Raw genomic sequence first — 43,577 nt, forward strand, 5'->3', positions numbered from 1 at the left:
TAAATTGATGCGCCAGAGTGGCTTTTTATCAAAGTTACCGTCTACTTTGTGCAAAATACCAAAAATATCACTGTGTCTTAGGAGGAAAGGGGAATCCTGTTCTGCAAAATCTTTTTGGTAATCTGGGGTGACTACAATTGTCGGGCCGAGAGAACTAATGACTTTTTCTCTCTGTTCTCGAAAAGTTACAGGTGATAAAGGGATAACGGAAATTCCAGCTATTACGCATGCGAGATAGCAGGCGTAATCTATAGGGCTATTACTACAAATAATTAATGCTCTTTTAGGCACATCTATTGTGGTGCGACTTCCGTAACAGAATTCTTTTAAAAAAAAAGATAGATAAAGCAGATCTCTTTTAGAAATGGTCAATGATCTGCTTTCTAAAAGAATTTTGTTTAGCGGAATACTATCTAGAAAAGTACTAGCCCAAAAGTGTTCTTCTTCATCAACCCGTAGTGGCATTACGTTGCCTTACTGATTATCGATCGAAGTGTTACTTTTAATCTGCCTCCAAGAAGACAGGACATGATCTGCTATTCCATACTCAACAGCTTCTCTAGCTTGAAACCAGCGGTCACGTTCACTGTCTTCATGGATCTTTTCTACCGGTTGGCCAATGTTGTTGGCTTGTTCTTTTTCAAAAAGTTCCCGAGTTAAGCGATGCTGTTGGACCTGGATTAGAATATCTTCCGCTGATCCACCAATGCCTGATGATGGTTGGTGCATCATTATTCGTGCGGAGGGAAACACCCAACGTTGACCTTTAGTGCCCGCGCTCAACAAGAATTGGCCCATGCTAGCCGCTAAGCCCATTGCGACAGTGCGAACGGGTGCTTCTATCGTCTTCATAAGATCGTATACCATCATTCCAGCAAGAAGGTCACCACCAGGACTATCAATAAGCATGGTTATTGGAGCCTTGGGATCATCTTCAGACATCGCAAGCATTTGACCACAAATAGCTTGACATTGTTCCCCCTTCACCTCTCCAAACAGGGAAACAGTTCGACTATCAAAAAGCCTTTGCTGAATAAGAGCATCGACAGGCATTGGGACTTGAGGTGTAACTTCCTCTTTCGAGTTTGGTTCAGCTGGTTCTTCATCGTTAACAGACACTTGATTGTATATCGTCATAAAAAACACACTAGTGGAGTTGGTGCCTATTGTCACTCTTTATTCTCAAGCTATAGCTAACCACTAGGGGTATAGTAAAACGCAGTTAGCGACTAAAAGTTTTCATTTATGGAGGTTGCGTTGAAGGTATCACTTTCAATCTTTGGGAACGGTGACCACTCTAGGGAAAGCTTCCCACGTGAATTGGAAAATTTTTTGAAGTTTGTCGACTCGGAACTCATCCATACAATCTGGTTTCCCGAACGACATGCCCCTCACCTTTCTTGTCATCATTGTAACCCATTATTAAACATTGCCTTTTGTTCAGCTCTCGACAAAAAAATTCATTTAGGGACAGGAAGCTTAATCCCCGCGTTACATTCGCCTAGCTCGCTTTTTGATCAAGTGCAGCAGATTAGTATTCTTTCATCAAACCGATTGCGAGTCTCGGTTGGGGCAGGTTGGGATCAGCAGGAGTTTGAACGATATGAGGCTAATTTCGAGTCACGGTATGAGTGCTTGCATTCTTTTACGGAGATTTTACGTCAAGATAGCTACTTTCGCTCTGCAGAAAATCTTTTAACGACGATATCGAGTTCGGTTTCCCGTTGGGAGGAGGCCGGCGCACAGGGCTTAGGGGTCTATTGTGGTGTCTTTGGAAAAGATTTTTCAACATTGAGAGATCTTATTACTAGATATCGGATGCAATTAGTAAATTCGCCTAACCGACACGATTCTGGCTGGGTGGCATGCATGACTCATTTTTGGGCCGAAAGCTCAAGCTCTAAAGAAGGAAACTATCCCGACAAGATTAAGGGGTATCTTAAACGCCATGGTTCGTCTTCATCACTGTCACAGACCAATCAGGAGCTTATGGTTTCAAAGAGCATTAAACGCATGACAGAAAAAACGGGACTTATAGGCCCCCCTGATGAGATATTAAATAGATTAAATAAGTATAAAAAGGCCGGAGTTGATGAGCTGATCCTTTTATTCGAATACACAGACTCACTAGATCAAGAGACAAATCAGCTTCTTCAACTGCAGGATATCCTAAGGAGTATCTAGAGTGCAATATAACCGGCGTCAGCTCGACCTGATCTCAGCGCAAGCGATTCATCAAAACGCGGCGCTAAATTTGAATGGCCTTTATAGCTTTCCTGAACCACCAGACGAAAATCTCTTACGTAAGTCAATTCAGTTTGTATCAGATCATTTTAGCAGCCTCAACACAGTAGCAACTTTTAGGGAAGGAAAAATCGTCCCAACCCCCACAAAAGAAAAGCTGAAAATAGAAGCCATTGATGGATATTCGATGCGCGAGCAGTACGATATAATCTATCGGCAAGCACGCGTTCCATTTAACCTTTTTGCTGAACCACCGTTTCGAGCCTTTCTGTTCAAGTCTGACGGATGCATCGACCAAATGCTCTTACAATTTCATCACGTAGCATCAGATTGGTGGAGCTTTCGAATTATCCATCAAACATTAACTGAATTTTATAACTCGAAAGGGAAATTCTCTTCTCCTATAGATAACTTGAAGGAATATAATGATATACACTGCGATGAACATGTCGATGCGGTTGTAGAGAAATTCTGGAAAACGCAATTGCAAGCTGGAATTTTTAGAGAAAGTATTGTCGGTAAAAAAGGTTCATCTTCAAAACATCTCGAATTTGCAATATGCCAGGACGTCGCCCCCTTAGAAAGGGAGGCAAAACGAAGTTCTATAACCTTCTTTGAATATCTTTTCTTGCTATACGCCGAACAGTTGGCTAACTCCTTAAAATCAGACATAATCATTAATGTTCCTGTTGGGAATAGAAACTCGGGAAAATTTGTCTCAACAGTTGGTTACATAATGAACGTCGTTCCGGTAAGGTGCGTTTTCCATGAAGGGTGTCTTGATAGGGCAGTCACTTTAAGCAACCTTCGAACCGCAATTCGATACGCGGAAACTCCTAGAAGTGTTCTAGCGAACTGGTCTAAACAAATATTAGGCGATACCGATGCACTCTTTAGCTTCGTATTCATGTTTCTTCGAGACAATATTGGCTCGATGCACATGCCAGCAAACGCATCATTTATGCGGATTTATCCGGGCGTAGATGAAGACGCTCACGTTTTGACATTGAGGGAAAGGGATAAGGCCCTTAGCGCTGTAATCGAAAGCAAAGACTGCGATCCTCAAGTAGAGAGGGCGACAGATAACTTCATTAAAAAAATAATGGAACGAGCTAATGATTCAAGTTTCACCTAATTTCTCTGTTGAAGACTATGGATGCGGGAAGCTTTCAAAGACGCTTAACGCTAAAGAAATAGCTTTGTCTTTTGATCTCTCTTTAACAGAGAATTCTATTCTAGTTCTCGATGGCGAACCGACGGCTGTACTAGTGTGGTTTACGCTCCGATTAATTGAGTCTAAGGTCCCCTTCGTTTTTATACAAAACCCTGAAGCTGCTGATGTGCAGCAATCGTACTCTGACGCTACAGGACTACTTGACATTAAGTTAAGTGTACTAAAAGTCCTTCCTGATTCGATAGAACACCAAGTAACTGTTGGAACCCAGCCTCTTCCGCAGGAAAATGAAACGCTGTGCTTCTTCATGACTTCAGGCACAACCGGCCAGCCTAAAATGATCGAATTCACATCGAATGGTGTCATGAACGCTCTTACGGGTTTAGTGAAGGCTACTGGAAAAGACTGCTGGAGTGGGCGCGTCCTTCAAAGTAATGCTTGCGAATTTGATGCGTTTCTAGAAGAACTTCTCTTAACTGCAATTTACGGTGGTGTGCTTGTAATTCCCCACATAAAGATAATCGATGCAATTTATTCGTTAGACGATGTATTTGAGCAATACAGTATTGACACTATTGATATTCCAACTGGCGTCTTTAATGCTTTTACTATACTCAGTGGTAAAAGGGTAAATAATCGGAAAATAACAGTGGTCATTGGGGGGCAGGCCTATTTTCCACCTGCATTAAGAGTTTTTAAGCAAATTTTTCCAAACAGCTTGGTTGTGAATTCATACGGCCCTACAGAAGCTACAATTACGTGTGCCGCATACGTACTTGAAAAAGGAAGCACCCGACAAATAGTCGGATTTCCTTACCCAAATGTAGATTGGCGTATTTGCCATCAAGGAAATCGGGATTCTATAGGTGAACTACTTCTTTCCGGGATTCAAGTTAAAAACCTTTGCCAGGCAAACGATCCAAGTAACTCATTTTCCCACACTTGGTTCAAAACAGGGGATCTTGTTAGGGAGACAGAAGAAGGACTTGAGTATATATCCCGTTGTAATGATGTCGAAAAAATAGCAGGACTAAGGGTAAATCTCTCCATAGTTAGTACTGAACTGGAAACCTTGTTAAATCAAAGGGTTTGGCTGAGTAAAGAATCTAGTACATCAGGAATCGACATGGTGAAAGTATCTCTCATCGATGTACCCAAACAGAAACGGTCGAAAGTGGCTAAAGAAGTTAAGATGTACCTTCAAAAAAGAGGGATCCCGTCTATGATTTCTTTTCAGAAAAACATTCCGTTAAGCAAGCGAGGGAAGGAAGTATCTAGATTCCATGAGTAGCACTTCAAATTTAGTATCACAACTTTGTTTGCAGATATCCGAAATATCTGGAGAAAAGGTCCGCCCAGACGATGATATTACATCTTTTAACCTAACTTCTCTTGAGGTTCTCCAAATTGTGCTTTCGACTAAAAGCGAGAAGCTAGCGGAACGGCTCCCGTGCTTTTTCGTACCTCAAACAACAATCCGCTCGATATGTACTGGAATATATGAAAATTAATTCCGACATTCTTCTAGAGATCCTTAAGGATCGTCACGATAGTTACTTAATCGGATATCGTTGGCGGTTTAAGTCTGTTAATGCGGCTTTTGCACAACGGCGTAAATTGCTTAAAAAAATCAATGCAGAATCCGAGTCAATTATTGTACATTCGATCTCTACAGACAATGAAATTTCTTTAGAGAAGCTTGCCCTTTCGATTGTCAGTAAAACTCCGCCAATCCCATCTCAAGTTTCAATCTATTTTTTCGCTTCACCCACCGAAGTTGAATTGTTCATAGCGGCCCACCATTCTCTTCTTGATGGAACTGCATTTTGGAATATTGTACGGGAATTGATGCTTGGAAAGTCGTGCGATACCCCTTCCTTATTGGAAGAGCTCCGTCTTTCAAAGAGTGAACTTTCAACCCTTGAAAGAGCCAGGGCTTTAATACAACCAACGCGAGATAGGTTGCAGTGGACGTCAATAACCATCCGCAACCCTCACTCAAAATATATTTCTGCAGAGATCCTAATGGATATAGCTACGTCCTTGTCCGAAACACTAAACTTGAAAAGTATTGTTTCCCCTAAGCGTCTTTCAGACGATGGAGCTCGCTACACTGAATCTCGTGTAGAATACGAGCCACTCATAGACGACGATGCAAGGCAAAGTGGGCAAGGCTCTTTAACCTTGGACGTATTCCCGATACTATACCCATTGCCCGCAATGGAGCCTTTAGGAGCTTATCCCTTATTGCGAAGGACAGATTGTGACTGTCTAATAGAAGAATTAGGGAGGGACGTTAAGATATCGGCCACTGCAAAAGAACAGAGCATGGAGAAAGAAGCTATAAAAGTTATATATGATATCCTTACTCCTATGTTAGGATGCCGCTAGGGGATAACGTGGAAAACGCAAACGAAGTGGTGATTGCAAATCACCACGTCATACATCAAGAGTGCAATCTAGGGCTCGATAGGCTTACTATTGAAATACGTCCAGAGAAGTTAGAAATATACGTCTCCGCAACTAGTGACGCTTTCAATGCTTATGTAAATAGATTGGATGAGGTGCTCAGTCACATCCACCGTGCTTTTCCAGAAGTTCCCATAAATGAATCCATTTTTGATTTTGGTGTGACTTCACTTCAGCTATTAAGGCGAATCGGTGAATTGGTAGCAATCGGAATCCCTATTGACGCGGTTGACATTTTTCAATTCTTCACTCCGCTTCAAGTTAGTATCAATGTTGCCAAAAGGTCTTTAAATACTAAGGAAAGATGATACGGATGTGGATATATGATTACTCTCTCAACCTCGAAAATTATAGTCAGAATGAGACAATTCAAGCTCTGAGAGAGGGGGTAAAGCTCGACTCCTTTTCTAAACATTTAGCAGGTCCGAAGCCTCCGCTACCTGCGGTACCAAAATGTTTCAACAAATTCACAGGTATCTCGACAGATATCAATTTTCGCTCTATATTGCAGACTGCAGCCCATCTTAAACTACCTAAAGAAGGCATAACGGGCGTGTTTATTACAGTGGGGAACCCGCAAAATGCCACAACCCACAAGACAACTTCCCGGTACGGAATGTACGATATGCTGCCCGGAATTATTTCGTATGGACTAAATCTAAAAGGCTTAGGGATATACACAGCCTCAACATGCGATTCTTTTGGTTCTGCAATCACTCTAGCAAAGGCCCTAAATGAAGGGGGCTATATCGATAATGCGATAATTCTTGCATCAAACATGGAAGTTGGCGCAGAGGCTTTTAAAGCAACCTCTATCTTGAGTGAATCCCAAAGATGTGCGCCTTTTACAACTCTTCGAAACGGATCATGGCCGGGATTGGGATATGGAGGGATAACCCTATCAAAGCAAAGAACTGAAAAAAGCAAAATTCAAATTGTAGGCGCTTATACAGCTAATGCTGGAAATGATCGTGCCAGCTTCCTAGCTCCGTCGGTCCAAGCTCAACAAACTGCAATTAATAGCGCTTGGCTTAAAGCAGGTTTCCCTTTAAAGGAAGCATCATTTATTGAAACACACGGGACAGGAACACGTATTGGAGACGCTCTCGAAATTGATGCGTTGAGGCGTTGTTACCATTCTTCACACAGTAGTAAAGAAAAAATAGTCCTAGGGGCATCAAAAGAGCTAACCGGCCACCTCGATGCCGCTTCGGGACTAGTATCGCTTGTTAGGAGCATTGATCTTCTTAAGAACCAACAAACTCCCTCTTGCTCTGAAGAGGCAATCTGTCACGAAGACAAGGAATTACTGTCCCCCGAATTTCAATTGGGAGACGGAACGAAACACGTAAAGCAAAACGGCTTGGCTGGTGTTACAATGATAGGTATCGCAGGTTCTACAACACATATCGTATTAAAGAGGGAAAATGAACAGTCAGTCCTCCTTTGAAAAGATTTTTGAAACAGTAGTTGGACAAACCCCTGACTTAGATAAAACCTTCCTTGAACAAGGGGGAGATAGCTTTAGTGCCATTTTGCTATCTGAGCAATTGGAGAAAGAAGCATCTTTAGATGTATCGCCAGAGATGATACTTTCTGATGCGCCATTAAAAGAATTTTTATAGCTTTAATGAGGGTAGGATGCAGAATAACAAAAGCTCAGAAAAGCACATTTTTGGAGCATGCCTTCCTGCAGGGGCCACTAAAAATCACTATAAAGCTTTATTTCCATCTGATTTCCCTCTTTCTCCAATTGAGATTCCCCCCTCTAGGGATTTTAAAAAACACACAGCCGATAAATTACTAAACGTGGCCAAATCCTTAGAGGAAAAAAGTGCTTATACGCAAGATAGTATTGTCCTTTTTGGGCATAGCTTGGGCTGCGGTCTCGCCTTAGCTTTGGCCAATTTTATCGCTGAAGAGACTGTCAAAAATCCACGCGTAATTATATCAGGATCTCCAGGTCCGGGTAACCCTCTTATTACATCAAACGTAGCAAGCGAATCAATTATCGATTCCTTAATTGAAGTTTTCCCTACCCATATAGAGATACCTAAGTCCTTTGAAAGATATGTTTCACAAAAGGTTGTAGAAGACTTTAGTGCTGCCAAAAACATTTACCCATACGCGTTACCAGCAGTTAAATACGTTTCCGCCCTAATATTTGGAACAGATGACAACCTTTGCACATCCCAGGATAAGGAGTGGTGGGCATCCCACGCTTCAGGCGCCCAATTATACACATATAAAGGCGATCACTTCGGCTATATGAAGTCCCAGACACTCGCACAATTATATAGAAACGTTATTATAAAACAGGAATACTCAAATTAACCTCCATTAAGGCGAGCCGTGGATAGGGTATGGAGCAATTATCTCTGGGGATTTACGGAAGTGGAAAACTAGGTACAGCCATTGCCAAACGAGCGGTGTCTGTTGGGCTAGATGTTGTTTTTGCGCTCAAACATTTTAATCAAACAAATGTATACCATTGTCCCAAAACGGGATTCGAGTTTGCTCCCCCTTCTGTGATAGCCAACAAGGATCTTATACTATTGGCGATTCCTATCAACAATCTAGATACTTTAGACAGTACTTTTTTTAAAGGTAAGACTGTCATAGATGCGATGAACCACTGGCCCCCAGAAATCGAAGAGTCTGAAGAGTGGCCATTACAAGAAGTTGACACGAGCAGTCTAGTTCAAGAATTTCTTTCAGAAGCGAAAGTTGTTAAAACACTCAATCACATTAGTTACCATGATTTATACAGGAATGACAAAAATGGTCAGCGCAAACAGACACTTATGATGGCGGGCGATGATCTAAAAGCAAAGCAACTTGTAAGACGATTTATAGAAGCTATTGACTTTGAACTTATTGACATCGGCCCTCTCCAAGAAGGGATACATCTCCAACCAGGTGGTAAATTTTTTGGGGTAGATTTCAAAAGGGAAAATTAACATGTTTTATCAAACATAGACATCAGATATTTTTACAATCAAACACCCATTTTTTGGTTTTAACAATTAAACAATTGAAGGCGATTCAAATTGCACCGTTCTAGCCATTTCCCCAGTTTTTCCAGCCGTGACGAAGTCCTGTCACTCCAGCAACATAAGATAAAAAAAATTTTACATAACAGCTATCGCAACTCAAGCTTCTACCAAGCGAATTTTAACAAATCTGGAGTCACTGCTTCAGATTTTCATTGCTTAGACGACTTGGATAAATTCCCATTCACAGACGCAACCGCCTTTCATTCAGGCTATCCGTCTAATTTTATTTCAATACCAGCCGAAAATGTTTCAAGAATTCACGTATCATCTGGGTCTACAGGTAGACCTAAGGTAATTCCTTATTCAAAAAATGATCTGAATACATGGTCGAAACTTGTCGCACGGTCTTTGGAATTCTGCGGAGTTACGCCACAAGATACCATACAAGTTACTTTTGCATATGGATTATTTACTGGGGGACTTGGTTGTCACCAAGGCGCAGAAACTCTTGGGGCCTCCATTATTCCCGCTTCGACAGGTCAAACCCAACGTCAAATTCAGCTAATTGATATGATACGCCCCACGGTCTTAATGGGCACTCCTAGCTACCTTCTAAAACTTCTTGATAAATATCGAGAACACAAGCGAGACCCTCGCCTAACAAGCCTAAGGCTGGCAATATTTGGGGCTGAAACATGCAGTGAATCCACCCGCAAAGAAATTGAGGAGGGATTTAATGTACAAGCAGTTGATATGTATGGGATGGCTGAGTTGATGGGACCTGGAGTAGCTCAAGAAAGCGTCAGCGGTAAGGGATGCTTAACTGTCTGGGATGATCATTTTTTCGCAGAGATTGTCGATCCTGTCTCCCTGCGCCCCGTACCTTTGGGAGAATTAGGAGAACTTGTAGTTACGACTCTCTCTAAAGAATCTTGCCCCTTAATAAGGTACCGTACACATGATTTAACTCGCTTTCTTCCTGAGAGTGAGAACTTCTTCCAGCAAATAGAAAGGATCAAAGGAAGGACTGACGATATGTTTACCATACGGGGAATCAACTGTTTCCCTAATCAATTTGAAGAAATCATAGGCCAAGATCCGAGACTAAATCAACGTTTTCAATGCGAAATAACAACACAAAACAGACTAGATAGTCTGACGCTAAAAGTCGAAAAGTCAGCCAATCAGCTTGACGATCATTCGGAAGAAGTGGAAAGAATGTTACAGAAAAAGATCAGAGAAAAAATAGGTATCACCGTCAACGTCAAAGTAGTTTCACAGTTAAGTGAAACTAATGGAAAAATAGTTAAAGTGGTTGATCTACGTAGCTAACAATTAACGTCTCTGGATGGAATTTGTCTTTCTCGCTCAGCTCCGAAAGTTACTACGCTCAGACTTTTCTCTGAAACAGATTCCTCAACCATACAGCTCTAATTAAAGAAGTTAATTCAGTTAAAACTGGTCAATTTTACCCACTCTCCTAAAGAGAACAATAAAACCTAACGGTTGCGTCCATTAGCGTGGTGTACGAGTTAGCCCCCGCGACCAACCCCGCAGACAAGCAGGTCGACCATCATGGGTACACCTCGCGTGAAGTGGAACAAGATTGCATTGGAGACGTCGAAACCTCATTTATCGGGGTAACTGAAGGAACAATTGTTACCTCAACGGGAACTTATTATGCGAGGGCTTATAGTAATCCGGCTCGCGTTGAATGTAAGATTCCTGGCAACCTTTAAAAGGTAGGACTCGGTTAATGCATATATCTAATATTTATCTCGCCTACGTCAAACGCTTCCTTCTAGACTCGCATGGTAGTGCAATCCAAGGTAGTGCAATCCAGGTTCTTGCAGGTGCCAGTTTTGATGAGCAAGAGATTCTCGAGTGGATTGAAGAAGGTAAAAAAGTAGACCATGACATCTGGTACGAGGAAATTCCGATAGAGAATCTTCCCCATTCTTTCAGCCCACCGGGTGAGGCATTAGTTTATTTTGATGGGTGTTCTTTTAACGAAGGGTGGGAACGTGATTTCCAGTGGACGGATCCAGTAGGTCGTAGAGCCCTTATCCCCGAAAAGTTTAATGGAGTTGTACGCCCCCGCCCTGAGACAGAAGGAGTGCTACGGGAAGACGGATATGTAGGTGATGATTACTATCTGTGGAGAGTTCCTTGCCCATGGAAAAGCCGCTACCTTTTAGCTCCGTTCCAGGAAAAGAGTAATGAATACATTGACTACGGACGTCCGTTTACGGTTTGAGCGTAATTAAAACGTAAAATCATGATGCAAGAAAAGTGACCTTAGCTAGAGCAGTTAGTTAAGGTCACTTTTGTTTGTGCTAATGATTTTCATCGGTTGGACGAAAAGAACCAAACGATGACAGCGACGTAGTTCCTCAATGGTTTAACATGGAAAAAGGTCTAGACTAAAAAAATATATGTGGTAAGACATAAGAAAAGGTTAGCCGTGTCTCGTTAGCGGAATGTAAAGCTCTGCGTCTACTATTCTGTCTGCTTTCATCCTTCTCAATTCGATAAAATGCTGAGGAACGTTGTTGCTGACTTCCCCAAGCCACTCGATTTTATCTCCTGATCCATAGTCCAGGTCCCCGGCAAATGGGTCGCCAGCAAGTTTATCCGCCCAACCTTTTACAGCAGTATCTTCCTCCGAAGAGACGCCCCCAGTACTCGGTATCGGGGGCAATTCCATACCAAGATACGCAAGCCCCCGCGTAGACATTACTGAAAATACGCAGTAGACGAATCGAGGCGTTCTCCAAGCCGCTCTAAGCTCGACAGCCCCGGGGGAAATCAGGTTTTCTTCAGCAAAATATCTCTTCAAAAGAGAATTCATAGCCCCCGAAAGCTGATGAACTCCACTCAGCCTTCATATTCCACACTCCACACTTCAATGCGCAAAAATTTTGTCCTGCACCAATTCACTGTACTTTACAGCCGAAAAATATCCTCAAGGGTTTATTTCTAGAATCGTGCTCTGATTCTTATTCCCTCCGAGACGGGCGACACATGTAATAGTTGATTACACCCTATTGTTACGCCGGTCCGGGGCAGGATGTTTCCTGTAAAATAGGGCCGTTCCTAGCATTGTTTTACACGTGTATAGCGGGGTATAGATCTTATATTTACAGAAAGTGGTGAGTGTGGTGTTATCGTCTGACGGTTTCCATATTGAAAGTCATATTGACTCTGTGCCCGCGTTGGCGCGGGTGAAAGATCTACACGGTGGACTCTCGTCGGGGCAGCAGGCGTTGGGCAGGATTGTGCAATCCTTGCTTGCTGACGCTGATGGTCTCGACGGGGCACAGTTGTCTGACTTGGCGCGGGTGATTGAGTCCTATCGTGATGCGGTCATCGCCCAGGAGAACGCGGCCTTTAACTCTCCGCGGGGCGAAGACTAATGGGCAATGACTCTGGTTCGCATGGGCAGCGGGTGGGCTATATCCGTGTTTCCACGGTGGAGCAGAATAATCAGCGCCAGAAAGAACTACTCAATGCTTCCGGCAGGATTGACCGGTTCTTTGAGGATAAGATTTCCGGCCGCACCAAGACTGCCCGCCCAGGGCTTGTCGAGTGCATGGCGTATGTGCGCGACGGTGACGAACTCGTCGTGTCGTCGATTGACCGCCTCGCCCGATCGCTGACGGATCTGCGCAGCATTGTTGATGAACTCACCAGCAAAGGTGTGACTGTTACTTTCCTGCATGAGAATCTCGCGTTTGCGAAAGACACCACAGATCCGCGTGCGGATTTAATGCTCGGTATTTTAGGTTCGTTTGCGGAGTTTGAGCGGGCCATTATCCGCGAGCGCCAAGCAGAGGGGATTGCGCTGGCGAAAAAGGCCGGCAAGTACAAAGGCCGCAAACCCGCTCTTAGCCCGCAGCAGGTAGCAGAGATTAAGCAGCGCACGCTGGCGGGGGAGTCGAAAGCAGCCTTAGCGCGGGAATTCGGGGTGACCCGCCCTACGGTGTATCGGGCGTTGAAAAACGCCTAAAGCGGCGCAGTCGTAACGGTAAATCAGCGCGCCCGTCAGTCCTGCCATATGGCAGGACATATGTTTAACCATACGCTTTAGCATATGTCCGATGTTGTGTAGTTCTACCTGCTCTTTCGTGCGTCTAGCTAGGGCGTTGAGTAAAGCAATTGACGGACTTGAGTGCGGCTACGAGTGACTCTATGTGCGTTTCCCCTCATGGGCAGCTTCTACAAGGGAGGGGTGGAATCACGCTTCTAGGTCTCGTCAGGTGTGGCTGCTAGCGTTGGTACTGGTTCACAATCACACCCCGCTACTTGTGGTGGGGTGTGGGCGTGGCTTCCTCGTCGGTGCGCGGTTGGTCCGCGCGTGTACGTGGGCTGTTTCCGTGCGTCTTGTTAGGCGAGGGAACGACCCTACGACGTAAGGGAGGTAGACGATGGGTAGACACTCATTGGATACGCCCGGTCGCAAGAAAAAAGACCCCGCCACCAGGAGAACGGAAATTCTTAATCTGGTGAGCGGAGTTCTCAACGTTGCGACCGCAACAGTGAAGCTCGTTAACGCCTTGCTTCACTTGGGCCTTTAGGTCCGATAACCTCAGCCGACTGGTACTCGGTTGGGGTTATTTTATTGTCCCAGCCTGACTGTGTGCGCGACAATCAGCCGGTTCGTCTTTTAGTGTAGGCAGCGCGCGCAGCAGCTGCAAGCACTAGGAGTAATACGCGGCGCTATACCCATTGCTAAACCTATTGCTATAGGTATTGCTATGGGTCTATTTCCTGCTGGCAGTAGCCACTTATGGCCGATGTTTACGCCGGTAGAGCAAGGGGAGGGGCATTGGGAGGGGTACGCCAGTAATCGGCTACAGGGTTAGCCGCGTGTGACGGTGGGCTTCTGCGGTAGTCCCCAGCCGGTGGTGTGGGCGGCGTTGAAGGTGACGGCCTGGTCGAGGATTTGACGTGCAATCTTGGCCGCTTCGCGTCCGAAAAGTTTGTTCAGCATCTGTCCGGTGGCGGTCGCGTCGGCGATAGCCGCGTGGGACTGCGGGTTATGCAACCCAACATGGTCAAGCAGGGAAGCGAGTTTGTAGGAGCGCAGGGACACCATCTGCTTAGCCAAGGCGATGGTATCTACGAACGGGAAGAACACGTCCTCCCCGTCTGGGATGATGCGCTCGGCTTCAGCAAGAATCATCTTGGAATCAAAGGGGGCGTTGTGTGCCATGAGCACCATGCCATCTACACGTGTGGCGAACTCGGTGTAGACCTCCGGGAAGGTGGGCGCGTGGGCGACATCAGCATTGGTGATGCCGTGAATGTGGGAGTTTTTAATCTGCTTGCCGTCAGGATTAATCAACGTGTGCCACTGGTCGACAAGCCGGAAAGATTCATCAAAGCGGGCGACGGCAAGTTCAATAATGCGATCGTAGCGCTTGTTAAACCCCGTGGTCTCTGTGTCAATGACGGCAAAGACTGGCCTGCCCGCCTGCGGGCGAGTGGCGTTGTCTAGAGCGTTTTCTAAGTGGGTGAGAGTCTCGCGGAGTCGGTCGAAAAAGCTCATGCCCACCACACTACGGAGTGTCCCGGACACGCCCTGGTGGGCGTAGAGGTAAGTGGGCGGATGTGTCAGGTCGTCGAAATCGGGGAGAGGTTTATTTTTGATTGTTTTTCTTCCCCGTGGTGTCGGTGAGAATGCGTGTGTGCCTTAAGTAGTGGGGGAGTTGTGTGGCAACCAAATCTATTGATTTGGGCGGCAGCCCAACGAGCCGCAAGGCGAGGCGGGAGCATAAACCGTAACCCATATTGAACGGTTTTGTTGGTTGATCGGCTGGGGATATAGAGATACAGGGATATAGTTATAAGCCACCTGGGAAAATAGGTAAACATGCAGGTAAAACCCTGTGGATAACCTGGGGTTGTGTGGTAAATATGCGCAGAGTGTGTGGTAAATATGCGCAGAGTGTGTGGTAAATATGCGCAGAGTGTGTGGTAAATATGCGCAGGGGAAATGGGGTTGTGTGGTAAATATGCGCAGCTTTACCAGGGGAAATGGGGTTGTGTGGTAAATATGCGCAGAGTGTGTGGTAAATATGCGCAGTTTACTTTGGGTAAAAAGAAAGCGCCCCGTAGGGCGCGAGTCTTCCGTGTTCTGCTTAGTTGAGTTCGGGGCGTGGTGGTTTCTGCTGAACTGATGGGGCGGTTCTGGTGACGGTTACTCCGTCCGTGTTGGCTTCGATGCCGGCGTTAGGCCACGCTGTCTTTAGCTCCTGGACAGCCTTTTTAATTTCTTTGCGGAAGTTCTGTCGCGCGTTGTTGGAGTCTAAAGCTTTGGTGGCGAAGTTTGCGGCCATCATCTCCCAGGTGAAGGTGTAGGCGTCGCGGTTGTTTTTCGCCAGCCAGTATTGCTTTACGGTAAGCCAGATGTAGAGGTCCATGGCTCGTGGTTTGTTGAGCTCGCGTAGGACGTTGAGATCGATGGGGATAGGGGATTCTGCAATGTGCTTGAAGAACTGGGGGGTTAGGACGAGTTCTGATTCTATGAAGCTGCCCTGGTTGGGGTCGCGTGAGTCGAACCAGAGATTCCAGTCTTCCAGTATTTGGGTGTTGTGTCCGCGTGCGTGGACGCCGTCGTCGCTTTGGACTGTGATGAAAGAGCCTGCGATGCGTAGGAGTTGTTCGCGAATGTTTTTTAAGTTTCCGGTTGCTCCGCCGGTGCCGCGTCCGGTGATGCCGATTGCTTGGAGGAAGTGGCTCATGGAGTGGCCTAGTGGGATGCGTAGGGCTTCGTCGTGGGTGATTTTTCCTTCTTTGAGTCTCCCGGCGTTTTCTACTGCTCGGGTGATGATGTAGGCCATGATGAGGCGCGGGTACTTGCCGTAGGGGACTCCTCGTTGGGAGAGGATGGTGATTGTCCCCTGTGGTGTTTCGACGGTGCGGTTGTTTCCCTCGGTTTTGCGGTAGGGGAAGAGTGCTTGGACGAAGAGTTTGGAGGTGTAGCCGACGTCTTGGGCGTGGAGGAGTTCTTGTGCGGCGTCGTGTTCTTGCCTGCGGGCTAGTTCTTTGACTGCTTCGAGCTTGGCGCGGCGCTCGTCTGGGTTGTGTGGGGGCTGCATGGTGCCGTGGTCTCCTTTCGGATTATCGACACCGCCCGTGTTGTGCTTTGTTCACTGTCCGTATGGAAGTGGTAAAGTATTAACCGACACGGTCGGTGTCTTTTTCGTTTTGGACCCCCGCTAGAGTTGGCGCTCGATGATGCGGGGGTTTCCTCGTTTTTGAGGAATGTGCGCGCCCTGGACTTGAACCGAGGGTGTGTGCCGCTCGCGCTGCGCACCCCACGAGTGTGAGGCGCGGCTTTTTATTTTCTTCGCCTATTAAATCACATCAGTGTGACTTACTGGGAGATTTAGTACTGGTGGCGGCTGTTGCCAAGAAGCCTTATCGGCTGTTTGCTTTGATGAAGCTTGCTCGGAACCTAAGGCATTAGTGGAGTCACTGTTGTTCTTCGGGCTCTTCTTTTAGCCCGTTGAGCATTATTTGGTTAAACAAGTTGTTGATTGTCTTCTCTTCGAAGTCTGCAGCCACTTGATTCCAATGGAATTCTTCTAGTTTGGGAAGCACGGCTGTAATAGCCATTTTTAAGTAGAAACCTCGACTACGTCCTGTCCTATCGCAGAGAGCGTCGAGTCGTTCAATGATTTCATCTGGCATCCGTACAGACACCACACGTCCGGAAGGGTGGGGTCCTTGTTTCATATGAAGTATCCTCTCCTTGGCAGCATTGGTAAACATTGTTTACCATACGCAAGACTGGAGGAGTCTTCTCAAATTCTTTAACAGCATCATGAGCGGCGCGCGCCACAGAGAGGAAGGACGCCTCCGTGGACGCACTGCCATTTATCGGTTACCAACCATGTCCCCAGCTGAACTCATCTCCATTCCGGTCTGGATGCTCATTACCCAGATATGACGCGCATGACTGGTGGAGCACTGGCAATGGAAGGTTGCCGAGCGCTGATGGAGGACAACCCGCAAGGCTACGAGTGGGCCGTGGCTGATTTTGCCCGCCGAGGAATGGCCGAATCGGCCGCAGCTCTAGGCGATGATGCTGCCACCAACGATGAATTCGTTGATGAAGACGGCTATGACCTGCGTCTGGGCGCAGTCGATGGGGAAATGTCGCGCTACGGTGTCGAACGCGTGGGCAAAGAGATTACCGCACAGGCAGGAGAAGATGATGGGCGTGATGTCACTGCACTGTCTCCGGCAGAGGTTATCGAGGACTTAGAAGCTCAAGACGCTGAACCACAGGCAATAGATACCTACGCGCTGGCCGTTGGCGATAGTGACATCTCGCCAAGTGATGATTTGGTTGACCAGCTGCAAACCGAAAGCAGCGCGGGTGCTGACCACGACGCAGACATGCAGTTCGAGCAGGAAGCAGCCGATGAGCAGGTAGCCGAAATGTAGGCGTTTGTCGCTACTTCCCATTAGGGCCACGGGTTATCCGTGGCCCTACTTTTTATAGCTCTGGGCCAGTATCGTGTTGCTGCTCTTCTAGGTCTGGGGCGTAGTCGGTATTGTCATAGTCTTCGTTATCGTCGGATGCGTCCTCGTAGCTATCGTCGGATTCGCCGCGTTCGAGTCCTGCCAAGAAGTCCAGGCTTGCCTGTGCTCCGGGGTGGAGTTCATAGTCGTCGTCCTCGACATCATCGAGGGCAGTAGACGCGTCTGCTGCATCGTGCTGGTTTTCGTCATGCCACTGCTGAGCCTTATCGGCAAGGGCAAGATACTGCTGTTCTTGCTCGCGGTAGTAGTCAAGGTAATTGTTTGACTGGCCGGTTTCACCTGGGGTGTTTTCAACCATGTCGACCAGCTGGCGGTAGACCGCAGCTTGCTCGCTGTAGACCTCTGGGTCATCGAACTCGGCCTGCTCCTGGTTTTCCGTCGCGTTGGTATCAACCGTGTCTGCCGCATCCTCATAGGTGTCAAGGTCAGCGGTGTCGTTGCGTTCTGGCTGGGTAAACGCCGTGGTGTTTTCTTCCGACTGCTCTGGCTGTGGGACAGTAGGAGCATCGTTGAAGGTCTCGGCGGCAGGGGCCGGTGCTTCATTGACCAGGCCAGCAGGTGCCTGTTGGGGCGTGTAGGCCTCGGAGATGACCTCGGTAAAGACCTGCTCAATGCTGGTCTCGTCGAAGTCGAGGCCCAACCGCTGTGCTTCATGGCGCTGCTCGGCGGCAATTGCATTAAGTTCATCGGCGATATAGCCGGCGTGGTCTTCGGCATTGTCGGGAAGATTAACGTCGCCAAGGCGGGTGGCAGCGCTAAAGCGGGCGTGCCAGCCCAGCTTTTCGCCGCGTTTTTCATCCAACCGCTGGCTGAGCATTGCTACTTCTTCGGCGTCGGCAGCGCGTGCTTCTCCGCGCCGGTGCTCCCCCAGTTCGGTATCAGCGGCAAGTGCTTGGATTTCCTGCCACTTGGCAACTGGTGGCAGTCCGTGGCGTGCTTCTTCAATGCGCTGGTCGCACGCGTCTAGGCGGGCTTGCGCGTCGCGCAGATTGGTTTCTGCCTGGCGCATCATCTCCCGGTAATCGTCAGCGTTTTTATCACCGTGGTCGTAGTGACGCTCGTTTTCTGGGCGCTCAAGGTCGATGATGAACAGTTCGCCGTGTTCAAGGTCGAACTGATAGGTTTTGCAGTCGTTTTCACTTTGACGCTTGTCGGCCTTGGCGTCTTCGAAGGCCTGGATACGCTGGGTTTGGATAAAGACCGCGTTAAACTGCGCTTTCACCTTGTTGAGGTGAGCGCCCTCGGCGCGGCGCAGGCGCTGGCGCAGGATGATTTCTTCCATCGAGATGGATTCAATCTTGGCCAGGGCATGACTGCGCATCTGCTCAACAACGTCTTGGTCGAGTGCGCGCAGGTCACTGTTAAGACCGGCTTTCTTCGCGTGCTGGACTGCGTGCGGGTTATGGCGGCGCAGCCACTCGTCAAGTTCCATGTCGGTGCGTGAGGTAATAGGCGGGAGCTGATTACGCTGCCCGGTATCCAGTCGCTCAAACTCGTTGTCGAGTCGGTAGCGGATAAGCCGGGCAATATCTTCGGCATTGTCGGTATCAACCGTGGCGTGCTGCATGGCTGCTCGCGGGTCGATTCCGGCATCAATCATCTTCGTCCACGCATGGCGAATAGGCTTAGTGCCCTCGTCGGATTCTTCTAGCTGCTTTATCTGACGTGCTGGCAGGGTGTCGATCCAGTCGGGTAGGTAGGCGTCGATGAAGTCAGTAATGGCGTCATCGCGGCCAAGGTTCCACAGGCGGGTGATGCGCTCGGGGCTGGTTTGTTCGTCGATGACTTCGCGGACAATATCGTGGGCGGCGCGTGGGTTGGTGTCTTTGGATACGACGTAGTTAAAGACGTCTTGTGCTCCTGGGGCGTTTGCGTTGCCGATGTAGTGGTAGTGACCATCTTCAGCATCTGGGTCAAGGATGTGCTCGTTGACGGTGTAGATGTGGTTGGCAAGTTTGCCACGGGTTAGTGCCACGTACATGCCTGCTCGGTCAACGGATTGGTCGATTACCGCGCGGGTGACATCGACGGTTGTGCCCTGGGCGCGATAGACGGTGGCCGCGTAACCGAGTTGAACGTTCTCGCGCACATAGTCTGCCGGGAGGTGTTTGATATGACCTTTATCGTCGGTGGCGATGATGCTTCCATCGTCGCGAATGTCGGCCAGGGTGAGTAGTTCACCGTTAGTCACCCGCGTGGTTGCCCCGGTGTTCTGGTCGCTAAAAACGCGGTTTTGGCGCGTGAGGATAGTATCTCCCAGACCAGCGCTCTCGCCGCGCGCGATAGCAATAGTCTCCTCATCGTTGACCTCACCGCAGGCGATGCGGTGGGAGCGAATCATAGTGTTCAGCGCCACCACGTCTTTGTTGGTGGCTGCAATAAGCAGGCTGTTATGGCCGTTGGCAACATCGGAAAGGTAGTCGCTTACGGCACTTTCCAGCATGCTAGAGCGCCCACCGCCGTGAACCCAGCCGCGCTGATTGTAGAAGTCGAACGTGGAGGTATCACCCTCGCGCAGGCGCAAGCTGGCGGCAGATTGCTCACTGTCACCGCCGAAGCGAATGACCTCAGAGAGCTGGTTATCGGCGCGCTCGTTTTCTTTAACCATCGCACCAAAAAGCCCGCCGTTTTCAACCGCGCCAAGCTGTTTATGGTCGCCGACAAAGCGCACCACTGCGCCGGCGTCTTCGGCAATTTCAATCAGTGAGCCGATGTTGGGGGTCGAGACCATGCCGGCCTCGTCGACCAAAATCATATCGCCGGGATTAATCTCAACCGGCAAATCTTTCACGCTATAACCATCCTTGTTGGGGTGGTTTCCGCGCCAAGTAAAGGTCAGTTTATCGACTGTCAGTGCCTGGGTTCCGAGGTCTTGGGAGAGCACGTCGGCCGCTTGTGCCGAGGGTGCTAGGCCGATGACTTTGTTGCCTTTTTGTGCCCACACGTCAGCAACCAAGCGCAGCGATGCGGTCTTACCGGTACCGGCAGGACCGACACCAGTAGCAGCGAGTGTGCCGCAGTTAAGCAGGTAGCGTGCCATTGCTTCCTGGCCGGAGTTGAGCCTAAAACCGGCGTGCTTTTCGTGAGCATCAACAGTTGAATCAATAGCCACTGAGTCGGCAAATTCCGCTACTGGTTCATCCAGAGCGGCGAGTGCTTTAGCTTCGGTATCCAGAATTTCTTGGGTGGTAAAAATCTGCGAATCGGCGAAATTATCGCGCGACAAACCACGCTGGTCTTTCAGCCGTTCAGGCAAGTCTAGCATCTCGAAATCGTTAAGCGCAATGGCTTGTTCCTCCACAATTAGCTCGGTCATGGAGTCGTGGATGATGTTGCGTTCAGTCACTGATTCGAAGCGATATGCCTGAAGTTTTTGCGCCACAGCAGTTGAAATATGGGACTTGCGGAAGTAGGAGCGACGCCGCTGCAACGTCTCTAGTGCGTCGCGCATAACGGCATCAGAATGGGCGTCTACGTCAAATAGTGGGCGGGTGTTTTCGGTGTTCTCGCCGTGGGCATTAGCTACTGCGGCAAGGTGATTCTCGCCGTCAGACAGGGACAAAACTTCCTTGCGCCATGCCTCGCGCAGCTCGTAGAGAGTCTCTGGTTCGCGCTTGGCATCGCGGGTTTCCAGGATGGCTTTTTGCCACAACTGGTTCATTTCCTGCACGCTCGGGCTGGCCTGACGCTGGGCAATATGCTCTTCGACCAAGCGCTCATAGACGGGCAGAGCGTGAGCACGACGCTTGGAAAAAGCATCCAAAAGTTCCTCGGAAATACCGGCGACTTCCCACGTCGGTTCCTTACCAGAATCGCGCTCACGTGGGACGAATTGCACGCCCATTTCGTTGGTCAACAAGGTCGTAAGTATCGAGTCAAAGCGGTGGGAAATCGTCTGATTGAACTTCATCAGCGTGTAGCCGTCGATGGATAGCCAGCGCCCATCTTCGGCCTGAACCTTGTTGGACACAAGCACATGCGAGTGCAAATCTGGGTCACCTGCACGGGTGTCATAGTGCTTAAATTCGGACGCAATAAGCCCTTTAGTTTTGACTTGTTCTGCGCCTGCTTTGCCCGAGCGAGTAAACAAAGCGTTGTCTTCCGTCCACTCTAAAGCTTCCGCAACAGCGCGGTGATGAAGCTCCTCAATGCGTCGGGAAGTGTCTTCATCGGCGAGTGCCCAGAGCACAGAAATCGACTTAGCAGGCGAAAAAGTAAGGTCAAAACCGGCCACAGATTGACGCACTTCGTCTTTCAAACCGTTGACCCAATTAACGACCTCACGGCCTGATTCTGGCTCGCGTCCGAACTCCTCAATGAAGAAATCAGTGCCAATTTCTTGAGCCATGTCAGAGCGCTGCTCACGGGTTAACAGCGTCTTTTCACGCTGGCGATGCTTACGCTCTGCGTCACGAAGTGCGACCAAAACTGGGATGTCATTGGTGTAATTGGCAAACGGCCTACCCAACTGAATGTCTTTGACTTTCGCACCGTCACGCATGAGATTATCCGCGTCTGGATGCAAGCCTTCGCCGTAGAGTGCGGCCATGTTTTCTTCCGAAATTTCCGCGCCAACGTGAATATCTTCGTTGTTAAAACCGGCTAGTCCGCGTCCAATCCAGCGCCCTGGCGGGGTGCCTTTCGCGGCGTAATACTTGCTCAAACTTGGCTCATCGGTTGGCCCGTCGTTGGTAGCCACAGAGCGCAAGAGGTACTCGTACCCCGTTCCGCTGTGGACTACTCGCAGGCTCATCATGTAGCCCATGCTACCAGCCAAAACCCGATTAACACTAAGAGTGCATAAAGTGTGTATCTTTTCAGACGCTTGCGCCTGGTGAGCGAAGCTCACGTCTGGGCGTTAGCCCAGGTGCGATGAGACGGGTCAAAAACGTCGTTTTTGACCATCGCAAAAGCGCTTCCCGCAAGGGGGGCGCTTGTGTCAGGCTTGCCCGGGGTGTGCGGCTGGCATTCTGGAAGCATGGTCAAAGCAAACAAGTCCCTGAAAACCCGTCAGGCGTTGCGCGCGCATTTTGAGGAAGAGCAGCAAAAGCTGCGTGACCGCAAGAAGAAGCTCAACTCCCTGTTGTCACTTATCGACCAGCGTGAGAATCTCAACGAAAAGATTGGTCACGCCTCGCGGGCAGTTATCGATCTAGGTGAACCTAAAGAACTCGTGCGCGAGCTCATCGGTGTAAGCCAGCGCGATTTCAACGACATGCTCAAGACTGCTAAGGAGTCCTCCCCTGGAGACGATGAGTCGCATACTGGCAATGATAAGCGCCAGTACAACGACGAAGCCGCCAGCGCCACTGATAACGCTGGCGGCGATGGTGCCGATGAGAATAGTGGCCAGTAGTCAGTAGAGAAAATCAGTCTTCGGCGTTAGCGGCTGCAGCTACTGTTGCTCGTTCGGGTCGTAATACTCGCCAGGGTTGGCAGGCGCGTCTTCGTACGTGTTGGAGTAGGGAGAGTCGTTGGTCCCGTCCGTAGCGCGCCCGTAGTGGTCAGCCATGGAGCAAACCATCACGCCAAGGAAGGTAAGGAAGACCAGGCGATGATCCCGCCTAACGCTCTGATGATTCCTGCCACCAGTCCTGCGCTTCGCATCTGGGCAATGAGCATCCAGACCGGCAAGGCGATGAGCGCTAACTGCCACCAGTCGGAAAAGTCGTTGGTGGAATTGATAAATGGCAGTGCGTCCATGGGTTGTCCGTCCTTCCTCTCTGTGGTGCGTGCCGCCTATGGTGTCAGAGCCTGTGGACGTGTGAGGGTGTCATGAAAAACTTTGCCGATACTCCTTTCGAAGAGCTTGCACACCTGGAGCCGGTAGTGGAGTCTTCGGCTTCGCAGTCTCGAACTAAACGTGTTCATGATCCTGAGCTTTCTTTCGACGATAAGACTGTTAAGACGTTCTTTGAGCATATGGTGAAGTCGCCGCAGGGTTGTTGGCTGTGGGTTGGTTCTATTTCGTCTCCTGACGGCTATGGACGGTTTACTTGGCAGCGCGGTAACCGTCAGCGCACGGTGGCTGCTCACCGTTTTGCGCTTCTTATAACAGGTGAGTCGTTTGGCCCTGGCGAGGTTGCCGAGCATGAATGTAACGAGCCGTTGTGTGCGCGGGTGGGGTATCCGGTTCATAGCGTTGTTGATATGCTCAAGCGAATCGCCCCACTCGGCATTGAGAGCGTGTGCTTTGGCGAACAGGACTTGCAGATGCAGCCCGAGCGCTTGGTCGTTGGTAATCGTGGGGGCTTAGCTTATCTCTCGCGCTCCGGTTGCGGTTTCTGTGCACCGTTTATTCTGGTGGTAGTCAGTAGTGCTGGCGAGGGGCTAGTTCCTCCCCATTACGTTCTAAGTAGTTCCACCGGAGGGCTCCGAGGATTCATTTCGTAGTCCCCTAATCGGGGCGGGTTATGTTTACTCCGTTCCCTCATTCCCTTCGGGGCTGGAGGAACTAGTCGCTGGCTTCGGTATGGCTCTTATTCGCCCTGTCTGAAAAATGATCCGGGGGGTGATGCCGCCGAAGGCAGTGACATACTCCAACTGCTAATAGGAACCTGATCCACGCCACTAGTTGGTGTGAGATCTCAAAGTAATGTGGATGCCAGCACGAAGTATGTCCGACCAACCCCAGCGACGAAGCAAATTACCGCTTTTCTATCGCTAGGAGTATCACCATGACATACCGCTATGTCATCGGCATGGACGTCGGCAAATACTTCCACCACGCCTGCGTCCTGGATGAACACGGCACCCAGGTCCTGTCCAAGCAAGTCAACCAACACGAAACATCTCTACGGGACCTCTTTGCCTCATTCATCGGCAAAGTCGACCAGTCCCACGACGTGTTAGTTGTCGTTGACCAGCCCAACAACATCGGCCGACTCACCGTCGCTATCGCCCAATCCATGGGCACTACCGTGCGCTACCTACCGGGTCTAGCGATGCGCCAACTCTCACGTATCCATGTCGGCAATGCCAAAACAGATGTCCGCGACGCCTACGTTATCGCTCATGCCGGGCTGAACCTTCCGGAATCACTGCGCATGGTTGACCGTGTCGATGAAGTCTTTCTCAAACTCAAGATCCTTAACGGTATTGATGAGGATCTCGCCAGGGCATACACCCGACTGATTAACCAAATACGCTCAGCACTGGTCGGAACCTACCCTGAGTTCGAACGAGTTCTGCGCGGGCAGGTCATCCACCGCAAATGGATACTTCAACTACTCTCCAAGTATGGCGGACCCACCAAGATCCGCAGACTCGGCAAAGCCAGAGTCAACGTCTTCGCTAGACGCCATCGGGCACGGAATCCAGAAACCATCGTTGAAGCCATGTTCGCAGCGTTTACCAGCCAAACAGTGCAGATACCTGGGTCGGAATACGCCGAACTCGGTGTTGCGATGTCAGCCGCTGATGCTCTTGCGAAAAAGGAGCACCGCAAGGAAATCGAGGACCAAGTGCTCGCCCTGATTCAAGACATTCCTCACACCGAAATTCTGTTGTCGATGCCGGGCATCGGGCCAAAATCTGCAGCACAGATCCTTATGACTGTGGGAGATATGTCGGATTTTCCGTCTGCTGCACATTTGGCGTCGTACGCAGGTCTGTCGCCTAGGACAAATCAGTCGGGCACATCCATTATGTCCAACAGTCTGAACCGAGCCGGCAACAAAAAACTAAAGAACGCTCTATGGCAATCGTCTTTTGCATCGATCAGATTCCACGAACGTTCACGGCAATTCTACGAACGAAAGCGAAAAGAAGGCAAGAGACATAACGCCGCAGTCGTCGCCTTATCCCGCAGACGGCTCAATGTCTTATTCGCCATGATGCGCAACGGAGAGCTCTACCGCGAGAACGCACCGGAGGTCATCGCAGCAGCATAAAGCCACAGATACAAAAGCCGACTGGGCAAACCCCAGTCGGCCCCTCAGCGTGCCGCTAATCAGACAGAGTCAAGCACCGCGGTCACCCCTGAAAACCCCACCCGCGGACTTGACTAACTAGATAGGAACACCCCCGGATAGCTCTATTGCCCCGCTGGCTTAGAAAGTCGCCGATTTCCCCCGAGGTCGGCGACTTTCGCTTTTTCTGCCTCAGAACTGTGCACACCGGTCTTTTAGGCTGTAGCCATGACTGATTTTCGAGCCTTTAACTCTTGTACCGGAGAAACTTTCTACGCGGGAGGCGGGATGGTGGCCAGGCACAGAGCATGGGAGCTGGCCACGATTTTCGTCACGACTGATCCCCGTTGGGAGTACGACGAAGCTGTTCACTTAGTCATTAAGGATGCAGAAGCCAGGAACGACCCCAGCTTTTACACCGCGATTGATTTACGCCAGGTTGCAAAACACGGACATACGCCGGTGTCGATCGAGCTGCGAGAGCGGCAGTCTACCGATTGACAGCAATTCACTCCCCCGGCTTTGGGCCATCCAGTCAAGTGATTACGTAACGGCACGTCACATTACGTAACGTGCCGTTATAGAATCCACAAACCTGGGTTTACCTGCGCCTTTGCACATCAAATTCTAGGCCGAACTGTTTCTCGGTGGCAGGCATGATGATGCCTTCCATGTATGCCTGAACACTCTTTCCTGAGCGTTCCGCCGCGAACTTTAGCAATTCTTTCTGCTCTTCCGTTGTCCGGTAGCTAGTCGAATTGAAGTAACGCCCCTGCGCACGGCGTTCGACACGCTGCTCTACAGTGAGCTCGTCAGACCGTGGCTCTTCCGCCTCGCTAATGAACTTTTCGAGTTCATCGTCACGACCTACAGCGCTTCGCGGATTGTCACGGCGACGAGTCTTAAAACCCTTGTTTCTAGGCGTGGTCACTGTACAACTCCTCAATATCGTCGGTTAGCGAGGTGATTTCACCTTTCGCCTTGAAATCCGAGCCTTCCACAGCGGTCAGCCCCTCCCTCAGTAATGCCTTGTAAGCCTTACGCTCATGAATAGATGTGCGCAGGACTTGCCCGAAGTTTTCTCCCAGCGTTTCACGTGCATACTTCTCGTCAGGATCCCACGCGTTGGTCGAAACACGGTTAAGAACCAATGCGATTTTCAACCGGGGATTGAAATCGCCGTATTCTTCGACCAGGTCGGCCATCTCAAGGGTCGTATCAACGTCAGCCTGGCTCGGCTGGCACGGGATAAGCAGGAGGTCTGCCGTCACCGAAGTTGTGCGAGCCTCTTTCGAGTCTTTACCAGCGAGATCGACAAGAACGATGTCGTATTTTTCGTCAAGGTCGAGCAAGATGTCGCGGAGGTTGCCGCTTTGCCGAACAACCGTCACCGGAGGGCGCCCCGCTTCATCTCGATCATCCCTCCAGTTGCTCGATGTGCGAACAGTCGGGTCGGCTTCAATGACAATGACATCCATGCCCCTCTGCTGGAAAGAGACGGCCAGGTTGGTGGTTATCGTTGATTTTCCAACACCACCCTTGTTGGAGCCAATAGCAATGATCATCGTGATTCCTTTCGGTTTTTCCGCGACGTAACACAACGTAACAGAACGTTACGCTACGTGCAATAACGTTACGTAACGTTATTGCACGTAGCGTTCCCCTTGTGTGCCCTATTGAAGTACACACCAACGTCGATGACATTCCTAATTTCCTACCTTAGTGTTGCGGCAGACGACTAAGGTCGTTGTGCTCGTACAGTGGGGACCCGGGAATTGCCTTTGATCCATGTCGCGGCGCGAGGATCAATGAAACTCGCCACCATGTGGATGGCGTTGTCAACGGCGTTGAGATGTGCGACTTCACGGGGGATATTGCGTTGGTGGACGATTGATTCGTGGTGAGAGCACCTGTTTCTCATGTTGTAGACAATGACTACAAGTTCTTCGAACTGTTGTCTGCTGGTGGGCTTTTTCTTCAAGGCCTTCTCTACCTGGGGCCAGATGCTTGCCTGATAGTGGCGACTTAAGAGGTAGCGCCAGAAGTCGAAGCTGAGCTCAGCGATAATTTTTCCTGGTGGAGCCCCTCTTCCTCCGGCTCGTCTCTTCGCTGTGCGAATGCTCTTCCCCGCTTCATTGCTGAAAGCTATTCGACCGTTGTCAAACCATCTTTGGCCGTACCTGCCGGTCAGGGCATCGTGGATGCAGTTACGAAGGAGAACTTCGAGATGCTCAATGTCGGCGAGATAGGTCTTCGTAAGGTGAGTGTTCCAGAGGTAGAGTGCTTCTGGATCTGGATGGTCGGCGTACCTGCTCATTCGCGCAGATGAAAACCATTGAGATAGCGGTATTGGGGTCGGTCCTGGATTATTCATTATGGGCATGTTAGTCTTTATCTTGAAAGCCCCGGAACGATCCCTGCACTACGAAAGTAGGAGTAAATCGCCGGGGTTGTTGACGTTTTTAGGCTTGGTAGCCGGCCCCATCACGCTGTGCGCCTGGGGCAGCGAGCAGGATTTTTCGCAGTTCTTGAGCGCTGAGATGGGGCCGCCCACCTCCGCGTACTGCTTCGCGCCATACCGGCTTGAATGCTCCGAGCATGGACTGGTAGGTCGGAAGCATCTGTCTGTGAGAGTTCGTTCCTTTTTTTACGAGTTCTTCTTGCTCAGTCCACCGGCCACTTTTAACGAGGTATTCCGTGTAGCCGGCCATCTGGCTTTCGCGTTCATGCTGGTAGTCGAAGCCTATGAACGTGCCGAACCATTCGGCGTTCTTGACACCGATAGCATCCCACCCATTGTCGCCGAGTGCTTCAACGCTGAAATGGATCACCCTAAACATGTCGAGAATGTCCCAGACCAGCTCGCAGTCATAGGCATTGAGCGCTTCAGCGTGACTGGGAAATAGTCGGGGGTATTCCCCTTCATAGCCACGTTCCAACACTTCAACGGCGCGTTCGTGCCCCTCCGAGTCATAGGACTGTTCAGGAAGATGTCCTTGGGCAGCTAGAAGAGTCTGATGCTGGAGTATCAGACTGGCCCGCTCATAAGGAGTGAGGGTGATGCTCTTTTCGGTGGGCCTACGATCAAGATTCGGATCAACCCGCTTGACGTGTACCTCTATAGCTTGACGCATGTAGTCACTTTGCGATTGCCCATTTGCTTCTGCTGCTTCGGCAACGAGGGCTCGGAGTTCTTCTGGTATTCGGATTGTAATGGTTTTCATGGACCCCACCCTACTCGAAGCGCATACACGCATACAAGTACACCTTCAGCGAATACATGTATTCTTTTTTCAAAACTGCTTTGCGTTCCGAACGGGTATGCTTGGCGTGCTGGGTAGCGTTGCGCAGTTCGAGCGGGCGATCATGCGAGAGCGCCAGGCCGAGGGGATCGAGCGAGCAAAAAGCGCGGCGCATACAAGGGAAGGGCGCCGGCAATGAACGAGGCCAGCATCGAGCAGGCGCGCGAAATGGTCGACATGGGAGTACCTAAAGCAGACGTTGCTCGCCGCCTTGGGGTGAGAAGAGCGACTCTTTATCGGTATCTCCCTTAGCCTCCGTGTGGGTAAATCTGCGCACGGTGAAGTCTGACCGAGGGTAAATCTGCGCAGCCGTGGACAAGGCAGATTGGGCCGCAGCGGGGCAATCCTGCCGCGGAAGCCGCCGGCTTCCTTGTCGCCGAAAGTAAGGGCGTTGCGGCCCGGGGAAGGGCTAGGTTTCGTCGTCCATGTTGGTCTTATTGAGACTCCGTGAGCGAGGGGTCCGGAGGGCGTCATCCATCAGCCGTTCGGCGATCTCTTCGAAGGCGTCCCGGATAGCTGCGGTCTCAAACAGTCGGGTTAGTTGCTCCTATTGGTAGTCCTCAAACTGGGGAAGGCATGCCCACAACGCCATGTGGAGGAAGTCGCCATGGCTTCGTCGAGTTCGTTCCGCGAGCGCGTCCAGTCGCTCCGCGAGTTCGGGTTCCACCCGCACGGAGATCACCGGGCCACGGCCCACCCAATGCTTCTGTTTGCGTGTCGGCATTGTTTACTCCTTGTCTGCGAACGTCTTCAAGGCACTTTCGTAAACAATGTTTACAAAGGTTTGAGGTTGTTGGGAAGGGAACCCGAAAATTCGATTTGATGCCTAGCTGTACTGACCGGAGAGATTGATCGAGGCAGTCACTCGTCGCCGCCATGGACGGGCCTGGCGTTCACCGGGGGCTCCCCGATCTCCTGGATGGTGTGGCCGCTGCAGGCCGTCATGGTGACGGCGGCGTGCTCGATGCGTGACACGGCGAACCATCGCATCGTATCGCGCAGGAGGCACCATCCGACTAGATACCACCGGCCGCTCGTGGAGGCGAAGAGCACAGGTTCGACGTCACGAGCAGTCGTCGTACCCTCCCGCGACGTATAGCGAATGCGGAGCACTCTTTGCGCGGCCATCGCCTCCTCTATTGCTGACCGGATGGAGCGTGAGGAAGAGGGAAGCGAATTGACCCAGATCCGGTGGGCAAGCTCGTCGGCCTGTGCTCGGGTTTTGGGGTTAAGGACGTCCATGATCTTCCGGACCCCGGCCCTTGCCAGATCTGCATAGGGTGCATCTGACGCGGCGGAGACCGCCACCATGAGCGCCACGGCCTGCGTCGGGGACAGGGTGACGGGCGGAAGGGACGAACTCTTAGCAAACCCGTATCCACCGCCCGGGCCAGGGCGAGACCAGATCGGCGCGCCACTGTTCTCTAACGCGTCGAGGTCACGCTTGACAGTGCGGACCGACACTTCGAACTCTCGCGCCAACCGCTCGGCCGAGACGCCCCGTGCACCACTGCGACGCAGCATCTCGGACAGGGCGTGTAGTCGCTCGGCTCGCTTCATCGCTTTAACCTCAATAAATTCATGACATAAATGGTGACACACTCTTGTCCATCAGGGCTGAAAGGCTTGGCCCATGACAACAACAAATAACAGCCGACCTATCGTCCTTATCCCCGGCCACTGGCTGGGAGCATGGGCCTGGGACGACGTCGTTGAGTACCTCGCAACCGATGACACCCACGCAGTCGCGATGACGTTGCCGGGTCTCGACGAGGACGACGCGGAGCGCGCGGCAAAGACGGTCGACGACCAGGCGGCAGCGATCAGAGACGCGATCGCCGAGCAGGGCGATCAGCCCGTGATCCTTGTCGCGCACAGCGGAGCCAACGTCCCCGTCAGTCTCGTCCTCGATCGACACCCCGAGTCGGTCGCCCGGGTGGTGTGGGTCGATTCCGGCCCCGTGGCCAATGGCACTGCGTTCGCATCCGAGTTCCCGGCCGATCTTGAAGACTTGCCCCTGCCGTCGTTCGATGACCTTAGGCAGCAGGCGAGCCTCGAAGGACTGAGCGCCGAAATACTCGAGCGCTTCCGGAAGAAGGCTGTCCCTGAGCCCGCTCCGGTGCTTCGTCAGTGCGTCGAGCTCACAAATGAGGCCCGCCACCGTGTCCCGACGACCCTGGTGTGCTGCTCAATCTCAGGCGAGCAAGTAATGGAGCTGGCCAAGACGGGCCACCCCATGTTCGTTGAGGTCGCAAGCCTCGAACGCGTCGATGTCGTAGACCTCCCTACAGGGCACTGGCCCATGTGGAGCCGGCCGAGCAACCTCGCCGAGATCATTCGCGCAGCGTCGCAAACCAGCTGAACTGCACTCGCAACCTAAAGGGGCCAGCCGATTCGGCCCAGATTGAACTAATTGACACCCAATTCCCGTAGATGTCGGTGAGGGAGTCTGAAAACGCTACCTTGTAGTGGGCGCATTGGTGGAGTCAAACGGTTTCACGAAGTTTCGGACTTTGACGTCCACGGAAAATAGTAGTGAGCACTTTTCGCCCAGACTATCCACGTAGGTCGTAACGGTGATACAGACACAAGACGCTTCAGTATTCTGAAATTGGCACTATGCCGATTCTAGGTGGATTGAAGGTATTGGTCTAGGCCGGCCATTTCAAGCTCTTCGCGGAACGTATTCTCGTGGTAGTTTTGAGAATCGATTTTGAACGCGATGTTAACTTGATGGATTGCCCTGGTGATTCCGACGTAGGCGACGTTGAGGGTTTCATCGGATCCCGGTGTATCTCGATGCTTCAGTACTTTCGTAAGAAGAGAATCTTCCCCGGGCGGCCGCCAAGAATCGATAACGACCGACACTTTTGGAAATTCGAGCCCCTTTACACTGTGAATTGTGCCTCTATACTTGACATCAAGCGTCCCAAGCTTTTTCTCTGGTGGCTGGCTCCATAGCCTCTTCGTCAAGGACGGGAACTCCTGACCGTATCTGTTGACAAAGACGTCAGGCATGCCCATTAGAACGCCATTAAGATGAAGCTTAGCGAGCACACTTTCCTGCAGCCATGCTTCGAAATCTATGCGAGACAATTCTCGTATAAGCCCGTCCGTATTGCAGATGGCCTGGGTTGCAAGAACACGGGACAGCTCACCCTCGCCTTTCGCCAATAGATACTCGCCTTCATTACTTTTAGCATTAGGTCTAATGCACATCAATGGAAGGAGACGCTGGAACGAATCTATAAGTGCAGTGATTTGAGAAGCATTGACGTTGTCAGAAGCGTGTTGCAAAGAGAGCAATTGCGTATAAACTTCATGGGCAGGATCTCTTTCTTGCCCGAAAGCTGGAATATCACCAAATATGTCATCAAGGGTCTGTGCTCTGTGACTCAGAACGGTCCAGCCATCTCGGATAATATTTCTACTGCCGTCTAATGAGTTTAGCTTTTGGATGTATTCTGCAGGATTCGAGTAGGTGAATATTGAGACTGCCGGCGATGAGGATGGGAATTCTAAAGGGGAAATTTTTGAATGCAGCCCCGTTTTTTGAAATTTGTTAGCGAAATCACATATTGCATTGTTGGAACGGAATGACTGGCGTAAGACGAAGCTTTTTTGAGAAGCTAGCGGTGTAAAAACTGGTGCGGGCGCTGATATATCTCTGAAACCGTAAATAGCTTGCTTTTTATCGCCAATAATGAAGACATCGGCATTGTTTCTCCGGAGTTCGTCCACCAAGCACCATTCGAAGCGGTTACAGTCCTGTGCTTCGTCAATATAGATGCTCGGAAAGCGCAGCGCAATCAATTTTAAAAGCTGTTTCGTTAATTCTTCGGCTTTAGCAGCGTCAGAGGATTCGATATTGCCAGTTAAGATTTCCTTTAGTTTAAAGCGGATGAGTTTGCTCGACCAGGCCCCTTCGCAAAACTTTTGATGATAGGCGTTGGCAAGAGCGTTGGAGAAGTCCGGATCTTCAGCCCACCGTTTGAACGATTTTTTATTGCCTTTGTATGTTCCGTCGGGTTCGAAATGCTGAATATTGACGGTAGATTTGCCATTTGACGGGGTTGGGATTCTCGAATTTGGAATCCGTTCGAAAGATGGAACAAATCTATACTTAATGTCAGGCCAAAGATACGACGCAAGAGGACGTGCTAGATAAGCATTAATGAAGGAATCAAAAGTTAAGACGCGTGACTGTGTCAGCCGTCGGTTAGCTTCAATATCAAAAGTTTCGTAGCTAGTGAGCTTGGCTTGAAAAGAATTGACAGCGGTGTTGGTGAAAGTCAATAGAAGGAATGGCTTCCCGCCGGCCGAGCTCAACATTCTTTTTATGTGCTCGGAAATGATGAATGTTTTTCCAGAACCTGGGTCTGCATCGATGAAAAAAGGCTGGTCTGTGTCAATGATGGCCTGCTGTTCGGGGGTCAGTTCGATTTTGCTCATGATCAATCGTTTTCAGTTATGAGGGCGTTTACAAACTTCTCGAGTTCTGACGGGAGCATTTCAAAGGCTAACTCACGGTTAGAAATTTCGAAGGCGAGTTCTTGTGCGAAATTTGCTTTCTTGAGGGACGATTTCCTTATGTGGTTCCAAATGGCATCGCCTTTGTCGACAATGTCTGGCTCTGCCCACTTCTTAGGTGTTTCACCCTCTCGAAAGGCGGACAGTGCGGTTTTGTAAAGAAGGCAGTGATTGTTCTGGAAAATATTTTTCATCGCATCTAGAAGGCGAGAGTCGTTCGCGAGAAATCGAAGTCTTAGAGCAAGAATGATTAGTTCATGTTCGAAGGTGCTGTGGGAAAGAAACCCTCCGAATTGGGGATACTGATGGTCCCACCCTGTTCTGGAAAGGCTTAGTTTGTCCAAGCGGACTCCTCCCGCCGTGGCCTTGATTGGCTCGTTACGAATCCGGCTCGTTTGTCCCCATTGGTCCTCAGACCAGTCGGCATCAGTAAGTACGGCAAGTCTTCTTTGCGTCATGCCACTTCTCGACAGCTTTAGAAGGTTCCAGTGCGGACTGAAAGACGCGGATTGCACGCTACAAATACACAGCGACTCCCGTAGACGTTGGATTCTTCTTCTGCTGCTTGATTTGTCAGGTGAAGTCCCGCGTATATATGCCTCGAAAAGTGCAGGAAGGAGAAGCTCCTCGGCCGTACCTTCCACTAGTAAGACATGCTTACTGAAAATAGCTTCAGGGCGGTGGGATAGAAAAAACCTGTTCAACTTGGCTTTTTCTTCCTGACTGTTTGGGAGGCTATCTGCATGCCAGAAGCTGGTTTCTTGGCCTTCCTTGTTTAGCCCACAAAGTGACTGGCAACCTGCCTTGGCTGCGATAACAGGAGAATGTGTAGTGAGTAGAATTTGCAGGTTATCCTTCTCATCTGCGTGCACTTTAAGAAAATCCACAAGTGTCTCTTGCAATTTTGGATGCAAATGAGCTTCGGGTTCTTCAATGAGGAGAATGCTAAAAACATCTTTTGGTTGGTTGCTTAGCTCAAGGAGGAGCGTAGCTAGGTAAAGCAGGTTTGCGTATCCAAGGCCAACGTCATCAATTTCCCATGACTCACCGTTTTCAAGGAATGAGAGCCGAAACCTTCTCATGAGTCGCGAGAGATCTTGGTCATTGACTAGCATCGTGATGGAGGAGTTTTCGGATTGTGTGAGCTTGGACAACTCCTCATTGATTTTGATTGGAAGGCTTGCGAGCGAAGAATTGCCCTCTTCGTCGTCATCGCTCAATAATAGTCTTTCTAGCTTTTGGACTTGGGATTTTAGTTCTTGCTCGGCCTCAGGGTGACCCGAGACTAAGCGGAAGATTCTAGCCAATCGGGTTCCCGTATGGTGCTTGAACTCTCTTTTGGCGTCCCTCAGTGGTTCGATGTAGACGTAGTGGACAAGGCTCCTATTGGGCAATGAGTCCCATCCGACGAGTTGGTCTTGGATTGTGGGGATTGTACGGATATGCCCTGAATTGGTCTCCAATTCAAATCTCTTACCGAACGTTACGTTATCAAGCTCATTACCAAGAGCCTCAACATATCGAGCTTTTTCTTCTATTGAGAGTCCTTCGAAAACCAGAGAGGCGGAGGCGCGATGGATGCTGCTTCTAGTGCTAGTCCTAGTGAAGTCGTCCTCACTTATCCATCGGGGGTGGACTGAATCTCTTGGTGACAGAGCAAGACGAATTGCGTCAATCAGAGAGGATTTACCGCAATTATTCGGCCCGACAATAACATTTAGATTTGGGGTAAAGCTAGCGACTAAATTTTCAAGCCCGCGAATTCCCTCGATCTTGAGTTGAGACAGGAACATTTTCCCATTATACCGCTCTCGCCAGTGAACTATAGCTACTGAATTTTCTATGGGGATGTCGGTGTGGTGGAGCCAGTCCTGCGCGTCGAGTTGGTGGGAGGCGGTGCCGAAGCCGAGGAGGGAGATGGTGGGTGGCAGGCGGCGGAAAGCGAGCGCAGCGTTAGAAAGGTTTGTTTGTTTTCTACGATGAGGACGTGGGGAGGAGCGCCTGGAAAGAGACGGACTGCGTGGGCGAGAGGAACTTCGATATCCGGAAGCGCTGGCGCGTGGTTGAAGTAGCGCAGGCGCAGGCGGGTATTGAATCGGCCTGGGTTTGTGGCGGGCGGTGTTTAAGCCGCTTGGGCTTCGGTCGTATCCGTTTTAGGATGCTTGTGATAGTAGCAGGCCTCGTATTCGATCGGCGGGACGTAGTCGATGGAGCCGTAAAGGCGTTCGGGTGTTGTACCACTTGACCCACTTATCGGTGGCCCGTTCAATCTCTTTCCAGGTGGCGAACGTTCACATCCTGGGAGGGTCGATCTCCTCGCTTGTAAACAGCCCGATAGTGGACTCCATGAGCCCGTTATCGTTGGCATTACTGACGGTGCCAATAGAGACCCGTAATGCCTTCGCGCTCAATCAATGTACGCAGTTGAAAGCTGGTGTACTGAAAGCCGGCATCCAAGTGGTGGATGATACCCACAGCACGAAACTTCGCGTCGTAGCGGTTACGAACACTCAAGGCCTGCCGCAACGCATCCAAGACGACATCAGACTGTGTGGTCCGTGACGCCGTGTATCCAAGGATCCTGCGGGAGTAGACGTCGGTGATGAATGCAACGTAGCACAAGCCCTGGTGAGTATATACGTAGGTAAAATCCGCCACCCACCACTGATTCGGATGAGTAACGTTATCTCAAGCGGGTTTGCAGTGGTTAGCAAAGCGCGGGTCGCTTGGGATGGGACTGCGTCGTTCGGATCGCCTTGCGCTGCAGTACTTTCTGGTTGCCAAGGATTTTCATCAATCTTTCTACCTGGTCGCGGCCTATGGCCCAGCCTTCCTGCAGGGCAGCTTTCCACAGCTTCCTGCGCCCGTAGACGCCCCTATGACAAGCCCAGATACGTAGAGCCTATGTGCTGCATATGCGTCTTCTCATTCGGGGTCCATCGGACCACAAGCCCGGCTGCGATAGCGGCGATACGCAGACTCCGAAAGGTCATAGTGATGGTCGCGCACGATCCGGCACATCCGCTGGATGGAGTAGTGGTGCCGGTACCTCTCGATAAATGCGACGGCTATTTTAGTGTGCGGTCGAGCTCCGCCTGGGCGAAAACGCTGAGGCCAACTTGAAGGATCTCGTTTGCTTCTTTGAGCTGGCGATTGTCCTTGCGCAGTTGAGCAAGCTCCGCGTCTTTTTCCTGCTCGGATTCCGCCGTTGCCTGCGCAGTGGTGGCCTCAGCTTTGCGGATCTAATTGTGCAGCGTGACTGGGTTGATATCCAACATCCCGCCGATCTTTCGGCGTGCACCGGACTTCGTGGCATCATCTTCGGCCACCGTCTCGTAGTACAAGCGCAGCGCGCGCTCGCGGGTCTCCTGATCGTACTTCGCAACAGTCATGGGCCAAGTATCTCCTATGTAAATCCATGCCCGTCACAAACAACTTGACACGCTCCTCGTGGACGACGTGGTCGACGTGGAAATCGCCACGTTCGAGTGGGTCAACTGGTGGAACGAATCACGGCTCCACCAGAGCTTGGACTACCGCACCCCGGCTGAAGTCGAAGCCGAATTTTGGGAACACCACCCCAGTCAAGAAAAATTGGAAATCAAGACACATGCCTAGGAACAAAACCCAGGGCACTTCAGAGACGTTTGAGCACGTCTTGTGCTATGCGGGTGCTCTTTAGGCTGAAAGTATTCTGGGCTTTGTTTCTAGGCGTTTGCTAAAAGGCTCGTATTCTATTTTGCGCTATAAAGTAGCCTGCGAGCAGGTTTCCGCAATTAAAGGGGTCAAGATGAATCGTGGGCCGATCTCTTGAAATTGAACTGATCGATTTTGACGAATGCTTTGAATAGTATCCAACCAAAGTACTGGTTTGGTTAATTGTTCCACCATTAGTTGTTTAATCTTGTGGGGATCGTCTGGAAAAGGCGCTGCTGTAGTGTTGGAAAAAACGGGAAATTGAGGTTTTCGGAATTTAATGTTTGCACTTTCTAAGCGGTGGCGGAATAGATCGGCTGCTTCGAGCATATATCTACTATGAAAAGCACCACTTACTTTTAATATAAGTGCTCGCCCAAGATATGAAGAGTTTAGCCATGTTTGAAGTTTAATAGCCCGATCGAACGGTCCAGCAAAAACTACTTGGGTAGGCGAATTGAATGAGGCTACGTCAACGTCGGGGAATTTTTCGGACACTAGATTCAAAACAAGTTTCATGTCAGAAATTCGTGATGCAGCGACCATTCCTCCTGAAAAGTCTTGTTTATTGAAAACTTGAGACATACAGAGTCCTCGTTCCGAAGCGATCCAAAGTCCTGTCTCAAAATCAAAAACCCCTGCTGATGCTAAAGCGTTTAATTCTCCAAGTGAATGACCTGCGGCAACACGAGGATGAATTCCCCTTTTTTCGAGAGAAAGGAGGTTAAGGGCATTGACTAAAAATAGCGCAGGCTGAGTGTTATGAGTTTTGCGAAGTTGGGATTCATTAAGATTGCAGAGGGCTCTGACATTTGTGCCTAATACTGATTCAGCTACTTCGATGTGCTGCGGGAAGCGATCAAAAAGCTCGACCCCCATACCTGAGTATTGCGCACCTTGGCCTGGGAAAACAAAAGCAATCATAGAGCACCCCTTTTTAGATTAAATATCTGCAATGGCTATTTTAATCAGAATTAGAAAAGGCAGCTAGGTCATTCCTTGGCGGTTAAAAAGCATTTAGCCAACCATTAAATCGACTGGTATGGGAACGCTGTCCCGCCCCTCATAGGTTAAAATTAGATCAAATAGCTATACTCGCTCGAGAGGAATCCTGAAGCATTTTGAGTTTGTATGCTGCTCTTCTAGGGAAATTCCTTTAAAATGAGTAAAGGGTTGAACTTAAAGCCAATAATTTTAGCGCTGAAAGGCTGACTTTAAGTTGACGTTTAAATAATCGTAAATGCTCATTATCAAATGTAGTTCAATTACATGTCCTACTGTAGTAGAAGAATTGTGTCAGATACTTTAAGTCAATTAGTCGAGGATAAAAATCATTTAATGGTAGGTGGCAATGATGTCAATTCCTTCTGAAGAGATTTTACCTAATACTACGCTTGGCAAGATTATCGAGTTAAAGCGCCGCCGTAAAGAGGCTGTTGTCCCCCTGGGGGAAGAGGAACACCGTAAAGTTCGTGATGCTGGTCGTTTAACCGTGCGAGAGCGTCTAGACTATTTGCTGGATGAAGGTTCTTTTGTAGAAACTGGCATGTTTGTAGTCCATCACACTACTGATTTTGGCATGAGGGATAAAAGCCCCGTGACAGATGGAATTGTCACAGGCTGGGGAACGATTGGCGGTCGGGAGGTATGTATTTTTTCTCAGGATGGCACCATCTTTGGTGGTTCCTTAGGGGAGGCACACGGTGAGAAGATGGTTAAAATTATGGAGCTGGCTGTGGCCACTGGCCGACCGCTTATTGGTCTTTATGAAGGTGCGGGCGCACGCGTTCAAGAAGGAGCAGTGTCTTTAGACTGGGTAGCCAAAACTTTTTATCAGAATATAAATTCCTCTGGAGTTATTCCACAAATTTCGGTTATCATGGGGGCTTGTGCTGGGGGGCATGCATATTCGCCTGTATTAACGGATTTTGTAATCATGGTTGATAAGAAATCAAAGATGTTTGTTACTGGCCCAGAAGTTATCAAGACAGTAACGGGCGAGAAGATCTCCAAAGAAGACCTTGGAGGTGCAGCTGTAAACATGGCCCTTGCAGGAAATAGCCACTACACGGCGACTACGGAGGAGGAGGCACTAGACTGGGTTCACGACCTGCTGGGATATCTTCCTCCAAACAATCGTCAGATTGCCTCATTAGATTTTTTCAGCCAACAAGACAAGGAAGTTGCTGGTAGTGTCAACCTGGACGAGATTATCCCGGACTCATCTGCACAACCCTATGACATTGCAGAGATTATTAAAGCATTAACTGATGATGGCGATTATCTGGAAATACAAGCAGAACGTGCTGAAAATGTGATCGTAGCATTTGGGCGCATCGGAGGAATTTCTGTCGGTTTTGTAGCTAATCAACCTATGGTTCTTGCAGGCTGTTTAGATATTGCCGCTTCAGAGAAGGCTGCTCGATTTGTACGCACATGCGATTCTTTTAATATACCTATTGTGACGCTTGTTGATGTGCCGGGTTTTCTCCCCGGTGCAGATCAAGAGCATGATGGTATCTTGCGGCGTGGCGCTAAATTGCTGTACGCATATGGTGAAGCTACTGTTCCAAAGATTACGGTTATTACGCGCAAGGCTTATGGTGGTGCGTATTGCGTAATGGGGTCAAAAGGGTTGGGGGCAGACGTTAATCTTGCGTGGCCTACAGCCCAGATTGCTGCCATGGGCGCTGCAGGGGCGGTAAATTTTATTTACCGTAAAGAGCTCAAGCAGGCGCGGCGGGATGGTATCGATATTGCTGAATTAACTAGGCATTTTGAGAATAAATATGAAAAACAAATGCTTACCCCTTATAAAGCTGCAGAGCATGGGATTGTTGATGCTGTAATCCTTCCTTCCGAGACTCGCGCAGCGATTATGAAAAATTTACGTCTTTACTCCGATAAGACGGTTGCTCGCCCAATGCGTAAACATGGCAACATCCCACTTTAAGATTTCAGGGGGCAACAGAGTGACTAGTCACTAATTTTATATGTAAGGGGGTTATTTCGACAATGAAATTAACAATCGGAAACTTAGTGACATAGAAATGGCACATTTTATACACTTCTTTGATTGACTAGGTCAATATATTGCCTGAAAGAAATTTCAGGCAATATAGGTGGGGCGTCAATTCCTTGGCCGATTAAAGCGGTTTGAATCCTCAAAGCATCCAATGAAGTGCCCCCCATTTTATTGAAAGAAGCATCTTCAGAAGATACGGTAATATATTCACTCCAAGCCGATTTAACGAGTTGGAATAGAGGGCTTGTCTCATTTGAATCCACTGGAGCTTTAGAAATAGACTTCAAATTATTGTCTTTAGCCTGTTCGGGAATTACAGACGCCAATGATTGGATATCAAGCTTACCTGTTTTAGTGAGGGGGGCATCACTAATGCATGTAAGAAGAACTTTGGCTCCGTGGAATGTGCCAATGCCTACAAGATCTACTTGTCTTGAAAAAGTAGAAAAAGAAACTGCCAGCAGCACCTTACTTTGCTCTGCTAATGATTCATCTTCTACTTCAGTTAATAGTGCACAATCAAAATCATACTCTGCAAGCAGATAGTTGATAATCTCTTGTTTTGAAAAACGTTTTCCAGAAATTTTTATGATTCCGTCTATTCGACGAATACTACGGATGGATTGTGATTCTAGATCGAAATTCGCTTCATCACCTGAGCTAACTTCAAATTGAGTTTCTCCAGCTTCCCCCAAAACTCCGATATGAAAAGGGCTGTTGTTTCCCCCCTCCCATTGCTTAATCATCCTGAAGTAAACATTTTTTAAGGGATAAAAGCTGCTTTCTCCAGAAGAAGCGCGCCGTAGTGCTGACCAAATTCCTGCCTCGGAAGGTCCATAAAGATCAAATACTTGACCATCTGGCGTAGAATTCAAAACAGACTCTAATAGTGTGTTTGATAATTTTTCTCCTACGCTCATTAATACGGGAGGAAACTTGACTGCTGCTTGCAGCAATAAAAGTAAAACTGTTGGGGTGCAAACTAAGTGGCTAAATACACCCTCTCCTAGCATTGTTTTTACTTGCCTAATATTAGATGAAATTGCTCCAATCCTTTCTGGAAGGTAAGGCATTGAAAGGCAGAGGAGGAGCTCAAAATAGATTGCATCAAACTGTGGTGAGGAGAGCATTAATAAGCGGCTATCCTCCTCTAAAGAAAGATACATACAAGAATTACCGACTATGTTCTCTGCCATAGCTTTAGTTAATAGAGTAACTTTTGGGACTCCTGTTGAACCTGAGCTTAGTATGTATGCAACCCCGTTTAGATAGTCATTTTCAACATTTCTAACAAGTGTCCCGTTAGGCTCAAAGAGTGAGATGTTTTCACCATCAATCCAAGCCAATGGGACGCCAAGGGAGTCCGAAGATAATTGGAAACTTCTAGAGTCGGCAGTAGAACTTTCACAAACATAGTGGATAATTCGCCCTTCTTTCCAACATGTAAGGGCTTCCAAAAAAGTCCAGCAGCTATTAGTTGCAGAGAGGCCAATGGCAAAACGTCTTGGGATTAAGCCAAGCAACTCTCTAAAGCGGGAGGCTCTTTGATATTCGGTCTTATTCCGTTGCCTGAGTAGTTCCCACCGGGACGCTACGATTGCGTCGAATCTCTCAAAGGATTTTGCCCCCCCGTATACCGTTAGCGATTTAGTGGGGCGTTTACCTCCGTATAGCTCCATGCATTGACTTGAATAGATTCGCCTATTAGGGGAAGTGAAACTATTAGAAGTACGATCTCTTAAAATTACGGAGCCTTTGTGCCAAAGCTCAATATCGAATCGGACTTGGTTGGATAGCTTATTGACTTGGTGATACAAAAAGGGAAGGGAGAAAGATCTTCCCGACGGAGCTAGCTGTTCGCAGATGATTGAATACCAATCCAAGGTTTGTGGATTTATTAAGATATCTACCTCCTCCGAAACTGAACTGTTTTGAAGTATGCCTTCCCTGGAATCTAACAGACCGACGAGTCTTTCAAGCTCTGTGAGGGGGGTCGTGGCTGCTTTGAAAGGGTCAACTTCTATTGGCAAGACCTTGACTTGGAGGTGATTTCCCGGATTAATTGGCGATGCTAGTGGCCTTCCGGCCTTAAGTATTCCCAAGTTAAATTGCTGAGTTCCGTGCATCCTGCAGCTAGTAATTGCCGCAGTCGCGCCAAGCTTCTGCCAATACTTTCGAGGGGAATTTCCTGGTTGGTCTAGTAGATACTGGTCTCCAAAAGTGTCAATCCATGGATTCGATGAACGGATTTCTCGGGTTACAGTTAATAATTGTTGTGGTGTAGAAAAACGAGGTAGAGTCCCCAAGCCATAAGAGCGTAGTGCTTCGGTGAAGCGCAATAGACTTATAGCATCCATCCACTTATGGTTAAATCTCCAAATCAGATAAATGGGGGAGTCATTCCTTAAGAAAATTTCAAATTCACCTGCGTAACCTGCTGTAACAAAAGGCTCTAGAGCAGATCTATTACCAAGCTGAGAATGCGGGTAGCTGGCAAATTTGTAAGATGTATTATTCGGTTTCGATACAAATCCCTCGTCTATAAGGCGTAATAACGCTTCTAAAAGAGAATCTTTATTGTGAAAAACCTCAATCGGAAAGCCTAATACAGCATCATTGTGTACTGCCATAAGGTTTGTTCCTCTCCTTATAGCTTCGCGAGAAGTATTCTTTTAGCGCCCTTCTATCTATTTTCCCGTTTGGGGACTGCGGGATTGAGCTAACTCTTTCCAGTCGTCCCAAACGAATTCCTAGAGGTAGTTTTGTAGTCAGCTTCCGAGATACTTCTATCCAAGAGCACTCTTTTCCAGTATAGATAACATCAATGTCGGTTTCTGCCACATTAGAAATAATACAGGCAGCAGATTTGATACCAGATATGTTGGATAATATCGTTTCCAGCATTTCAATAGTGACACGTTGGCCACGTAGCTTTATCTCGTTGTCGATTCTTCCCAAACAATGAAGTAGCCCATTTTCAAATCGGAAAATATCGCCGGTTGAGTACCATCCATCTTTGGGATTGGCCACAGGGCCAGTAGTATTAGTATATTTTTCAAATACTTGATCCCCGGAGAGGAGAAGCTCTCCAACGTTTTCTTCAGTGCTATCCGAAACAAGCTTCCATTGACACGCAGGGGGGTCAAGCGGAAGACTTGTAAAGTTAATTAAGCTCTCCAGTTCCCTTTGCGAGAAGCGTTTAGTTAAAATAAAAATGGTTGTCTCAGAAGGGCCGTATAAATCTACTATGTCAGCTCCATCAAAACGCGCGGACAGCTCGATTGAATGGTTTGCTGAAACTACCTCGCCTCCGAGGGCAACCACTTCTACCCCATGGATTTTAGGCACATCCTCTTCAACTGAACCTGAGTAGTTGAGGATAGAAGGAACTGATGCCCAGTGTGTTAGTTTGCTTCGTTCTGCAAATTTGAGGGGCAAAAGGATCTCTTCTTTTTCTGCAACAACTAAAGTGCAACCTGAGGCCAGGCAACCAAAAATAAACATTGCGCTGGCGTCGAAAAATAAAGGGTAGGTTCCTGAAAAACGGCTTTTATCAGACAGCCTTAAAACAGGGAGCGAAACTCTTTGCCATTCAAAAACGTTCTTATAGCAGATTGGTACAAATTTGGGCGAGCCTGTTGACCCAGAGGTTGCGATTACATAAACTTCAGCAGT

Annotated in this window: 43 protein-coding genes and 2 pseudogenes; 22 read left to right on the top strand and 23 right to left on the bottom strand. The window is 49.2% G+C overall.

Annotation, left to right across the window (positions count from 1 at the left end):
• Positions 1–465 (bottom strand): hypothetical protein (locus L8V01_RS10745; protein WP_269947039.1); only part of this gene is annotated, 465 nt, incomplete at its 3' end.
• 9 nt (positions 466–474) lie between these two features.
• Positions 475–1,137, bottom strand: coding sequence for a ClpP family protease (locus L8V01_RS10750; RefSeq protein ID WP_269947040.1), 663 nt, complete (start codon positions 1,135–1,137; stop codon positions 475–477).
• A 108-nt stretch (positions 1,138–1,245) separates the two neighbouring features.
• Here L8V01_RS10750 and L8V01_RS10755 point away from each other — a divergent pair, with 108 nt between their 5' ends.
• The 11 genes from L8V01_RS10755 (at position 1,246) to L8V01_RS10805 (ending at position 11,140) form a co-directional block, all read left to right on the top strand.
• Positions 1,246–2,184, top strand: a complete 939-nt coding sequence (locus L8V01_RS10755) for an LLM class flavin-dependent oxidoreductase (RefSeq protein WP_269947041.1) — start codon at positions 1,246–1,248, stop codon at positions 2,182–2,184.
• 1 nt (position 2,185) lies between these two features.
• Positions 2,186–3,379, top strand: a complete 1,194-nt coding sequence (locus L8V01_RS10760) for a condensation domain-containing protein (RefSeq protein WP_269947042.1) — start codon at positions 2,186–2,188, stop codon at positions 3,377–3,379.
• Complete coding sequence (locus L8V01_RS10765; RefSeq protein WP_269947043.1) at positions 3,360–4,709, top strand: AMP-binding protein; 1,350 nt, start codon at positions 3,360–3,362, stop codon at positions 4,707–4,709. The genes L8V01_RS10760 and L8V01_RS10765 overlap by 20 nt, the downstream gene beginning before the upstream one ends.
• A gap of 209 nt (positions 4,710–4,918) precedes the next feature.
• Positions 4,919–5,809, top strand: a complete 891-nt coding sequence (locus tag L8V01_RS10770) for a hypothetical protein (RefSeq protein ID WP_269947044.1) — start codon at positions 4,919–4,921, stop codon at positions 5,807–5,809.
• Between the two features lie 8 nt (positions 5,810–5,817).
• Positions 5,818–6,195: a hypothetical protein gene (locus tag L8V01_RS10775; protein ID WP_269947045.1), complete on the top strand. Its 378-nt coding sequence runs from the start codon at positions 5,818–5,820 to the stop codon at positions 6,193–6,195.
• Between the two features lie 5 nt (positions 6,196–6,200).
• Complete coding sequence (locus L8V01_RS10780) at positions 6,201–7,337, top strand: beta-ketoacyl synthase N-terminal-like domain-containing protein (protein WP_269947046.1); 1,137 nt, start codon at positions 6,201–6,203, stop codon at positions 7,335–7,337.
• On the top strand, positions 7,315–7,512 hold the full coding sequence (locus L8V01_RS10785) for an acyl carrier protein (protein ID WP_269947047.1): 198 nt from the start codon (positions 7,315–7,317) through the stop codon (positions 7,510–7,512). The genes L8V01_RS10780 and L8V01_RS10785 overlap by 23 nt, the downstream gene beginning before the upstream one ends.
• Before the next feature lie 16 nt (positions 7,513–7,528).
• Positions 7,529–8,221, top strand: coding sequence for a thioesterase domain-containing protein (locus L8V01_RS10790; RefSeq protein WP_269947048.1), 693 nt, complete (start codon positions 7,529–7,531; stop codon positions 8,219–8,221).
• A gap of 29 nt (positions 8,222–8,250) precedes the next feature.
• A complete protein-coding gene (locus tag L8V01_RS10795; RefSeq protein WP_269947049.1) occupies positions 8,251–8,847 on the top strand; it encodes an NADPH-dependent F420 reductase in 597 nt (198 codons plus the stop codon).
• Positions 8,848–8,937: 90 nt separating this feature from the next.
• Positions 8,938–10,215, top strand: a complete 1,278-nt coding sequence (locus tag L8V01_RS10800; RefSeq protein ID WP_269947050.1) for a phenylacetate--CoA ligase family protein — start codon at positions 8,938–8,940, stop codon at positions 10,213–10,215.
• Positions 10,216–10,639: 424 nt separating this feature from the next.
• On the top strand, positions 10,640–11,140 hold the full coding sequence (locus tag L8V01_RS10805; RefSeq protein ID WP_269947051.1) for a hypothetical protein: 501 nt from the start codon (positions 10,640–10,642) through the stop codon (positions 11,138–11,140).
• 201 nt (positions 11,141–11,341) lie between these two features.
• Here the strand turns inward: L8V01_RS10805 and L8V01_RS10810 are convergent, their stop codons facing one another.
• Positions 11,342–11,734 carry a hypothetical protein gene (locus L8V01_RS10810; protein WP_269947052.1) on the bottom strand — a complete coding sequence of 131 codons (393 nt, stop codon included), beginning with the start codon at positions 11,732–11,734 and terminating at the stop codon, positions 11,342–11,344.
• Positions 11,735–12,041: 307 nt separating this feature from the next.
• On the opposite strand from L8V01_RS10810, the gene L8V01_RS10815 reads away from it, so the two are divergent.
• Both L8V01_RS10815 and L8V01_RS10820 read left to right on the top strand, forming a co-directional pair.
• Positions 12,042–12,299 (top strand): hypothetical protein, encoded by a 258-nt coding sequence (locus tag L8V01_RS10815; RefSeq protein WP_269947053.1) that lies wholly within the window; start codon positions 12,042–12,044, stop codon positions 12,297–12,299.
• Entirely contained in the window at positions 12,299–12,892 is a 594-nt protein-coding gene (locus L8V01_RS10820; protein WP_269947054.1) for a recombinase family protein, read from the top strand. Before L8V01_RS10815 ends, L8V01_RS10820 begins: the two co-directional genes overlap by 1 nt.
• Positions 12,893–13,744: 852 nt before the next feature.
• Here the strand turns inward: L8V01_RS10820 and L8V01_RS10825 are convergent.
• The 3 genes from L8V01_RS10825 to L8V01_RS10835 form a co-directional block, all read right to left on the bottom strand.
• Complete coding sequence (locus L8V01_RS10825; protein WP_269947055.1) at positions 13,745–14,434, bottom strand: 3'-5' exonuclease; 690 nt, start codon at positions 14,432–14,434, stop codon at positions 13,745–13,747.
• Positions 14,435–15,026: 592 nt separating this feature from the next.
• Entirely contained in the window at positions 15,027–15,986 is a 960-nt protein-coding gene (locus L8V01_RS10830) for a replication protein RepA (RefSeq protein ID WP_269947056.1), read from the bottom strand.
• A gap of 376 nt (positions 15,987–16,362) precedes the next feature.
• A complete protein-coding gene (locus L8V01_RS10835; RefSeq protein ID WP_269947057.1) occupies positions 16,363–16,626 on the bottom strand; it encodes a ribbon-helix-helix domain-containing protein in 264 nt (87 codons plus the stop codon).
• Positions 16,627–16,836: 210 nt separating this feature from the next.
• On the opposite strand from L8V01_RS10835, the gene L8V01_RS10840 reads away from it, so the two are divergent.
• Positions 16,837–17,340: a hypothetical protein gene (locus L8V01_RS10840; RefSeq protein WP_269947058.1), complete on the top strand. Its 504-nt coding sequence runs from the start codon at positions 16,837–16,839 to the stop codon at positions 17,338–17,340.
• Between the two features lie 52 nt (positions 17,341–17,392).
• Here L8V01_RS10840 and mobF read toward each other — a convergent pair whose 3' ends face one another.
• Positions 17,393–22,195 carry a MobF family relaxase gene (gene mobF / locus L8V01_RS10845; protein ID WP_269947059.1) on the bottom strand — a complete coding sequence of 1,601 codons (4,803 nt, stop codon included), beginning with the start codon at positions 22,193–22,195 and terminating at the stop codon, positions 17,393–17,395.
• 222 nt (positions 22,196–22,417) lie between these two features.
• Between mobF and L8V01_RS10850 the strand changes: the two genes are divergently transcribed.
• Positions 22,418–22,795, top strand: a complete 378-nt coding sequence (locus tag L8V01_RS10850; RefSeq protein WP_269947060.1) for a 3-deoxy-D-manno-octulosonate 8-phosphate phosphatase — start codon at positions 22,418–22,420, stop codon at positions 22,793–22,795.
• 39 nt (positions 22,796–22,834) lie between these two features.
• Here L8V01_RS10850 and L8V01_RS10855 read toward each other — a convergent pair whose 3' ends face one another.
• Both L8V01_RS10855 and L8V01_RS10860 read right to left on the bottom strand, forming a co-directional pair.
• Complete coding sequence (locus L8V01_RS10855; protein ID WP_269947061.1) at positions 22,835–22,966, bottom strand: hypothetical protein; 132 nt, start codon at positions 22,964–22,966, stop codon at positions 22,835–22,837.
• The gene (locus L8V01_RS10860) at positions 22,963–23,142 is read right to left on the bottom strand and encodes a hypothetical protein (RefSeq protein WP_269947062.1); all 180 of its coding nucleotides are present in this window, start codon (positions 23,140–23,142) and stop codon (positions 22,963–22,965) included. The genes L8V01_RS10855 and L8V01_RS10860 overlap by 4 nt, the downstream gene beginning before the upstream one ends.
• Positions 23,143–23,214: 72 nt before the next feature.
• Between L8V01_RS10860 and L8V01_RS10865 the strand changes: the two genes are divergently transcribed.
• The 3 genes from L8V01_RS10865 to L8V01_RS10875 all read left to right on the top strand — a co-directional run bounded on the left by L8V01_RS10865 (position 23,215) and on the right by L8V01_RS10875 (position 25,850).
• Positions 23,215–23,832, top strand: a complete 618-nt coding sequence (locus tag L8V01_RS10865) for a hypothetical protein (RefSeq protein ID WP_269947063.1) — start codon at positions 23,215–23,217, stop codon at positions 23,830–23,832.
• A gap of 284 nt (positions 23,833–24,116) precedes the next feature.
• A complete protein-coding gene (locus L8V01_RS10870; RefSeq protein WP_269947064.1) occupies positions 24,117–25,331 on the top strand; it encodes an IS110 family RNA-guided transposase in 1,215 nt (404 codons plus the stop codon).
• 246 nt (positions 25,332–25,577) lie between these two features.
• Positions 25,578–25,850: a hypothetical protein gene (locus tag L8V01_RS10875; RefSeq protein ID WP_269947065.1), complete on the top strand. Its 273-nt coding sequence runs from the start codon at positions 25,578–25,580 to the stop codon at positions 25,848–25,850.
• A gap of 100 nt (positions 25,851–25,950) precedes the next feature.
• On the opposite strand, the gene L8V01_RS10880 is transcribed toward L8V01_RS10875, so the two are convergent.
• The 4 genes from L8V01_RS10880 to L8V01_RS10895 form a co-directional block, all read right to left on the bottom strand.
• On the bottom strand, positions 25,951–26,280 hold the full coding sequence (locus L8V01_RS10880) for a hypothetical protein (RefSeq protein ID WP_269947066.1): 330 nt from the start codon (positions 26,278–26,280) through the stop codon (positions 25,951–25,953).
• Positions 26,267–26,914, bottom strand: a complete 648-nt coding sequence (locus L8V01_RS10885) for an AAA family ATPase (protein ID WP_269947067.1) — start codon at positions 26,912–26,914, stop codon at positions 26,267–26,269. The genes L8V01_RS10880 and L8V01_RS10885 overlap by 14 nt, the downstream gene beginning before the upstream one ends.
• Positions 26,915–27,087: 173 nt before the next feature.
• A complete protein-coding gene (locus L8V01_RS10890; protein ID WP_269947068.1) occupies positions 27,088–27,723 on the bottom strand; it encodes a hypothetical protein in 636 nt (211 codons plus the stop codon).
• Between the two features lie 88 nt (positions 27,724–27,811).
• Positions 27,812–28,573, bottom strand: a complete 762-nt coding sequence (locus tag L8V01_RS10895) for a YfbU family protein (RefSeq protein ID WP_269947069.1) — start codon at positions 28,571–28,573, stop codon at positions 27,812–27,814.
• A gap of 97 nt (positions 28,574–28,670) precedes the next feature.
• Between L8V01_RS10895 and L8V01_RS11985 the strand changes: the two are divergent.
• Positions 28,671–28,903 (top strand): annotated as a pseudogene (locus tag L8V01_RS11985) (helix-turn-helix domain-containing protein); the annotation flags it as partial.
• Between the two features lie 295 nt (positions 28,904–29,198).
• Here L8V01_RS11985 and L8V01_RS11990 read toward each other — a convergent pair.
• Both L8V01_RS11990 and L8V01_RS10905 read right to left on the bottom strand, forming a co-directional pair.
• Complete coding sequence (locus L8V01_RS11990) at positions 29,199–29,375, bottom strand: ribbon-helix-helix protein, CopG family (RefSeq protein ID WP_311518876.1); 177 nt, start codon at positions 29,373–29,375, stop codon at positions 29,199–29,201.
• A gap of 137 nt (positions 29,376–29,512) precedes the next feature.
• Positions 29,513–30,211 (bottom strand): helix-turn-helix transcriptional regulator, encoded by a 699-nt coding sequence (locus L8V01_RS10905; RefSeq protein WP_269947070.1) that lies wholly within the window; start codon positions 30,209–30,211, stop codon positions 29,513–29,515.
• A gap of 73 nt (positions 30,212–30,284) precedes the next feature.
• Here L8V01_RS10905 and L8V01_RS10910 point away from each other — a divergent pair, with 73 nt between their 5' ends.
• A complete protein-coding gene (locus L8V01_RS10910; RefSeq protein WP_269947071.1) occupies positions 30,285–31,013 on the top strand; it encodes an alpha/beta fold hydrolase in 729 nt (242 codons plus the stop codon).
• Positions 31,014–31,279: 266 nt separating this feature from the next.
• On the opposite strand, the gene L8V01_RS10915 is transcribed toward L8V01_RS10910, so the two are convergent.
• From L8V01_RS10915 to L8V01_RS10930, 5 genes and pseudogenes are all read right to left on the bottom strand, one after another.
• Positions 31,280–33,103 carry a UvrD-helicase domain-containing protein gene (locus L8V01_RS10915; protein WP_269947072.1) on the bottom strand — a complete coding sequence of 608 codons (1,824 nt, stop codon included), beginning with the start codon at positions 33,101–33,103 and terminating at the stop codon, positions 31,280–31,282.
• 2 nt (positions 33,104–33,105) lie between these two features.
• The gene (locus tag L8V01_RS10920) at positions 33,106–34,974 is read right to left on the bottom strand and encodes an ATP-dependent nuclease (RefSeq protein ID WP_269947073.1); all 1,869 of its coding nucleotides are present in this window, start codon (positions 34,972–34,974) and stop codon (positions 33,106–33,108) included.
• 574 nt (positions 34,975–35,548) lie between these two features.
• Positions 35,549–35,848 (bottom strand): annotated as a pseudogene (locus L8V01_RS11995) (DDE-type integrase/transposase/recombinase); the annotation flags it as partial.
• Positions 35,849–35,888: 40 nt separating this feature from the next.
• Positions 35,889–36,074 (bottom strand): IS3 family transposase, encoded by a 186-nt coding sequence (locus tag L8V01_RS10925; RefSeq protein WP_338081050.1) that lies wholly within the window; start codon positions 36,072–36,074, stop codon positions 35,889–35,891.
• A gap of 349 nt (positions 36,075–36,423) precedes the next feature.
• Entirely contained in the window at positions 36,424–36,573 is a 150-nt protein-coding gene (locus L8V01_RS10930) for a hypothetical protein (RefSeq protein WP_269947074.1), read from the bottom strand.
• A 22-nt stretch (positions 36,574–36,595) separates the two neighbouring features.
• On the opposite strand from L8V01_RS10930, the gene L8V01_RS10935 reads away from it, so the two are divergent.
• Complete coding sequence (locus L8V01_RS10935; RefSeq protein ID WP_269947080.1) at positions 36,596–36,799, top strand: integrase core domain-containing protein; 204 nt, start codon at positions 36,596–36,598, stop codon at positions 36,797–36,799.
• 126 nt (positions 36,800–36,925) lie between these two features.
• On the opposite strand, the gene L8V01_RS10940 is transcribed toward L8V01_RS10935, so the two are convergent.
• Positions 36,926–37,801, bottom strand: a complete 876-nt coding sequence (locus L8V01_RS10940) for an ACP S-malonyltransferase (RefSeq protein WP_269947075.1) — start codon at positions 37,799–37,801, stop codon at positions 36,926–36,928.
• A gap of 430 nt (positions 37,802–38,231) precedes the next feature.
• Between L8V01_RS10940 and L8V01_RS10945 the strand changes: the two genes are divergently transcribed.
• The gene (locus L8V01_RS10945) at positions 38,232–39,830 is read left to right on the top strand and encodes an acyl-CoA carboxylase subunit beta (protein WP_269947076.1); all 1,599 of its coding nucleotides are present in this window, start codon (positions 38,232–38,234) and stop codon (positions 39,828–39,830) included.
• 107 nt (positions 39,831–39,937) lie between these two features.
• Here L8V01_RS10945 and L8V01_RS10950 read toward each other — a convergent pair whose 3' ends face one another.
• Together L8V01_RS10950 and L8V01_RS10955 are read right to left on the bottom strand one after the other, a co-directional pair.
• Positions 39,938–42,532: an AMP-binding protein gene (locus L8V01_RS10950; protein WP_269947077.1), complete on the bottom strand. Its 2,595-nt coding sequence runs from the start codon at positions 42,530–42,532 to the stop codon at positions 39,938–39,940.
• Positions 42,516–43,577, bottom strand: a 1,062-nt coding sequence (locus L8V01_RS10955; RefSeq protein WP_269947078.1) for an AMP-binding protein, incomplete at its 5' end; no start/stop codon positions are given. The genes L8V01_RS10955 and L8V01_RS10950, both read right to left, overlap by 17 nt.

The sequence above is a fragment of the Corynebacterium curieae genome, assembly GCF_027570035.1.
Lineage (GTDB): Bacteria > Actinomycetota > Actinomycetes > Mycobacteriales > Mycobacteriaceae > Corynebacterium > Corynebacterium curieae.

Excerpts from the sequence above, each read along its gene's own strand:
- L8V01_RS10750 (WP_269947040.1), bottom strand. The coding sequence starts at position 1,137 with ATGACGATATACAATCAAGTGTCTGTTAACGATGAAGAACCAGCTGAA.
- L8V01_RS10755 (WP_269947041.1), top strand. The coding sequence starts at position 1,246 with ATGGAGGTTGCGTTGAAGGTATCACTTTCAATCTTTGGGAACGGTGAC.
- L8V01_RS10765 (WP_269947043.1), top strand. The coding sequence starts at position 3,360 with ATGATTCAAGTTTCACCTAATTTCTCTGTTGAAGACTATGGATGCGGG.
- L8V01_RS10770 (WP_269947044.1), top strand. The coding sequence starts at position 4,919 with ATGAAAATTAATTCCGACATTCTTCTAGAGATCCTTAAGGATCGTCAC.
- L8V01_RS10780 (WP_269947046.1), top strand. The coding sequence starts at position 6,201 with ATGTGGATATATGATTACTCTCTCAACCTCGAAAATTATAGTCAGAAT.
- L8V01_RS10785 (WP_269947047.1), top strand. The coding sequence starts at position 7,315 with ATGAACAGTCAGTCCTCCTTTGAAAAGATTTTTGAAACAGTAGTTGGA.
- L8V01_RS10790 (WP_269947048.1), top strand. The coding sequence starts at position 7,529 with ATGCAGAATAACAAAAGCTCAGAAAAGCACATTTTTGGAGCATGCCTT.
- L8V01_RS10795 (WP_269947049.1), top strand. The coding sequence starts at position 8,251 with ATGGAGCAATTATCTCTGGGGATTTACGGAAGTGGAAAACTAGGTACA.
- L8V01_RS10805 (WP_269947051.1), top strand. The coding sequence starts at position 10,640 with ATGCATATATCTAATATTTATCTCGCCTACGTCAAACGCTTCCTTCTA.
- L8V01_RS10810 (WP_269947052.1), bottom strand. The coding sequence starts at position 11,734 with ATGAATTCTCTTTTGAAGAGATATTTTGCTGAAGAAAACCTGATTTCC.
- L8V01_RS10820 (WP_269947054.1), top strand. The coding sequence starts at position 12,299 with ATGGGCAATGACTCTGGTTCGCATGGGCAGCGGGTGGGCTATATCCGT.
- L8V01_RS10825 (WP_269947055.1), bottom strand. The coding sequence starts at position 14,434 with ATGAGCTTTTTCGACCGACTCCGCGAGACTCTCACCCACTTAGAAAAC.
- L8V01_RS10830 (WP_269947056.1), bottom strand. The coding sequence starts at position 15,986 with ATGCAGCCCCCACACAACCCAGACGAGCGCCGCGCCAAGCTCGAAGCA.
- L8V01_RS10835 (WP_269947057.1), bottom strand. The coding sequence starts at position 16,626 with ATGAAACAAGGACCCCACCCTTCCGGACGTGTGGTGTCTGTACGGATG.
- L8V01_RS10840 (WP_269947058.1), top strand. The coding sequence starts at position 16,837 with ATGACGCGCATGACTGGTGGAGCACTGGCAATGGAAGGTTGCCGAGCG.
- mobF (WP_269947059.1), bottom strand. The coding sequence starts at position 22,195 with ATGATGAGCCTGCGAGTAGTCCACAGCGGAACGGGGTACGAGTACCTC.
- L8V01_RS10850 (WP_269947060.1), top strand. The coding sequence starts at position 22,418 with ATGGTCAAAGCAAACAAGTCCCTGAAAACCCGTCAGGCGTTGCGCGCG.
- L8V01_RS10860 (WP_269947062.1), bottom strand. The coding sequence starts at position 23,142 with ATGGACGCACTGCCATTTATCAATTCCACCAACGACTTTTCCGACTGG.
- L8V01_RS10865 (WP_269947063.1), top strand. The coding sequence starts at position 23,215 with ATGAAAAACTTTGCCGATACTCCTTTCGAAGAGCTTGCACACCTGGAG.
- L8V01_RS10870 (WP_269947064.1), top strand. The coding sequence starts at position 24,117 with ATGACATACCGCTATGTCATCGGCATGGACGTCGGCAAATACTTCCAC.
- L8V01_RS10875 (WP_269947065.1), top strand. The coding sequence starts at position 25,578 with ATGACTGATTTTCGAGCCTTTAACTCTTGTACCGGAGAAACTTTCTAC.
- L8V01_RS10885 (WP_269947067.1), bottom strand. The coding sequence starts at position 26,914 with ATGATCATTGCTATTGGCTCCAACAAGGGTGGTGTTGGAAAATCAACG.
- L8V01_RS10890 (WP_269947068.1), bottom strand. The coding sequence starts at position 27,723 with ATGAATAATCCAGGACCGACCCCAATACCGCTATCTCAATGGTTTTCA.
- L8V01_RS10895 (WP_269947069.1), bottom strand. The coding sequence starts at position 28,573 with ATGAAAACCATTACAATCCGAATACCAGAAGAACTCCGAGCCCTCGTT.
- L8V01_RS11990 (WP_311518876.1), bottom strand. The coding sequence starts at position 29,375 with ATGCCGACACGCAAACAGAAGCATTGGGTGGGCCGTGGCCCGGTGATC.
- L8V01_RS10905 (WP_269947070.1), bottom strand. The coding sequence starts at position 30,211 with ATGAAGCGAGCCGAGCGACTACACGCCCTGTCCGAGATGCTGCGTCGC.
- L8V01_RS10910 (WP_269947071.1), top strand. The coding sequence starts at position 30,285 with ATGACAACAACAAATAACAGCCGACCTATCGTCCTTATCCCCGGCCAC.
- L8V01_RS10915 (WP_269947072.1), bottom strand. The coding sequence starts at position 33,103 with ATGAGCAAAATCGAACTGACCCCCGAACAGCAGGCCATCATTGACACA.
- L8V01_RS10920 (WP_269947073.1), bottom strand. The coding sequence starts at position 34,974 with ATGTTCCTGTCTCAACTCAAGATCGAGGGAATTCGCGGGCTTGAAAAT.
- L8V01_RS10930 (WP_269947074.1), bottom strand. The coding sequence starts at position 36,573 with ATGACTGTTGCGAAGTACGATCAGGAGACCCGCGAGCGCGCGCTGCGC.
- L8V01_RS10940 (WP_269947075.1), bottom strand. The coding sequence starts at position 37,801 with ATGATTGCTTTTGTTTTCCCAGGCCAAGGTGCGCAATACTCAGGTATG.
- L8V01_RS10945 (WP_269947076.1), top strand. The coding sequence starts at position 38,232 with ATGTCAATTCCTTCTGAAGAGATTTTACCTAATACTACGCTTGGCAAG.
- L8V01_RS10950 (WP_269947077.1), bottom strand. The coding sequence starts at position 42,532 with ATGGCAGTACACAATGATGCTGTATTAGGCTTTCCGATTGAGGTTTTT.